The organism is Rhizobium esperanzae (genome assembly GCF_014197615.1).
Classification (GTDB): Bacteria; Pseudomonadota; Alphaproteobacteria; order Rhizobiales; family Rhizobiaceae; genus Rhizobium; species Rhizobium esperanzae_A.
Genome location: NZ_JACIFY010000021.1, coordinates 55,645 through 111,407 on the forward strand (window position 1 = coordinate 55,645; position 55,763 = coordinate 111,407).

Sequence of the window (55,763 nt, forward strand, 5' to 3'; positions counted from 1 at the left end):
AATCGCGAAAATGCTCTATCTCTTTGTTTTTACGCAATTCCTGACGCAAAACCGCTTCACACTTTTGCTGGAATTGCTCTAGAGCGACGGCGTCTCTTCCAGCAATTCGCGGACGAAGTCGAACATGCCGTGGCGGCGGTCGCGACGCAGGCGTTCTGCCTTGACGATCGACTGGACGGCGTCGAAGGCGGCGTTGAGGTCGTCGTTGACGATGACGTAGTCGTATTCGCGCCAGTGGGCGATCTCGGCGCGGCTGTTGGCGAGGCGCGTCTGGATGACCTCCTCGGAATCCTCGGCACGGCGGTGCAGCCGCGACTGCAGCTCGGTCATGGTCGGCGGCAGCACGAAGATCGAAACCACGTCGGCCGACATCTTCTCCTGCAATTGCTGGGCACCCTGCCAGTCGATATCGAACAGCATGTCACGGCCTTCGGCCATGGCCTGCTCGACCGGTTCGCGCGGCGTGCCGTAGAAATTGCCATGCACCTCGGCCCATTCGAGCAGCGCGTCGCTGTCGCGCATCCGCTCGAACTCGCGCACGCTCTTGAAGTGGTAATGCACGTCCTCGATTTCGCTCGGGCGGCGCTGGCGCGTGGTGACGCTGACGGAGAGGCCGATTTGCCTGTCCTTCTCCAGCAGCGTGCGCGCGATAGTGGACTTGCCGGCGCCGGACGGCGACGAGATGACGAGCATCAGACCGCGGCGGGCGATCTGCACGGGCGAGGATTTCGCCGGTTTCATGTCTTACTCCAAATTCTGGACCTGCTCGCGGAACTGGTCGATGACGACTTTCAACTCGATGCCGGCAGCGGTGACCGCCGAGGCATTCGACTTCGAGCAGATGGTATTCGATTCGCGGTTAAATTCCTGTGCAAGGAAGTCCAGCCGGCGGCCGGCCGGGCCATCTTTCACCAGGAGATCGCGCGCTGCGGCGACGTGCGCCTTCAGACGATCGATTTCCTCGCGCAGATCCGCTTTGGTCGCCAGCAATGCGGCTTCGGCATGCAGCCTGTCGCGGTCGAGCGCGGCCATGCCGTCCATCAACGCGGCAACCTGCGCGGCAAGCCGCGCAGCGATCTCCTGCGGCGAACGCGAAGGATCGGCCTCGATCGCCCGTGTCAGGCCTTCGATCGTCGTGACATGGTCGTGCAGAATGCGGGTCAGCGCCGAGCCTTCCTGTTCCCGCATCGCTCTCAGATCGGAAAGTGCTGCCAGCAGGCCGGCAGCGATATCGGCGTCACGGGCGGCGAGCGCCTCTTCGCCGTCCTCCCCTTCGCGGAATTCGACGATCCCACGCACCAGAAGCAGCGTATCGAGCTTCAGCGGCGACGGATCGATGATACCGTCCAATTGCTCGCGCATGGCAAGCACGGCGGCGAGTGCCTGCCTGTTGAGCACGGCTTCGAAGCGGTTCTCGTCGGCGGTGACGGATAAGGATGCCTGCAGATTGCCGCGGCTGAAACTTTCGCCGGCCAGGCGGCGCACCTCTGCCTCCATGCGTTCGAGGCCGGGCGGCAGGCGCAGCCGCAGGTCGAGGCCCTTGCCGTTGACCGAGCGCAACTCCCATGCCCAGCGCCAGCGGCCGCTCGTTCCCTCGCGCCGCGCAAAACCGGTCATGGACTGCAAAGCCATGCGAGCCTCCAGAAAGTATCAGTTGATCTTCTTTTTCTTCGGCGGCACGACGGTCGCGCCACTATCTGCCGGCTGTTCTTCCGGCTGGCCGTCGACTGCGATGTTCGGGTCGGAGCCCTTGTCGGCTTCGAGCTTGCGCCAGCGCTTGACGTTGGCATTGTGCTCCTCGAGCGTAGCGGCAAAGACATGACCGCCGGTGCCGTCAGCAACGAAATAAAGGTCCTGCGTCTTCCAGGGATTGGCGACGGCTTCGAGCGCATCCTTGCCGGGATTGGCGATCGGCGTCGGCGGCAGACCCTTGATGACATAGGTGTTGTATGGCGTGTCCCGCTTCAGATCCGACTGGTAGATCGGACGGTCGGCCGGTTTGCCGTCGCCGCCGAAGAGACCATAAATAATGGTCGGATCGGACTGCAGGCGCATGCCTTTGCCGAGCCGGTTGAGGAAAACGGAAGCGACATGGGCACGTTCGTCGGCAACGCCGGTTTCCTTTTCGACGATCGAGGCGAGCGTCACGAATTCTTCCTTGGAGCGCAGCGGCAGCGAAGAGTCGCGCTTGTCCCAGATCTGATCGACGATCTTCTGCTGGGCCGCCGCCATCTGCTGGATGATTTCCGAACGCTTGGTGCCGCGGGAGAACTTGTAGGTATCCGGGCGCAGGCTGCCCTCGGCCGGAAGGGCGGCCGGCAGATCGCCTTCCAGCACCTTATCCTCCAGCATGCGGTTGAACATCTGGCGGACCGTCAGGCCCTCAGGGAAGGAAACGGAATAGAGAATTGATTTGCCCGATTTCAGGAGCTCCATGATATCGCTCATGGAAGCTCTGGCCTTGATCTCGTATTCACCGGCCTTCAGGCTCTCGCCGGCAGAAAGATGCGTTGCGGTGAGATAGCGGAAGATGCGGGCATCGCTGATGATCGCGTTGCGCTCGAGGTTCGAGGCGATTTCGGCCAGACCAGCGCCATTGCGGATGATGAAATTGGTGTTGGTCTGCAGCGGACCGGGGTTCCGATAGGTCGATGTGGCATAGTAGAAGCCGATAATGGCGACAACGCAGACCAGAACCGCCATCGTCATGATGAAGTTCAGGAAAAGAACGACCTGCCCGCGGGCTTTCTTGGACCGTTTCGGCGGTTCCGGAACACGCTCCGGACGCAGGGCTTCGCTCGGCGACTTCGGGATGATCGGTCCCTTCTGTCCTTGCGTCTCGTTGCTCTGGTTCGTCGTATCGCTCACCGGCAATCCTCTAAAACTTGACCCTCACTTCGCTATTTCGCGAAGCAATGCGGCAAAAGCAGGTTCTGCCGCCGTTCAACGGCGCCGTCGCCGGTCGTTATGCTCCCGCACGCCCACGCGACGCAACACAGGGAACCGGCCGTTGCGGCGTAAGGGACACCCGTTACGCCGCGCAGGACTTTTTATTGCGCGTAACGGCGCAGGAGGAGTGACGCGTTCGTGCCGCCGAACCCGAACGAGTTGGACAGCGCCACATTGATTTCTCGCTCACGCGCCTTGTGCGGAACAAGATCGATCGCCGTCTCGCGTTCGGGATTGTCGAGATTGAGCGTCGGCGGCGCGACATTGTCGCGGATGGCGAGCGTGGTGAAGATCGCCTCGATCGCACCGGCAGCACCGAGAAGATGTCCGGTCGCCGACTTGGTCGAGGACATGGAGATCTTCGACGCCGCATTGCCGACCAGCCGCTCGACAGCGCCGAGTTCGATCGTGTCGGCCATGGTCGAGGTGCCGTGGGCGTTGATGTAATCGATATCGGCCGGCGTCAGCCCGGCGCGCCTCAGCGCCATCGCCATGCAGCGGCCGGCGCCCTCGCCGTCTTCGGAGGGCGCGGTGATGTGATAGGCGTCGCCCGACAGGCCGTAGCCGACGATTTCCGCGTAGATCTTGGCGCCGCGAGCCTTGGCGTGTTCCAGTTCCTCGAGCACGACGATGCCGGCGCCCTCGCCCATGACGAAGCCGTCGCGGTCGCGGTCATAGGGGCGCGAAGCCTTCTGCGGATCGTCGTTGTGCTGGGTCGACAGCGCCTTGCAGGCGGCAAAACCGGCGAGCGAAATGCGGCTGACGGGGGATTCCGTACCGCCGGCGACCATGACGTCGGCATCGCCCAGCGCGATCAGCCGCGCGGCGTCGCCGATCGCATGCGCGCCTGTCGAGCAGGCGGTGACGACCGAATGATTGGGTCCGCGCAGCTTGTGGCGGATCGAGACCTGGCCGGAGACGAGATTGATCAGGCGGCCGGGAATGAAGAAGGGGGAGATGCGGCGCGGGCCCTTGTCGCGCAGGGTGTAACCTGCCTCGACAATGCCTTCGATGCCGCCGATGCCGGAGCCGATCAGCACGCCGGTGGCGATCTGGTCCTCATCGGTCTCGGGATGCCAGCCGGCATCGGCGAGCGCCATGTCGGCGGCGGCCATGCCGTAGATGATAAAGGGGTCGACCTTGCGCTGCTCTTTCGGCTCCATCCACTGATCGACATTGAAGGTGCCGTCGGTGCCGTCGCCGATCGGAATGCGGCAGGCGATCTTGGCGGGGAGGTCGTCGACCTCGAACTCGGTGACGAGGCGGGCGCCGTTCTGGCCGGCAAGCAGCCGGGACCACGTCACCTCGGTTCCGCATCCCAAGGGTGACACCATGCCGGTACCTGTGATGACGACACGTCTCATCGCGTGCTTCCCCCCGTCTCTTATGTTCTATGGAGAAATATGCCGAAAAGAAAAGGGCGGACTCCTGGCCCGCCCTTTCTCAAAATCACAGGATCAGGCCTGGGCCTTCTCGATAAACTTCACGGCATCGCCGACCGTCAGGATCGAGTCAGCAGCGTCGTCAGGAATTTCAACGCCGAATTCTTCTTCGAAAGCCATGACCAGTTCGACCGTGTCGAGCGAGTCAGCGCCCAGATCGTCGATAAAGCTGGCGCTCTCGACGACCTTGTCGGCATCGACGCCAAGATGATCAATAACAATTTTCTTTACGCGTTCTGCGATATCGCTCATGTCGGTTTCCTCGACCTTATGTCCTGATCGGAATGCCGTTGCGGCACCCCTACCCTGTTTCAGCCTGCGATGCTTTCAGACATCCTCGGCAAACTCGTTTACCCGGCTTCAGAGAGGTCCCAGGCTTGCGAAAAGCCCGCCGGTCCGTCTGCTTTCTCGGGACGACTGCTGACAGTCATTGGCCCGCTTAACATGCTTTATGCCTGCCGCAAAGCCAGAAAATCAACGGTTCGTGATTGCTCAACATGCTATTGGCGGAAATATCCCCATGCCGGCGGTTTGTCGTTTCAGATCATCGCCATGCCGCCGTTTACGTGCAGCGTCTGGCCCGTCATATAGGCAGCCTCGGAGGAGGCGAGATAGGCGACCGCCGAAGCAACCTCGCCGCCCGTGCCCATGCGCTTCATCGGGATCGCCCCCATGATCGCTTCCTTCTGCTTGTCGTTCAGCTTGCCGGTCATGGCGCTTTCGATGAAGCCGGGCGCCACGCAGTTGACCGTCACGTTGCGGGTGGCGATTTCCTGCGCCAGCGACTTGGTGAAGCCGATCATGCCGGCCTTGGAGGCGCAATAATTGGCCTGCCCCGGATTGCCGGTGACGCCGACGACGGAGGTGATGTTGATGATGCGGCCATAGCGGCGGCGCATCATCGGATGCGTCAATTCGCGCGTCAGGCGGAAGGTCGACGTCAGGTTCACTTCGAGAACCGCGTCCCAATCCTCGTCGCTCATCCGCACGAACAGGCCGTCGCGGGTGATGCCGGCATTGTTGACGAGGATATCGACACCCTCGAGTTCGGCTTCGGCCTTCTGGCCGAGCGCCTTGACCTCATCGCGGTCGGAGAGGTTTGCCGGGAAGATCTTGACGCGCTCGCCGAGTTCTGCCGCCAGCGCTTCCAGCTTCTCGACGCGGGTGCCGTGCAGGCCGACGATGGCGCCCTGCTTATGAAGAAGGCGGGCGATTTCTTCGCCGATACCACCCGATGCACCGGTGACGAGAGCCTTGCGGCCGGAAAGATCGAGCATGGAAGCGTTCCTTATATCTGGAGATAGCAATCAGGCCATGAGGGCGGCGACGGCCGCGTCGATATCCGCCGGACCGTTGACGGAGATGCCGTTGATCGTCTTGTCGATGCGGCGGGCAAGGCCGGTCAGCACCTTGCCGGAGCCGAGTTCATAAAGCGTCGTCACGCCATTGCCGGCGAACCATTCCACCGTCTCGCGCCAGCGGACCTGACCGGTCACCTGCTCGACCAGGAGGCCGGCGATCTCGTTGGCGCCGGTCACCGGGGCCGCGCGGACATTGGCGATCAGGGGCACGACGGGATCGGACTTGGCAACCGTTGCCAGCGCCGCGCGCATGGCCTCGGCCGCAGGGGCCATTAGCTTGGAATGGAAGGGAGCGGAAACCGGCAGCAGGATGGCGCGCTTGGCGCCCTTGTCGGTCGCAAGGCCGGCGGCTTTTTCGACGGCTGCCTTCTCGCCCGAAATGACGATCTGGCCGCCGCCATTATCGTTGGCGATCTGACAGGCGCCGGTGGCGGCCGCTTCCTCGCAGACGGCAACGACATCGGCATGTTCGAGGCCGATGATCGCGGCCATGGCGCCGACGCCGACGGGCACAGCCGCCTGCATGGCATTGCCGCGAATGCGCAGCAGCCGCGCGGTATCGGCAAGCGAAAAGGTGCCGGCGGCGCAGAGCGCCGAATATTCGCCGAGCGAGTGGCCGGCGACGTAGGCGACCTTGGACTTCAGATCCAGCCCCTTGGCTTCGAGAACGCGGACAACGGCGATCGAGACGGCCATCAGCGCCGGCTGGGCGTTGGCCGTCAGGGTCAAAGTGTCCTCGGGACCGTTGAACATGACGTCGGAAAGCTTTTCACCGAGCGCCTCATCGACCTCGTCGAAAACGGCGCGGGCTTCGGCGAAATTCTCGGCCAAGTCCTTGCCCATGCCGACGGCCTGACTGCCCTGACCGGGAAAAGTGAAAGCGATGGTCATGTTCATGTCCCTGGCTCTTGCCCCTGATTGCGCCCCTTGAGGCTGTTTTGCCTCCAATTGACATTCTTTCCGGCAGAGTCAAGTGGCGGCCCGTTCTGCGCAAAGCCTTTCGCACACGCGCAAAAGCCAGGTTTTTGCTCTTGCGCTCCGCCAAATCGAGCCTAGATTTGCCCCATCCTTCCCAAGGCTTCAGCTCCCTCCCAAGGCTTCACCTCTCTCAAGGTTTTCTCATGAAGTACAAAACACTAGGCCGCACCGACATTTCCGTTTCAGAGATTTGCCTTGGCACCATGACATGGGGCTCGCAGAACAGCGAAACCGACGCGCATGCGCAGATGGATTACGCCGTCGAAAAGGGCGTCAACTTCTTCGATACAGCCGAACTCTACCCGACCACCCCGCTTTCGGCCGAAACGCAGGGCTGGACCGAAGACTATATCGGCAGCTGGTTCGGCAAATCCGGCAAGCGTGGAGATATCGTGCTCGCCACCAAGGTCGCCGGCCGCGGCCGCGACTATATACGCGGTGGCGAAGGCGCGGATGCGAAGAATATCCGCCTGGCGCTCGAAGCCAGCCTGAAGCGGCTGAAGACCGATTATATCGACCTCTACCAGGTCCACTGGCCGAACCGCGGCCATTTCCATTTCCGCCAGAACTGGAGCTACAATCCCTTCAATCAGGATCGCGACAAGGCCGTCGCCAACATGCTCGACATCCTGGAGACGCTGGGCGCGCTGGTGAAGGAAGGTAAGATCCGGGCGATCGGCCTTTCCAACGAAACCACCTGGGGCATCCAGAAATATCTGACGCTATCGGAACAGAAGAGCCTGCCGCGCGTGGCCAGCGTCCAGAACGAATACAATCTGCTCTACCGCCATTTCGACCTCGATCTCGCCGAACTCTCGCATCACGAGGATGTCGGGCTGCTCGCCTATTCGCCCCTCGCCGGCGGCATCCTCACCGGAAAATATGTCGACGGCGGCAGGCCGAAGGGGTCGCGCGGCTCGATCAACCCCGATATCGGCGGCCGCCTGCAGCCATTGCAGGAACCGGCGACCAAAGCCTATCTGCAGATCGCCCGCAAATTCGGCCTCGACCCGGCGGCCATGGCGCTTGCCTTCTGCCTGTCCAGGCCCTTCATGGCGTCGGCCATCATCGGTGCCACCTCGATGGAGCAGTTGAAAATCGATATCGGCGCGGCCGACCTGACGCTTTCGGACGAGGTGCTCACGGAGATTGCCAAGGTGCACCGGCAGTATCCGCTGACGCTGTAATTCTGTTCCTTTAGGCATACCCGACGCTGATTCAGTGAGAGCGTGATGTCGCCCCAAAACCGCTCGCAGTTTTCGGCATCACGCTCGGCCACTGGCTTACATCCGGTTTCCGGCGTCCGATTGCGCTTGCCTTTGCCCGAAAAATCCGTATAAGCCGCCCTGTTCGTTAACCCGGTCTTCTGGCTGGTGGCTGAACGGAGGGCCGGTTTCCATGCGGAAATCGTTCGGAACGGAAGCGTTCCAGCCTCTCGTGTCTCCGCTCTCGACCGTCTCGGAAAACGCTTTCTTGCCTGGGTCCGCCCAATCAGGAGCAGTCGTTGAGGCTTAGCCGCCGAATATCGGGTTGAACCAAACGCAAGAAAGGCAAAGCTGTCATGGCTCTTTATGAACATGTATTCCTTGCCCGGCAGGATATTTCCGCTCAGCAGGTCGATGCCCTCGTAGAACAGTACAAGGGTGTGATCGAAGCTAACGGCGGTAAGGTCGGGCGTATCGAGAACTGGGGCCTCAAGTCCCTCACCTACCGCATCAAGAAGAACCGCAAGGCGCACTACGCCCTGATGGACATCGATGCACCGGCTGCTGCCGTCCAGGAAATGGAACGTCAGATGCGCATCAGCGAAGACGTTCTTCGCTACATGACCATCGCCGTCGAGAAGCATGAAGAAGGCCCGTCTGCCATGATGCAGAAGCGCGACCGCGACGACCGCGGCCCGCGCGAAGGTGGCGACCGCGGCCCGCGCCGCGACTTCGGCGACCGTGGCCCGCGTCCGCCGCGTGAAGGTGGCTTCGGCGACCGTGAAGACCGTCCGCGCCGTCCGCGCGAAGACCGTGCATAAGGGAGATCTGAGATATGTCTGAAACTTCCTCCGCTCCGGTCCGCCGCCCGTTCCATCGCCGCCGCAAGACCTGCCCGTTCTCCGGCGCCAATGCGCCGCGGATCGACTACAAGGACGTACGCCTGCTGCAGCGCTACATTTCCGAGCGCGGCAAGATCGTTCCGTCCCGCATCACGGCCGTTTCCCAGAAGAAGCAGCGCGAACTCGCCCAGGCGATCAAGCGCGCCCGTTTCCTCGGCCTGCTGCCTTACGTCGTCGCCTGATCGGCCGACGTGACCAACTGATGAGGGAAGGCATTCGTGCCTTCCCTTCTCCCTTCTGCGATGGGCGCGGATCGGAACTCTTAAAACCCATGTTGAGACGTTTCTGAATTCGATTCAGCAACATCCTCTAACTGCTTGATGAAGCAGGACAGCGACCTTGAAACGACCGAACATTAGAACGCTGCTGATCGGCGCACTCGCCGGCTTGACCGCCTTCCTGCTGATGCTGGGGGCGAGCATGCAGCCGTCGTTTTTCAGCGCGCTTCTCTATACGGCCTCGGCACTGCCGATCCTGATCGTCGGGCTCGGCTGGGGCAATGCCGCCGCGATCGCGGCGGTCGTCGTGGCTGCAGCACTCGGCGCGATCGTCATGTCGCCGTCCTTTGCGCTGATCATGACGCTGGTGACGCTGCTGCCGGCCGGCTGGCTCAGCCATCTCGCCAATCTCGCGCGTCCCGCTTCCGAACTCGGCGGCCCCGACCATCTGCTTGCCTGGTACCCGCTGTCAGATATTCTGCTGCATCTCTGCGGCCTGGTGACGCTCGCCGTCATCGTCATCGGCGTGATGATCGGCTACGGGCCTGCGGTCACCGATCAGATCGTCGATCTGCTGATCGCCTCGGTCAAGGAACAGCAACCGGACTTCATGCCCGATCCGGCAGCGACCGCGCAGACCAAATCGCTGATCGTGCTGATGCTGCCAGCCGTGCAGGGCGGCATGTGGGTCTCCATGCTGTTTGCCGCCTATTATTTTGCGGTGCGCATCGTCGCCGCCTCCGGCCTCGGCCTTCGCCCGCGCGAGGACATTCCTTCGTCGCTGCGCATGAACCGCAACTCGATCTTCATCTTCCTCGCCGGGCTTGCCGCCTGCTTCTTCGGCGGCGTTCCGGCGCTGATCGGCGCGACCGTGACGGGGACTTTCGGCGCCGGCTTCATGCTCTCCGGCTTCGCCTCGCTGCATTTCCGCACGCGCGGCAAGGACTGGCGTTTGCCGGCCCTCATCCTCAGTTACCTAGCATCGATGCTGATGCTGCTGCCCGCTTTCCTCATCCTCGTTCTCGGTCTCAGCGATACGCGCAAAGCGATCGCGCTGACCCCGACGAAAGATGCCGATGCCCCCAAACAAACCGATACGAAAATCTGAGACACAAGAAAGGTAAAGAAAATGGACGTCATTCTTCTCGAACGCATCTCCAAGCTCGGCCAGATGGGCGAAACCGTAAAGGTTCGCGACGGCTTTGCCCGTAACTACCTGCTGCCGCTCGGCAAGGCGCTGCGCGCCAACGCCGCCAACAAGGCCCGCTTCGAATCCGAGCGCGCAACGCTCGAAGCCCGCAACCTCGAGCGCAAATCGGAAGCCCAGAAGGTTGCCGACGTTCTCGACGGCAAGTCCTTCATCGTCGTTCGCTCCGCCGGCGAAACCGGCCAGCTCTACGGTTCGGTCGCTGCCCGTGACGTCGTCGAGATTCTCGCCGCCGAAGGCTTCAACATCGGCCGCAACCAGGTTCACCTGAACACGCCGATCAAGGCGATCGGCCTGCACAAGGTCGAGCTGCAGCTGCATGCCGAAGTCGAAATCCACGTCGAGCTGAACGTTGCCCGCTCCGCCGAAGAGGCAGAGCGCCAGGCAAAGGGCGAAGAGCTCACCTCGGTCGACGCGATCTACGGCGTTGACGAAGACGCGCTGCGTCCTGAGGATTTCTTCGATCCGGAAGCCGACGGCATCGACGAAGACGAAGCATAATTCTCGTCGGAGCGATCCGCGACAGAAAGCCCGGCCATCGTGCCGGGCTTTTTCGTTGGGGATTTTCAGGATGTTTTTGCTGCGAGCTTTGTCGCGTCGCGGTAAAATAGTGTTCTCCGAAACGGATGGGCTGAGTCGGCGCCATACCGTGTCGTGCGGGTGACACTGCCAGTATTTCTCCACTGTGTCGCCCAGGACTGTGGAGAAGTCGAACAACGTGCACAGCGTTCAGGATTTAACCGAAGCGAGCCGCCGCTCCTTTCGCAGCCTCTTGATTTTCGCGTCCGGAATTGCAAATCCGGAACTGGAAAAAGACAGAACGGATGATGATGAACGACGCCGCTCGAAAGATTGCAGCCGTTGCTCCGTCGGAGCAGCACTATCGCGAAGCACCCAACAATATCGAAGCCGAGCAGGCGCTTCTGGGTGCGATCCTGATGAACAACGACGCCTATTACCGGGTGTCCGACTTCCTCAAGCCGATCCATCTCTATGAGCCGCTGCACCGGAAGATTTTCGAGGTTGCCGGCGATATCATCCGCATGGGCAAGATCGCCAATCCGGTGACGATCAAGACCTTCCTGAAGGCCGACGAGAAGGTCGGCGACATGACGGTTTCGCAATATCTGGCAAGCCTCGTCAGCAATGCCGTCACGGTCATCAATGCCGAGGATTACGGCCGGGCGATCTACGATCTGGCGCTGCGCCGGGCGCTGATCACCATCGGCGAAGACGTCGTCAACATCGCCTATGACGCGCCGCTCGACATGCCGCCGCAGTCGCAGATCGAGGATACGGAACGCCGCCTTTTCGAGCTCGCCGAAAACGGCCGCTACGACGGCGGTTTCCAGGCCTTCAACGATGCGGTGGCGCTGGCGATCGACATGGCGGCCGTCGCCAAGGAACGTGACGGCGGGCTTTCCGGCATTTCCACCGGCATCCATTCACTGGATTCCAAGATGGGCGGCCTGCAGCGTTCGGACTTGATCGTGCTGGCCGGACGCCCCGGCATGGGCAAGACCTCGCTTGCCACGAACATCGCCTACAATATCGCCGCCGCCTACGAGCCCGACATTCAGGCAGATGGCTCGACAAAGGCGAAAAACGGCGGCGTCGTCGGCTTCTATTCGCTAGAAATGTCGTCCGAACAGCTCGCCACCCGTATCATCTCCGAGCAGACGGAAGTCTCGTCCTCGAAGATCCGCCGCGGCGACATCAACGATGCCGATTTCGAAAAGCTGGTCGCCTGCTCGATGATGATGCAGAAGGTGCCGCTCTATATCGACCAGACCGGCGGTATCTCGATCGCCCAGCTTTCGGCGCGCGCGCGCCGTCTCAAGCGTCAGCGCGGCCTTGACGTGCTTGTGGTCGACTACATCCAGCTGATGACCGGCTCGGGCAAGTCAAGCGACAACCGTGTGCAGGAAATCACCCAGATCACCACGGGCCTCAAAGCACTCGGCAAGGAGCTCAACGTTCCGATCATCGCGCTCTCGCAGCTTTCGCGTCAGGTCGAAAGCCGCGACGACAAGCGGCCGCAGCTTTCCGACCTTCGCGAATCCGGCTCGATCGAGCAGGACGCCGACGTCGTGCTCTTCGTGTTCCGCGAGGAATACTACGTCAAAAATTCGGAGCCGCGCGACATCCAGGATCCGAAATATCCGGAATGGGAAGCGCTGTTCGACAAGGTGAAGGGCACGGCCGACGTCATCATCGCCAAGCAGCGCCATGGGCCGACGGGCACGGTGAAGCTCGCCTTCCAGTCGGAATTCACCCGCTTCGCCGATCTCGCCGATCCCTCCTTCACCCATTACGAGGAACATTGACGCGGTTTCCCGCGTCGATTTCCCTTAGAGCCCAACGGCCCGCAACAGCGCAACCGTCGTCACGCCAACCACGACGCTTGCAAGCATCGGCAGGCGGCGTGCAGCGATGGCGGTTACCGCGCAGGCCAGCGTCTCCGCCCAACCGACCGCAAAGGCGGTTGGGGCGATGACGGCCATCAGCACGGCCGGCGGAATGGCTTCGATCGCCGTTCTCCGCCGCTCGTCCATCTCTATGTAACGGATCAACACGAGGCCGCTAACGCGGGTGAAGACCGTTGCGGCAGCCATCGCGAGGATGGCGATAAGGGTGTTGAAGTCGAGCGTCATGCCGCTTGCTCCCGCGCCCTGCCCTGCCAGAGGGCCATTGCCAGCCCGGCCAGCGCACCGGCGGCGATATACCAGACCCCGGGGACGAAGTGATGAACCGCAACGGAGGCGGCACCGCTTGCCGCGAGGACGGCGCCGGTTTCCGGGCCTTTCCAGAAGCCCATGACGAGCACGACGAAAACCGCCGGAAAGGCGAAGTCGAGGCCGATGACGGCAGGATTGCCGAGAAAGGCGCCGAGCAGAGCGCCCGTCAGCGACGAGCCGACCCAGGTGAGGTAGAACGGCGCGACGATGCCGGCATACCAGGCGGGTGTCAGCCGTGTGCTACCGGCGCGGAATTCCGCCATGGCCCAGAGCTCGTCGGCGAGGAAGAGCATGGCGATATAGCGTTTGATGCCGGGGAAGGACTGCATTTTCGTGCCGATCGACGCGCTCATCAGCACGTGGCGGATATTGACCAGCAGGGCGGCGAAGCCAATACCGATCCAGCTTGCCGGATGCGTCCAGATGTCCATCGCCACGAATTGCGAGCCGCCCGCAAAGACAAGTGCGCTCATCAGCGTCGTTTCCAGCGGCGAAAGGCCCTTGGTGGCCGCGACCGCGCCGAAGACGAGACCGATCGGCAAGACAGCGACGACAAGCGGAAAGATGGCGCGCATTCCGGCAAGAAATTCGCCGATAGAAAATTCACCGGATGGCCGGCTGTGCTGCAACATGGCAACCTCCTGATCAAGATCGCGGAGGGTTAGCCCAGCCCGCCATGGCTGTATTGAACGAAAGTGATCAGCCGGTGCGGAATTGGCCGGGGGTTACGCCCGTGCGCGCCTTGAAGTGCCGGGTGAAATGCGCCTGATCGGCAAAACCGCATTCGAGCGCGATGTCGGCCGGCATGCGCCCCTGCCGCAGCAGGCGGCGGGCCACCTGCACGCGCCGATCGGTGAGGAAGGCATGCGGGGTGATGTGATATTCCTTGCGGAAGGCGCGGATGAGGTGAGCGCGGCTCAATCCCGCCACGCCGGCCAGTTCCTCGAGGCCGACATCGCTGTCGAAATTCTCGATGAGATATTCGCGGGCGCGGGCGACCGCGCTTCGTTCCTGCGTATCGACAGGCACGACGATCGTGCTGCCGTGGCGCGCGAAGATCGCCGCCAGCACCGAGAACATGCTTTCATCGGCCTCCAGCGCGCCTGCTCCCCTTTCGAGCGTGCGGTGGGCGGCATGAAACGCATTGGCAAGTTGCGGATCGCGCGGAAGCGCACTGGAGAAAGACGGCGTCGCGTGGAAGGCTTTGCCCGTGACATCTTCCAGAATATCGACGAACAGCTTGGTATCCGGATAGATCATGCGATAGCGGTAGCCTTCGCCGCCGGGCGTGCCGTCATGAACGACGCCGGGATCGATGAGATAAAAATCACCCGGGCCGGTTTCCTCTTTCCTGCCGCTGAGAGTAGCGATCTGAGTGCCGCTTTCGATCGCGCCGATGCTGAACGTATCGTGTGCGTGCGGCGCGTATTCGTGCGTCAGGAAAGTGGCGCTCAGGCACTCCATATCGCGGAAGCGGCCATCCCGCCAGAAGCGGGCCGTTTCCACGTTGGCAAGCGGCATGGCGTCTGCCGCCTCTTTCTGCGATACGTTGTGCATCCGGTTAGATTAACGCCGAAGCCAGCATGCGTCTTGAACAAAAGTGATCGTGCAAGAAGCAAAGAGTGGTATGTGGCTGCCTGCGCTTTCCCTTGACCGCAATGCTCTCTAGACTGGTCCCAAGCGGTTTCCTTCCACTCTTTCACGGCGATTCATGACAGATTTTCCTATTCCCTTCGAAGACGACGATCTTTTTGCATCCGCAGGCCTGCGGCTGACCGTCGACCTGGCGGCCTTGACGGAAAACTGGCGCGACATGGCGCGCCGCTCCGGTGCGGCGCGTGCTGCGGCCGTCGTCAAGGCGGATGCCTATGGCATGGGCATCGAGGATGCCGGCGAAGCGCTCTATATGGCAGGCGCCCGCGACTTCTTCGTTGCGACCGTCGACGAAGGCGTGACACTTCGCCTCTATGCGCCGGATGCCCGCATCTTCGTGCTGTCAGGCATATGGCCAGGCACCGAGCGGCGCTTCTTCGACAATGATCTGGTGCCGGTGATTTCCTCCGACGAGCAGCTTGCCTTCTGGATGGCCGTGCTTGCCGATTACGGCGACTACCCCTGCGCGCTGCATGTCGATACCGGCTTCAATCGGCTGGGGCTGCACATGGACGATGCGATCGCGCTCGCCGACGACGTCTCGCGGCCGGCGAGTTTCGCGCCGGTGCTCGTCATGAGCCATCTTGCCTGCGGCGACGATCCCAGCCATGCGATGAACCGGCGGCAGCTCGAATCATTCCGCAGGGTTAGCGCCGCCTATGAAGGCATCGATTCAAGTCTTGCCGCTTCGGCCGGCATCTTTCTCGGCGAGGATTATCACTTCGACCTGACGCGGCCGGGCATTGCGCTTTATGGCGGCGAAGCGGTCTGCGGCATGGCAAACCCGATGCGGCCGGTCGCAACGGCTGAAGCCCGCATCATCCAGGTGCGCAGCGTCGAGGCCGGCGAGACCGTCAGCTATGGAAGGGCGCTGCAGCTTCGCCGCGACAGCCGGCTGGCGATCGTTTCGGCCGGTTATGCCGACGGCTACATGCGCAGCCAGTCGAGCGGCGGCGTGCCGCTGCGCCAGGTGGTACCGCAAGGTGGACAAGGCTTCATCGCCGGACACAAGGTGCCGGTCGCCGGCCGGATCACCATGGACCTGACGATCTTCGATATCACCGATTTGCCCGAGAACGCCGTGCGCGCCGGCGACTATGTCGAGCTGTTCGGGAAGAACGTGGCGCTTGACGACGTGGCGCGGGCCGCCGGCACGATCGGCTACGAGATCCTGACCAGCATGGGTCTACGCCACGAGCGGCGCTATGTTGCCGAGGAATAGGAATATTCTCGGCTGATTGCTATATATCCGGCAAAAGGAGTCCGCCATGACGACAATCCGGCTCAACGCCGCCGAAGAAGCCTTTGTCGAACAGCAGATCAAGGCTGGATATTATGACAATGCCGATGACGTGGTTCAGGCCGGTCTTGAGCTTCTGCGCGAACGCGAAACGAAGACCGCGAAGCTCCGCGCCCTCATCGAAGAGGGCCAGGACGATATCGATAAAGGGCGGGTCGTATCGTTCGACAGCGCCGAAGAGTTGACGGCATTGATTTTACGAGAAGCTGCGGAGACCGATCATTAGATCCCGCCGCCTCACCCTCTCCCGCAAGGCCATTGACGATCTGACATCCATGTTCCGCTATATCGCAAGGGACGATCCCGTCGCGGCCAAGCGCCTCATCGATCAGATCGGCCAGAAGATCGAGCAGATCGCGCGATCGGGTTTTACGGGCGTCAATCGCAACTGGTTGAGCCCAGGGCTCAGAGCCATTATCCACAAAAATCGTTGCATCTATTTCGTCGTCCGGGACGACGAACTTCATGTGCTGCGCGTCCTGCATGGACGGGAAGACGCCTCACCTGAAGATTTTATTGAAAGCAGTCACTGATGGCGAAGGCCAGGACACAATTCATATGCCAGAACTGCGGCACGGTTCATAACCGCTGGGCCGGCAAGTGCGAGAACTGCGGCGCGTGGAACACCATCGTCGAAGAAGACCCGATGGGCGGGATCGGCTCCGGTCCAGGCAAGACACCGAAAAAAGGCCGGCCGGTAACGCTGACGGCGCTGTCGGGCGAAATCGAGGAGGCGCCGCGCATCCATACCGCCATGTCGGAGCTCGACCGGGCGCTCGGCGGCGGCTTCGTGCGTGGATCGGCCGTGCTGATCGGCGGCGATCCCGGTATCGGCAAATCGACGCTGCTGATGCAGGCGGCGGCCGCTCTTGCGCGGCGCGGCCACAAGATCATCTACGTCTCCGGCGAAGAAGCCGTGGCGCAGGTCCGGCTGCGGGCACAGCGCCTTGCGGCGGCCGATACCGATGTGATGCTGGCGGCCGAGACCAATGTCGAAGACATTCTGGCGACGCTGGCCGAGGGCAAGCGGCCGGACCTCGTCATCATCGATTCCATCCAGACGCTGTGGAGCGAACTTGCCGAATCCGCGCCGGGAACGGTAACGCAGGTGCGCACCGGCGTGCAGGCGATGATCCGTTTCGCCAAGCAGACCGGAGCCGCCATGGTGCTGGTCGGCCACGTCACCAAGGACGGGCAGATCGCCGGGCCGCGCGTCGTCGAGCACATGGTCGATGCCGTGCTCTATTTCGAAGGCGATCGCGGCCATCACTACCGCATCCTGCGCACGGTCAAGAACCGCTTCGGCCCGACCGACGAGATCGGCGTCTTCGAAATGTCGGACCGGGGACTGCGCGAGGTTGCCAACCCCTCGGAGCTCTTCCTCGGCGAGCGCAACGAGAAATCGCCGGGTGCTGCGGTCTTTGCCGGCATGGAGGGCACGCGCCCCGTGCTCGTCGAGGTGCAGGCGCTGGTGGCGCCGACCTCGCTCGGCACGCCCAGGCGTGCCGTGGTCGGCTGGGATTCGGCCCGGCTGTCGATGATCCTCGCTGTGCTGGAAGCCCATTGCGGCGTCAGGCTCGGCCAGCACGACGTCTATCTCAACGTCGCCGGCGGTTACCGCATCACCGAACCGGCGGCCGATCTTGCCGTCGCCTCGGCGCTCGTTTCCTCGCTTGCCGGTATTGCCCTTCCTGCCGATTGCGTCTATTTCGGCGAAGTCAGCCTGTCGGGCGCCATCCGGCCGGTTGCGCACACCGCCCAGCGCCTCAAGGAAGCCGAGAAGCTGGGCTTTTCCGCAGCGCTGCTTCCGTCCGCCTCCGCCGAGTTGCCGAAGGGCTCCGGCGGGCGCTGGAGCGAAGTCGAAAGCCTGCCGGATCTGGTTGCGCGCATTGCCGGGTCGAAGGGAGCGCTGCGTGTGGAAGACGAGGTTTGATCCTTTCATTGCCAAGATTGGTGATGATATAGGAGGCACACGATAAGGCACGACACGGCCGTCAAGCGGCAGTCCTGGAGTTGAAATTACATGCCCATTACGATTTTCGACGGTATTGTCATCGGCGTCGTGCTCTTCTCCGCCGTGCTGGCGATGGTCCGCGGCTTTTCGCGCGAGATCCTCTCGATCGCGAGCTGGGGCGGTTCGGCGGCGGCGGCCTATTACCTCTATCCCTACCTGCTGCCCTATGCGAAGAAATACACCGATGACGACCGTATCGCGATCGTCGGCTCGGCAGCGGTCGTCTTCCTGATCGCGCTCATCGTCATCTCCTTCATCACGATGAAGATTGCCGATTTCATCATCGACAGCCGCGTCGGCGCGCTCGACCGCACGCTCGGCTTCCTGTTCGGGGCAGCACGCGGCGTGCTGCTCCTGGTCGTCGCCGTCGCCTTCTGGAACTGGCTGGTGGATGCCGATCACCGCCCGGCCTGGGTCAACGACGCGAAGTCGAAGCCCTTCCTGGATTCGATGGTCGTGAAGCTGAAATCGGTTCTGCCGGAGCAATTTGCCCAGATGATACCGGCGAGCATCCGTGATAAGCTTCAGCCGCCGGCACAGGGCGCTGAAGGTACCAATCCGCCGGCGGGCGACCAGGCTCCGGCGGAAGACGCACCCGCCGCGCCTGCACAGCAGCCAGCGAATTGACACAGTGTTCAAGAGCTTGACCCGCCTTTCGGCAATTGCCATTTGAGCGGGACGTAAAATGAGGGGGGGCCGGCCGGGCATTTCAGCTCAGCCGGGCCTCAATTGTTTCTGGAAATGCCGATCCATTCTTGTGAGAGCAGAGGCCCGCAGAAATGAACCAGTCCCATTCTATCCCGACCGACGATCCGCTCGACGGAGATACGCTGCATGAAGAATGCGGTGTTTTCGGAATTTTGGGACATCCCGATGCCGCAGCACTCACGGCTCTCGGCCTGCATGCGCTTCAGCATCGCGGACAGGAAGCGGCCGGCATCGTCGCTTTCGACGGCAAGCGCTTTTACCAAGAGCGCCATATGGGCCTCGTCGGCGATCACTACACCAATCCGATGACGCTCGCCCGCCTGCCCGGCAGCATGTCGATCGGCCATACGCGTTACTCCACGACAGGCGAAGTGGCGATGCGCAACGTCCAGCCGCTGTTTGCCGAGCTTGAGGAAGGCGGCATCGCCATTGCCCATAACGGCAATTTCACCAACGGCCTGACGCTGCGCCGCCAGATCATCGCGACCGGGGCCATCTGTCAGTCTACCTCCGATACCGAAGTCGTCCTTCACCTGATCGCCCGCTCCCGCCATACATCCACGGCCGATCGTTTCATCGACGCCATCCGCCAGATGGAAGGCGGCTATTCGATGCTTGCCATGACGCGCACCAAGCTGATCGCCGCGCGTGACCCCACCGGCATCCGGCCGCTCGTGATGGGCGAACTGGACGGCAAGCCGATCTTCTGCTCGGAAACCTGCGCGCTCGACATCATCGGCGCCAAGTTCATCCGCGACGTCGAAAACGGCGAAGTCATCATCTGCGAAATCCAGCCGGACGGCTCGATCAGCGTCGATGCGCGCAAGCCGAGCAAGCCGCAGCCGGAGCGACTCTGCCTGTTTGAATATGTCTATTTCGCCCGGCCGGATTCGGTCGTCGGCGGCCGCAACGTCTATACGACGCGCAAGAACATGGGCATGAACCTCGCCAAAGAATCGCCGGTCGATGGCGACGTCGTCGTGCCGGTGCCGGATGGCGGCACGCCGGCGGCACTCGGCTATGCGCAGGAAAGCGGCATTCCCTTCGAATACGGCATCATCCGCAACCATTATGTCGGCCGCACCTTCATCGAGCCGACCCAGCAGATCCGCGCCTTCGGCGTGAAGCTGAAGCATTCGGCCAACCGGGCAATGATCGAAGGCAAGCGCGTGGTGCTGGTCGACGATTCCATCGTGCGCGGCACGACCTCTCTCAAGATCGTCCAGATGATCCGCGAAGCCGGGGCCCGCGAAGTCCATATCCGCGTTGCCAGCCCGATGATCTTCTTCCCGGACTTCTACGGCATCGATACGCCCGATGCCGAAAAGCTGCTGGCAAACCAGTATGCCGATGTCGAAGCCATGGCCAAATATATCGGCGCGGACTCGCTTGCCTTCCTGTCGATCAACGGGCTTTACCGCGCCGTCGGCGGCGAGGATCGCAATCCGGCCCGCCCGCAATTCACCGACCACTACTTCACCGGTGACTACCCGACCCGCCTGCTCGACAAGAACGGCGAGTCGATGGGCAACAAGCTTTCGATGCTTGCCAGCAACGGCTGAGCCGCTTCCGCTTTGACTTTCCTATCAGGGGCGCTTATTGCGCCCCTTACCTTTTCAAGCACATCCGGAACCGGGGCAGATGAACATCAATCTTGAGGGCAGGATCGCACTCGTCACCGGTGCGTCGCGCGGTATCGGCTATTTCACGGCGCTGGAACTGGCAAAAGCCGGCGCCCATGTGATTGCCTGCGCCCGCACAGTCGGCGGGCTCGAGGATCTCGATGATGCGATCAAGGCCATCGGCGGCACCGCGACGCTGGTGCCCTTCGACCTTGCCGACATGAACGCGATCGACGCGCTCGGCGGCTCGATCTTCGAGCGCTGGGGCAAGCTCGACATTCTCGTCGCCAATGCCGGCGTGCTCGGGGTGATTTCGCCGATCGGCCATATCGAGGCGAAGGTGTTCGAGAAGGTGATGACCATCAACGTCACCGCGACATGGCGGCTGATCCGCTCGGTCGATCCACTGCTGGCGCGCTCGGATGCCGGCCGCGCCGTCATCCTGTCCTCTGGGGCCGCACACAAGTGCCGTCCCTTCTGGGGCGCCTATTCCGCTTCCAAGGCCGCCGTCGAGGCGCTGGCGCGCACCTGGGCCGGCGAGAGCCAGTCAACGCCATTGCGCATCACCAGCGTCGATCCAGGCGCGACCCGCACCGCCATGCGGGCGCAGGCCGTGCCCGGCGAGGATCCGCAGACGCTGCCGCATCCTTCCGAGGTCGCCAAGGCGATCCTGCCGCTGCTGGGGCCTGGTGTGACCGAGACGGGCAAGCTGTTCATCGTGCGGGAAAACAAGCTCGTCGATTACCGGCTGCCGGAATAGGCCGGACGTCTCACTTGGCTGCAACGGCTGGGAATAGATGCGCCAAGCCCGTTTCCGACGGGCATAGCGCATTGAGGTCCACCGCTCCCTGAATGCCGTCGACAGTGCCGTTGTCGGCAAATTGCCAGATCGACCAGCGACGGCAGCCTTGCTGCGCCGGCTCCTTGAAGACGCTTCGCAGCCAGAGATAATGCTCGGGGAAGCGGGCTTCATTGCCTTTCAGATACTGATCGAAGAATTCCTGCGTGACGTAGAAAATCGGCTTTTCCGAGAAGGTGCCTTTCAGCTCGGTGAAGAAGGCGTTCACCTCGGTTGCCATTTCATCGAGCGTCGGGACCTTGTTGCAATTGCCGACGAACTCCAGGTCGACGGCAATCGGCAGGGTTCCCTCCTGCTTCGGCACGGTCGCCAGAACATTCTGCGCCTGATCCTTGCCCGGACGGCAGAAGGTGAAGAAATGATAAGCGCCCCTGACCACGCCGGCCTCTCCCGCGCGCTGCCAGTTCTCGGCGAACCTGGAATCCTTGTGATCGCCGCCTTCGGTCGCCTTCATCATCGCAAAACGTACGTTCGGCTGTGCGGCAACCGTCTTCCAATCGATGTCGCCCTGGTGATGGCTGACATCGATGCCTTGGATCGGATGGCTTGATAAAGACGGATTGTTGAAACGAAGCATTCCGAAATCGTATGCGAAATAAGCAGCGGATGCGACCATCAGAATTGATGTCGCCCCGATCGTTCCCCAGAGAAAGCCTCTCACTCATTCCCCCCTATTTTCAGCAGCCTGCCAACTGGCTATTTGCGATTTGTGCCGTGAAAATGGCGGACGAGCCTCAGGGCGCGGACTGTGTCTTCGGGGGGAGTTCGTCCTTGCATTCGCGGTGCCGGATAAGTCGCTTCGGTTGCCGCCGCATCGCTCCCCGCCCCTCTTGACCAAATGCCATTCCCACGCCATAAATCGCGCCATGAAAACGGTTACCTGCATTATCTGCCGGAAGATTATTCGCTAGCGCAAGCGCTGGCCCGGCCGTTTTCGTCTCCCAGATAGTCAAGATGCGAAACGCCCCGGCCCGCCGGTCGCGATATTTGTCTGATCGTGCATTTGGGAGAATGGAATGGACGCGACGCCGGAACTGAAGCTGTACAACACGCTGACGCGGGAGAAATCGGTGTTTTCGCCGATCGATGCCGAGAACGTCCGCATGTATGTGTGCGGCCCGACGGTCTATGACTTCGCCCATATCGGCAATGCCCGGCCGGTCATCGTCTTCGACGTGCTGTTCCGGCTGCTGCGCCATATCTATGGCCAAGATCATGTCACCTATGCCCGCAACATCACCGACGTCGACGACAAGATCAATGCGCGGGCGTTGAGAGATCATCCGGGCCTGCCGCTGAACGATGCGATCCGCGCCGTCACCGAAAAGACCGAGACGCAGTTTCACGCCGATGTCGCCGCGCTCGGCTGCCTGGAGCCGAATGTCGAGCCGCGCGCCACCGACAATATCAAAGAGATGACCGAGATCATCGAGAAGCTGATCGGCAACGGCCACGCCTATGTCGCAGCCGGCGAAGTGTTGTTCGACACCAAATCCATGGCGGATTACGGCCAGCTTTCGAAGCGCCCGCTCGACGAGCAGCAGGCCGGCGCCCGCGTCGCGGTCGATGCGCACAAGAAGAACCCGGGCGATTTCGTGCTCTGGAAACTGTCGAGCCACAACGAACCCGGCTGGGAGAGCCCCTGGGGCCGCGGCCGGCCGGGCTGGCATATCGAATGCTCGGCGATGAGCCGGCGTTATCTCGGCGATGTCTTCGACATTCACGGCGGCGGGCTGGATCTGATCTTCCCGCATCATGAAAACGAAATCGCCCAGTCGCGCTGCGCCCACGGCACCGAGGTGATGGCGAATGTCTGGATGCATAACGGCTTCGTGCAGGTCGAAGGCCGCAAGATGTCGAAATCCGAAGGCAATTTCGTCACCATCCACGATCTGCTGCACACGCAGATCTTCGGCGGGCGGAAATGGCCGGGCGAAGTGCTGCGCCTTGCCATGCTGATGACGCATTACCGCGAGCCGATCGATTTCTCGATCAAGCGGCTGGAAGAAGCCGAACGCCTGCTCGCCAAATGGCCGGCGACGGAAGCCGGCGATGCCGCGCCGGATGAGAGCGTGCTGAACGCGCTGGCCTACGACCTCAACACGGTGGCGGCGGTGCAGGCGCTGCATGCACTGGCGCAATCCGCTCATACGGATCCCACCGCGGGCGCCACCTTTGCCGCAACGGCTTCCCTCCTCGGCCTGTTGCCGAAGAAAGCCGAAATCGACGAAGCGGTTGCAGCCGCAGTCGATGCGCTGGTTGCGATGCGGCTCGAAATGCTGAAGGCGAAGAACTTCGCCGAGGCCGACAAGATCCGCGACGAATTGACCGCGAAAGGCATCCAACTGAAGGACGGCAAGGATGCGGTGACCGGCGCGCGGGTGACGACCTGGGAGATGAAGCGGTGAGAGCGGTGTCCGGGGATAAGGCCCCTCCCCAACCCCTCCCCACAAGGGGGAGGGGCTACGGTGCCGCACTGCTCCGAAAACACCTCACCGCAACCGCAAACATTCGAAGCGGAAGCGAAGACGGCGCCGCGAGAGAGCCCTCCCCCTTGTGGGGAGGGTTGGGAGGGGACTTGGCTTTTAGCTCTGAGGCCCAGCGGAGGAAAAATCGATGACCACCTATACCGGCGGCTGCCAATGCGGGGCGATCCGGTTTCGGGCGCGGGGGACGCCGCCGGATTCGTCGATCTGTCATTGCCGCATGTGCCAGAAGGCATTCGGCGGCTATTATGCGCCGCTGGTTTCTGTGCGGGGGATGGAGTTCGAATGGACGCGGGGAACACGTAAGACCTTCCGCTCCTCGAATTTCGTCGAGCGCGGCTTTTGCGCCGATTGCGGCACCCCGCTGACCTATGAAGCGCCGGATGGAATGGCGGTGGCCGCGGGTGCATTCGACGATCCGTCGTTGCTGCCGCCGACCATCCAATGGGGTGTAGAAGGCAAGATCGGCTTCGTCGATCATCTGCACAAACTGCCCGCAGAGCGAACCGAGGCGGATCTGACGGCCGGTTCTTTCCTGCACGAACTGGTTTCCTATCAGCATCCCGACCACGATACACCTGTCTGGCCACCGGAGGATCGCGCATGACGAAAACGGCAGGGCATACGGGCGGATGCCAGTGCGGCGCAGTTCGCTATCGCGCGCGCGGTGAACTCGGTTATCCCCATATCTGCCATTGCCGCATGTGCCAGAAGGCGGCCGGCAATTATTTCCTGCCGCTGGCGGTGGCCAAGCGTCAGGATTTCGAACTGACGCGCGCAGAGCCCAAATGGTTCCGCTCGTCCGATCTCGTGCGGCGCGGCTTTTGCGGCGATTGCGGCACGCCGCTGTTCTACGACATTCCGGAAACGGACTTCATCAACATCGCGCTCGGCTCGCTTGACGAGCCCGAGGTGGTCAAGCCCGTGATGCAGTCGAATACCGGCCGCAAGATGTCCTGGTTTCACGCGATCGACGGCCTGCCGCTGGAACCCGAGCCGGACACGTCCGAGCGCGAAGATGCGATCGCGGCGAGCAATCATCAGCATCCCGACCATGATACGAAAAGCTGGCCACCCGGAGAAACCCCATGACGGATAAAATCAGAACAGGCGGATGCCAGTGCGGCGCCGTGCGTTTCCGCATATCAGGCGCGCTCGGGCGTCCCTCGATCTGCCATTGCCGCATGTGCCAGAAGCAGTTCGGCGGCTTCTTTTCCGCGCTCGTCACCACGCCCGAGGAAGGAATGGAGTGGACGCGCGGCGAGCCGAACTATTTCCAGTCCTCGATCAATATCGAGCGCGGCTTCTGCAGCAATTGCGGCACGCCGATGACCTACCGGCATCCGGGCGGCCTGGAGCTTGCCATCGGCACCTTCGACGACCGCAGCGATCTCGCACCGCAGATCCAGGTCAATTACGAGGCCCGCCTGCCCTGGGTCGAGGAAATCTTCGACGCCCCTGTTCACAAGGACCCGGATTTCTACGCGCGGCAGGAGGCGATCATCTCCTTCCAGCATCCCGATCACGACACCGCCGTCTGGCCCGCGAAAGGCGTGAAGATATGACCGAGAGACTGCGCACGCTCTATCCCGAGATCGAAGCCTATGCCTCCGGTCATCTCGATGTCGGCGATGGCCATGTGATCTACTGGGAGCGCTCGGGAACGCCTGGCGCCAAACCGGCCGTCTTCCTGCATGGCGGCCCGGGCGGCGGCTTTTCACCCGCCCATCGCCGGCTCTTCGATCCCCATCTCTACGATGTCATGCTGTTCGACCAGCGCGGCTGCGGCAGGTCGACGCCGCATGCGGATCTCAATGCCAATACCACCTGGCACCTCGTCGCCGATATCGAGCGGCTGCGGGAGATGGCCGGCGTCGAGACATGGCAGGTGTTCGGCGGCTCCTGGGGGTCGACGCTGGCGCTCGCCTATGCCGAGACGCATCCGGAGCGGGTCTCCGAGCTCATCCTGCGCGGCATCTATACGCTGACCAAGGCCGAACTCGACTGGTACTATCAGTTCGGCGTCTCGGAGATGTTCCCCGACAAGTGGGAGCGCTTCATCGCTCCCATTCCGCCGGAGGAACGGCATGAGATGATGCATGCCTATCATCGCCGCCTGACGCATGAGGACAGGAATGTGCGCCTTCAAGCAGCGCAGGCCTGGAGCATCTGGGAAGGCGAAACGATCACGCTGCTGCCGGAACCTTCGACGAGCGGCAAGTTCGAGGAGGCGGAATTCGCCTATGCCTTTGCCCGCATCGAGAACCATTTCTTCGTCAATGCCGGCTGGATGGACGAGGGACAATTGATCCGCGATGCCGGCCGGCTCAAGGATATTCCCGGCGTCATCGTGCATGGCCGCTACGATATGCCCTGCCCGGCAAAATATGCCTGGCGGCTGCACAAGGCCTGGCCGAAGGCGGAATTCCACCTGATCGAAGGCGCGGGCCATGCCTATTCGGAGCCGGGCATTCTCGATCGGCTGATCCGGGCGACGGATAAGTTCGCCGGGAAGCCAGACTGATCACTGGGGGCAGCCCCTCACCCTAGCCCTCTCCCCGCTTGCGGGGAGAGGGGACGTGCCCTGCGAAACGATGCGGCATATCCCTTGTCCCCGTCAGAAAGGGGAGAAGGGATATGCCGGATGCGGGGCAGCATCCGCAGTACAACAACACCCGCTCGCCGGGAGGAAACGACATGAAAGAACGCATCTATCTCTTCGACACGACGCTCCGGGATGGGCAGCAGACGCCCGGGATCGATTTTTCGGTCGAGGACAAGATTGCGATCGCCGCGATGCTCGACGAGTTTGGCTTCGACTATGTCGAAGGCGGCTATCCCGGCGCCAATCCGACCGACACCGCCTTCTTCAGCGAGAAGCGCACCGGCCGGGCCAGTTTCGTCGCCTTCGGCATGACCAAGCGGGCGGGTGTTTCGGTCTCCAACGATCCCGGCATTGCCGGATTGCTGCAGGCGAAAAGCGACGCCATCTGTTTCGTCGCCAAGAGCTGGGATTATCACGTTGCGGTAGCGCTCGGCTGCACCAATGAGGAAAACCTCGAAAGCATTGCCGAAAGCGTCAAGGCCGCCGTCGGCGCCGGCAAGGAAACGATCGTCGATTGCGAACACTTCTTCGATGGCTTCAAGGCCAATCCGGCCTATGCGCTCGCCTGCGCGAAGACCGCCTATGAGAGCGGCGCCCGCTGGGTGGTACTCTGCGATACCAATGGCGGCACGCAGCCACCGGAGGTGCGGGCGATCGTCGAGGCGGTGATCGCCGCCGGCGTTCCCGGCCACTGTCTTGGCATTCACGCCCATAACGATACCGGCCAGGCGGTCGCCAATTCGCTCGCCGCGGTCGAAGCCGGTGTGCGGCAGATCCAGGGCACGCTGAACGGCATCGGCGAACGCTGCGGCAATGCCAATCTGGTGACGCTGATCCCGACTTTGGCGCTGAAGAGCGCTTATAACACCCGTTTCGAAACGGCGATCGACGAGGAGCGGCTGCTCAACCTCACCCGGCTCTCGCATGCCTTCGACGAGCTGCTCAACCGCTCGCCCGACCACCAGATGCCCTACGTCGGCGCTTCGGCCTTCGCCACCAAGGCCGGCATCCACGCTTCGGCGCTGATCAAGGACCCGCGCACCTATGAACATGTGCCGCCGGAAACCGTCGGCAACTTCCGCAAGGTCATGGTCTCCGACCAGGGCGGCAAGGCGAACTTCATCAACGCCCTGAAGCGGCGCGGTATCGAGGTCGCCAAGGACGATCCAAAGCTCGACCTGCTGATCTCGATCGTCAAGGAACGTGAATCCATCGGCTATGCCTATGAGGGAGCGGATGCGAGCTTCGAACTGCTGGCGCGCCGCACGCTCGGCACGATCCCGGAATTCTTCACCATCGAAGGCTTCCGGGTGATGATCGAGCGCCGCTTCGACAGTCTCGGCCGCGTGAAGATCGTCTCGGAGGCGGTGGTCAAGATCACCATCGACGGCCAGACGCTGATGTCGGTTGCCGATGCAGAAGGCCCGGTCAATGCGCTCGACCTGGCGCTGCGCAAGGATTTCGGCAAATATCAGCACGAGATCGACGATCTGGTGCTCGCCGATTTCAAAGTCCGTATCCTCAATGGCGGCACGGAGGCGATCACCCGCGTGCTGATCGAATCAACCGACAGCGACGGTGTGCGCTGGTGGACGGTCGGCGTGTCGGAGAACATCATCGACGCCTCGTTCCAGGCACTGATGGATTCCGTCATCTACAAGCTGATGAAGAACCGGCAGTTGGCCGGCAAGATCGCGGCGGAATAATCTGTTCCGCCGGTTCGGCTAACCGCGGGCGAACGCCGCCAGCGTCTCGCCCGCCATCCTATAGCGGATCCATTCCTTCTGCGGCTCCGCGCCAATCGCCTCGTAGACACGGATCGAGGGCTCGTTCCAGTCGAGCACGCTCCATTCAAAGCGGCCGCAACCCTTCTCCAGTGCGATCTGCGCCAGGCGCCGCAGCAGCGCCTTGCCGGCGCCCGAGCCGCGCGCGTCCGGTGTTACGTAGAGATCCTCCAGATAAAGACCGTTCTTCGCTTGCCAGGTCGAATAGCTGAAGAAATAAACCGCCATGCCGATGGCTTGCCCCTCGCGTTCGCAGATCAGCGCATGCGTGACGGAACCGTCGCCGAAGATCGCCGCACGGGTGCTCTCCTCGGTCGCCTCGACCTCGTGGATCGCCTTTTCATAATCGGCCAGTTCGCGGACAAATCGCAGGATTGTTGCCGCGTCTGAAGGCGTTGCCGGGCGTACGGTAAGGGTCATGTGAGAGGCTCCTGATCTGGCATTTGGCGTTCCAGATGAAAGAACCTGCCCGGCCTGTCAACTGAATGCGCAGATCGTATCGGCGGGTTTGCTCTGCCATCCGCTTCAAATCCTCTTAGCCTTCATTCAACGAAATGAATTGGCCTATTCACGGCGCTTAAGCTAGGCCGGATCAGAAGAAGAACAAAGATGGAAACGCCCGATGTCGACCGATGTATCCGTTCCGCTGGCCAAGAACGAAGACAGTCCGCGCGGTTTCGCCTTCGCGCTGACCGCCTACCTGCTCTGGGGCTTCCTGCCGATCTACATGAAGGCGGTGGCGCATATTCCGCCGGCCGAGGTGATTGCCCATCGCATCGTCTGGTCGCTGCCGCTGGCAGGCATCGTGCTGATCGTGCTCGGGCGCACCAATGATATCGCGACAGCGCTGCGCTCGCCGCGAATGCTGGCAATGGCAGCGCTGACAGCCTCGCTGATCACCGTCAACTGGGGCACCTATGTCTGGGCGATCGGCGCCGGCCATTCGCTCGATGCAGCGCTTGGCTATTTCATCAATCCGCTGTTCAGCATCTTCCTCGGCGCGGTGCTGCTGAAGGAGAAGCTGCAGCCGCTGCAGATCGCGGCGATTGCGCTTGCGGCGCTTGCCGTCGCCATTCTCGCATTCGATAGCGGCGGCATCCCGTGGGTGGCGCTGACGCTGGCGATCAGCTGGGGTTTCTATGCGCTATTCCGCAAAACGCTGCCGCTCGGGCCGAACCAGGGCTTCTTCCTCGAAGTGCTGATCCTCAGCGGCCCTGCCCTGCTTTACATTCTCTATCTCGAATTCGGCAGTGGCCAGGGCCATCTCTATCGCACCGGCCTTGCCGACACGTCACTGCTGCTCGGCTGCGGCGTCATCACCGCCGTACCGCTGATGATCTATGCCAACGGCGCCAAGCTCCTGAAGCTTTCGACGATCGGCATCATGCAGTATATCGCGCCGACGATGATCTTCCTGATCGCGGTCTTCGTCTTCCAGGAGCCGCTCGGCACGGCGCGCATGGTTGCCTTCACGCTGATCTGGGCGGGGCTGTTCCTCTATAGCTGGTCGATGCTGAAGGGAAGCCGCGGAAGGATGTAGCCATTCTCTCATCGCAAGCCGGAGCGTTGGCTCAAAGCCAGGATAGCAGCGCTGTGCGGACGAGAATTCCGGTCAATGCGCTCAAGACGGCAACCCCCGCCACCGAGCGGAGCGCCGGTACAGAAGCGACAAGAATGGAAAGGCCGGGAAGATCGAGAGGGTTTAGCAGAAATGCGGATCCGTGAATGATTTTCTCCGGCGGAAGGCTCAGTTCCTTGTGGGTGTTAAGCAACAGGGTGACCGCTGCGCTCGATCCTGCCAGGCACTTTGTGAGCAGGAAGAGGACATCCTGCTGCGAGGCGCCGAGCAGCTGAAGCAATGGCTGCGCAGCGGACGTGAAAGCGGAAAGTGCGCCTGTGCTTTCGGTAAGCCTTACCAGAGCCAGTGAGATCACGAGCACCGGCAGGATCGCAGAAACGACGCCGATGGCATCTGCGCCACCGCGATTTATCGCCGCCAGCAGATCGCGCCTCGCCACGTCGTGGCCATCCGCCCTGTCGGAGGAACAGGCTTTTCCGGGCAAGGAACGGCGCCCAACGATCCAACAGGCGAGAGTGGACGCAACGAGCGCTCCGCAAACGCCGTTTATTATGATTAAACCGGGATCGATACCGATACTTGCGAGCGGAAAACTGGCATTTGCCGGCGCAGCCGCAAGGACCGCAGCAAAGGCGGCGGCCATAAATTTCTCCGATGTTCTTTTGTGCGCCATCAACGACAGGGCAGCAACCGGGGCGGCCGAACTTACGAGGCTGAGTTGGATGATCGCCAAGGCCCCAAAACCGTCCAGGCCGAAAAGTCTAAAGAGCGGGTTGGCCTTGGCGGCGATTGATCGCAGTGCGCTCATGCCTTCGAGGTAACGCATCAGCGAAAATGTCACGATCATCAGCGGCAGAAAGGTGAATATGGCGATTTCGACGGCACTTCGTCCGGCGTCCAGGATGGTGGTGATCAGAATTGTCATGGGAACGACTGGTTTGATGAACGATGAACGCGCACCCGGCTTGATGGAGGAAGCGGGCTCCGGATTCGATCCCGGAGCCACGTCGTTCAGACCTATTCCGGTTTGAAATCTTCCTCGAAGAAGCGGGCAACTTCGGAATAGACCTGCATGCGTTGGCTCTCCATGAGGGCGAGATGGGTCGCCTCCCCGATTTCCACCCATCGCCTGTAGGAGGCACCGGTCAGTTGCTCGAAATAGGCCCGCGCCAGATCGAGCGGGACGTCGATGTCCCATTCGCCGTGCAACAGCAACACCGGCGCGCGAATCTCTCTCGGCCGATAATAAGGAGCTCCAGCTCTCCAGTAGGTGCGGATGTCCTGGATCGGCCCATTGGTGGCCCGGAGTTTGCCTTGCTCTCTGTCGGCCTGCGACGGCTCCTCCGAGAGGGTCAGTGCGGCCCAGAGGTCGAACCAGCCCTCGGGCACAAGACGTTCACGCGCGTATTCGGGTGCGGTGCCCAACCAACGCGCCAGGGCCGCATGGACGGGAACAAGCCTGTAGGAGCCGAGCGCGCCGCCCTGATCGATGGGGATGGCAACGTCACTGAGCCATTGCGGCGCGAGCAAGGAGAGCTTGACGACCTTGTCGGGGTTGCGCGCAGCATATGCACCGGCCACGGTACCGCCCCACGACATTGCAAAGACGTTAACGTTCTTGAGGTCGCGAAGTCGAAGGACGAAATCGATGGCCGTTGCGAAGTCGGTGACGCCGGTGTCTGTGGCGACAAGAGGCGGGTTGAGATCGGGCGCCGCCTGCATCTCTGGCGGGCGGGTCGATCTTCCATAGCCCCGGACATCAACCGCAAAGACATCGAAGCCTCGATGAGCGAGGAAGTCGATGAAGGACATTCCGTTGAAAGGAACATCGTAAAGACTCCCTGATGAGAAGGTTGCCCCATGCACCATCACGATCGTCTTTTCGGCGAGAAAGGTCTTATGGTCTTTCCGCCGCTTGTTGCGGACATAGAGTTTGATGCCGGCGGTATCGCTATCGACATAGTGTTCTTCGAAGACGATTTCCTTTGTGTCGAAACCCGAAGATGTAAGCTCATTCTTAGACATAGGACCACCTAAACTTTTCGCCGTCGCGGGTGATGTATCCTGCAGACGAGCCGGGGAAATGGGTGGAGAAATACATGGCGGGATTGTCTGCCGCGAGGTCGAGCACACGCCGCCTGGACTGGGTCGCCTGTTCAAGAAACTCGCAAAAGACCGTATTCAGGTCGGGACGCTCTACCTGGATCGGATGGTGCATGACGTCTCCGGCAAATATCGCCGCCTCATTGTCCGACTCCAGCAGAACCGACATATGACCAATGCTGTGCCCCGGGGTCGGCAAGAAGGTAAATCGATCCAGGAAGGGACCACCTTCGCTGTCGATGAAATCGACAAGACCAGCATCGATGATCGGCTGGACGCTGTCTTCGTAGACGCCAGAGCTCGGAATATTCACGTCGTTGTGGCTTGCCGTGGACGAATAATATTCCTGCTCGGCGCGCGGGAAGATGTAGCGCGCGTTTTTAAAAGTGGGGGCCCACTTTCCATCCTGGAGTACGGTATTCCAGCCGGAATGATCGACGTGGAGATGGGTATTTATGACGAAGTCGACGTCTTCGGGCTCGACACCTGCCTGGCGCAACCTGTGGAGAAACGGGATGCTCTGCTGATGGAAGGCGAGATTGCGCGGTCTTTCCTTATCGTTACCCGAACCCGTATCGATGAGGATGACATGGTCGGGCGTCCTGACAAGCCAGCTATGGATGCTTACCACAAGGGCATCGCGGCCCTCTTCCATATCGACGGCGGAAAGACGTGGCTCGACCGCCTTGATCTCCTCAGATCCGGCAGTCGGGTAAAGAAATGAGGGCGGAACGTTGTGCAGATACTGCTCCTGCACCTTTCTGACCGTCACGCCGGCAATACGATATTCCTTTCCAAGATCGCTCATGGAATTTCCTTTCGAGTTGAACTGAACCGGGACAGCGCTGTCTGATGGCTATGGACAGTAGGGAAAATTCGTGCAACGATCAAATCGATGAATGAAATTGTCTCCATCGATCATTTCAATTTGTGGTCTTTCGACCTGAACCTGCTCGTCGCCTTCGATGCCCTCATGAAGGAGCGGAGCGTGACGAAAGCGGCTGTCCGGCTGAAAATCCAGCAGCCCGCCATGAGCCATAATCTCGGCACTCTCCGGACCTTGCTTGAGGACGAGCTGTTCGTGCGTGTCGGCCAGGTCATGCAGCCGACCCATCGGGCGCTGCGTTTCGCCGAAGCCGTGGAGCAGATACTTACCCGCACGCAGCAGGCAATCGTAACGCCGGCGACTTTCGAGCCGGGCCGGGCTGAGCAAATATTCCGCATCGGCTTTTCCAGCGAGCTCGAGGTGCTGCTCGTGCCGCGTCTCGCCGCTATGTTGAGCGAGACTGCCCCCGGTATCAAAGTGCTTGCACGAGCGGTCAACCCCGAGCTGGTCCATAAGCTCCTGGACGACAATGTCATCGACCTCGGCGTCGGCTGCTACGATGACGGCAACAACAGACACCGGCGGAGCCTGCTGTTCGAGCAATCGCTGATGTGTTGCTACAATCCGAAGCTTCTTGATCTTCCCGAAACTTTGGACCGCGACAGCTATCTCGGCCTGAAGCATGCCCTGGTTTCCCAGAAGGACGCCATCGAAGGCTGCATTGATGACGCGTTGAAGCGGATCAACGTGCGGCTCGACGTGTCTGTGGCAGCGCCGGAATTCCTGACCGTGCTGACCACCGTCCTCGAAGCGCCCCTGATCGCCACCCTGCCAACCAGAATTGTGAAGCGCTATGCCGGCCTGTTCGGCTTGGCGATCGCCGAGGTTCCCCTCGATTTGACGGTGAGCCCGATATCGATGGTCTGGTCGGCGGCAGGCGACAATGATCCCGCAAACCGATGGATGCGCTCTCAGGTGACTGAGCTTGTTTCAACCTATAGCTGAATAGGTCCGCGAAAAGCTGGTCAGCGCCAGGGGCTGCCGCGCCTACATCTTCGAAATCACCTCATCCTCGCCGTCACGATCGGCGGCGAGCTGGGCTGCCTGGGCCATGATCGCCGGAATGATGCCGGAGATTTCGTCGACGACGAGCGGCTGCACCCGGTGGGCGGTGTGCAGGAAGCCTTCGTCCGTCATATGGCGCATCAGTTCCATCATCGGATCCCAGAAACCGTTGATGTTGGCAAAGACCATCGGCTTTTCGTGGCGGCCGAGCTGCGCCCAGGTCATGATCTCGACGATCTCTTCCAGCGTGCCGATGCCGCCGGGCAGCGCGACGAAAGCGTCGGAACGCTCGAACATCGTGTGTTTGCGCGCGTGCATGTCAGGGGTTACAATAAGCTCGTTGAGCTGACCGAGCGAGTGGCGAGTCGCTTCCATATCGATCAGGAATTCGGGAATGATACCTGTCACCTGACCGCCGCCTGAAAGCACCCCGCTTGCAACCGCGCCCATGATGCCTTTGGTGCCCCCGCCATAGACGAGGCGCAGGCCGTATTCGGCGATCTCTCTTCCGAGAGCACGCCCGGCCGCCATGTGGGAGGGATCGCGTCCCGGCCTGGAGCCGCAGTAAACGCAGATGGATCGAATCGATACAGATTGCTCGGTCATAAGGGGCAAACAACTATTCCATTTCAATGCAGTCAAGAAAATTGACTGAAAAGCAGCGTGCCTAGCTTGCCTAATTGCTTTGAATGCTTGTGAAAAGCAACGGGAATCGCTAGCAATTTTGGTTACTACGGCAAATTGCCGCCTGGGGAGACATAATGATGAAGAACCGTGCCGGCTTGCTGGCCCTTGCAGTCCTCGTAATCGCAATCCTACTGATGGTGTTTTTTGTCATGCCGCGCATCGGCGGCGATGCAGCCAAGGTCGGCGACGCCATCAACCAGGCGAGCACGGAGCTCAAGAACACGGTTAACGAAGCGGCAAAGACATCGCGCTCGACCGTCGCCGACGCGGCTGCGGTCACCGACAAGGTGGGACGCCTGTCGACCGATGCCGGCGTGTCGCTCAGTGAACTCAAGGCGCTGTTTGCCGACGGCAAAGGCCCTGCCGACGATGTCTTCACCGCCGCCAAGACCAAGGCTGTCAAGGCGCTGACCGCCCTTGCCGATTTCGCAATCCCCGAGGGGCTCGATCCCGCGACCCAGGCCATTGCAACCAAGGCTAAGGAAGGCGGCGCGAAGGCGCTCGCCATCATCCAGACGCTGCCGGAGAACATTGCCGATGCGCTTGTCGCCATCGCCAAGGCCGAGGCAGCATTGACCGGTGCGCCCGAGCCCGCCCCTGCTGCAAACAACGCAGCGGCGACTGCCGGCCCGAAGCTTCCGGCCTTCGACGTCTTGCGCGTCGAGCCCGACGGCTCGACGGTGATTGCCGGCTCCGCCGAACCGAACGGCAAGCTCGAAGTGCTTGACGGCGAGAAGGTGGTGACGACGGCCGATGTCGGTGCGAGCGGCGATTTCGCTGCCGTTCTCGACGATCCGCTTTCGGCCGGCGACCACCAGCTCGTGCTCAAGTTCACCGGCAAGGACGGCAAGAGCACGCTTTCCGAGGAGGTTGCGACGATTTCCGTGCCGAAGGACGGCAATGGCGCCAATCTGCTCGCCATGGTCTCCAAACCCGGCGCAGCAAGCCGCATCATCACCGCACCGAAGGCCGGAACCGAAGTCGCCGACGCCTCCAATCCGATGGCGGCGCCTGCCGACAAGCCGGCAACGGGCGAGACCGCGGCTGCGCCTGCCGCAACCGGCGAACTGGCGCTGCAGACGCCAAACCTCAGCGACGCCGCCGCCTCCGACAATGCTGCGACGGCACCGGCCATTCCCGGCACCGCCGCACCCGACAAGACCAATGCGCCCGATGTGATGGTCAATGCCGTCGAAATCGAAGGCGACAAGATCTTCATCGCCGGCACGACGCGCTCCAACGCCAAGGTCATCGGTTATGCCGACGACAGCCTCGTCGGCCAGGACACGGCCGGTTCCGACGGCCATTTCGTCATCGACGGCGTGGTGGCGCTTTCGGTCGGCGACCACAAGATCCGCGTCGATGTCGTCGATCCCGCCGGCAAGGTGATCGTGCGCGCAGCGGTGAATTTCAATCGCCCGGCCGGCGATCAGGTCAGGGTCGCCGCGCAAGCCGGTCCCGCCGACGCGGATGGCGCTTCCACGATGGTGCCGCTCGACGAGGGCGAGCTCGGCAAGCGCAAGGCCGAAGCCGGCAAGGCTTTCGGCCTGCTGAAGGGGCTGTTTGCCGACGGCAAGCTGCCCGGCGCCGAACAGCTTGCGGCGGCGCGCTCGGCAACGGAATTCGCGCTGCGCTCCGTCGCCGACTTCCGCCCGGCGGCCGATGCGCCCGACGCCTTCAAGCAAACGTCCGGCTCCGCCTCTGAGGTCGCCGGCAATGCGCTGAAGCTGCTGCAGAGCCTGCCCGGGGATGCGAAGTCCGTCGGCGCAGCACTCGACAAGCTCGGCAGCCTGATCGCCGAGCTCACCGCGGCACCCCAGCCGACTGCACCCGCTGCCAACGAGGTCGGAAGCAACCAGCCGAAGACGATCGAACAGGCGCCGCTGACGGCAAACAATGCGGCGGTCATCATTCGCCGCGGCGACACGCTGTGGCAGATCTCGCGCCGCACCTATGGCCTCGGCGTTCGCTATACGACGATCTACATCGCCAACGAGGACAAGATCGTCGATCCCGATCGCATCCGTCCCGGCCAGATCTTCGGCCTGCCGAAGGATGCGTTGCCGAATGCCGAAGAGCTGCACCGCAAGCGGCTCTCCAAGCAGCATCTCTAACATCGAACCGAGGCGATCAAGCCGGGCGGGATAACCGCCCGGCTTGGCTTTTCCCGAACCCCGCACTTGTTGTATTCGTCCGGCCGGCACCCTATCTGGCGATGGCGGCTCGGAATCGCGGGAAACGCTTTCAGGCACGTCCCACGGCCCGCGCTTTGCCGGGCATCGAAGCGCCGCGACCGCGGCAAGTCCCATCCGGACTGGAGACAGGCATGGCAAACAGCAAGACAGTCTCGGAATCCAACCTGCTGCAGACGCTGCTCAACCTCTGGCCCTATATGTGGCCGGCCGGCCGCACCGACCTGAAGATGCGCGTCGTCTGGGCCTCGGTCTTCCTGCTGATCTCCAAGTTCGTGCTGCTGCTCGTCCCCTATTTCTTCAAGTGGTCGACCGATGCTTTGAACGGCAGGATGGATCTTGCCGGCACCGTGCCGCCGCTGCTTGCCGGCGCCATCGCGCTTGTCATCGCCTATAACGTCACCCGGCTGATCCAGCTCGGCCTCAACCAGCTGCGCGATGCGCTGTTTGCCAGCGTCGGGCAGCATGCGGTGCGCCAGCTCGCCTACAGGACCTTCGTGCACATGCACGAGCTGTCGCTGCGTTTCCATCTGGAGCGCAAGACCGGCGGCCTCTCGCGCATCATCGAGCGCGGCACCAAAGGCATCGAAACGATCGTGCGCTTCACGATCCTCAATTCGGTTCCGACCGTCATCGAATTCCTGCTGACGGCGGCGATCTTCTGGTGGGGCTACGGCTTCTCCTATCTCGCCGTCACCGCCTTTACGGTCTGGGCCTATATCTGGTTCACGATCCGCGCCTCCGACTGGCGCATCGCCATCCGCCGATCGATGAACGACAGTGATACCGACGCCAACACCAAGGCGATCGACTCGCTGCTCAATTTCGAAACCGTCAAATATTTCGGCAACGAAGAGATGGAGGCGAAACGCTTCGACAAGTCGATGGAGCGCTACGAGAAGGCGGCGACCGATGTCTGGACGTCGCTCGGCTGGCTGAACTTCGGCCAAGGCGTCATCTTCGGCATCGGCACGACGATCATGCTGGTGCTGTCGGCGCTGGCCGTGCAGCGCGGCGAGCAGACGGTCGGCGATTTCGTCTTCGTCAATTCGATGCTGCTGCAGCTTTCCGCGCCGCTCAACTTCATCGGCTTCGTCTACCGCGAAATCCGCCAGGGCCTGACCGACATCGAGCAGATGTTCGATCTCCTGGAGGTCAAGGCCGAGGTCAAGGACGCGCCTGACGCGACCGAGCTTCGGATCGGCCAGGGCGCGATCGCCTTCAAGGACGTGCAGTTCGCCTACGACCCGGCCCGCCCGATCCTGAAGGGCATCTCCTTCGAGGTGCCGGCCGGCAAGACGGTTGCCGTCGTCGGCCCGTCGGGCGCCGGCAAATCGACGCTGTCGCGCCTGCTCTATCGCTTCTACGATATCCAGAGCGGCACGATCACCGTCGACGGCCAGGATATCCGCGGTGTGACGCAGAAGAGCCTGCGCTCTCATATCGGCATGGTGCCGCAGGATACCGTGCTCTTCAACGACACGGTCGCCTACAATATTCGCTACGGCCGCACGTCGGCCAGCGACGGCGAGGTCTTTGCAGCGGCCGAGGTGGCGCAGATCGCGCATTTCATCGAGGCGCTGCCCGAGGGGTTCGAGACCAAGGTCGGCGAACGCGGGCTGAAGCTTTCGGGCGGCGAGAAGCAGCGGGTGGCGATCGCCCGCACCATCCTGAAGGCGCCGCCGATCCTGATCCTCGACGAGGCGACATCGGCGCTCGACACGACGACGGAACGGGAAATCCAGACCGCGCTCGACATGGTGTCGAAAAACCGCACGACGCTGGTCATTGCCCACCGGCTGTCGACCGTCATCGGCGCCGACGAGATCATCGTCTTGAAAAGCGGCGAGATCGCCGAGCGCGGGACACATGCCGCCCTGCTCGAACAGAACGGCCTCTATGCCTCGATGTGGAACCGCCAGCGCGAGGCGACGCAGGCGGAGGAACATCTGAAGCAGGTGCGCGAAAGCGACGATCTCGGCGTGATCACGCGGCTTGCTCCGGCCAGCTGAACCCAGGAGAAAGCTGAACAGGGAGAACGGCGCCGGCGGGCTTTTGTTGTTCAGAACCCCGGCGTCGGAACCAGTGCCGGGGCCACAGCATTGCCCCGGAGACGGTTTTTCGCTAACCAGCAAAAAACGACAACGCAAGGAGACCGACAGCATGAGCCTGTTCAACACGGTTCGCAACACGATCGTCCCCGTGCATAAGGAGGGTTATCCCTTCGTTGCCGCCTTCTTCGTCGCGTCGCTGATCCTGGGCTGGATCTTCAAGCCGCTCTTCTGGATCGGCATGATCTTCACGCTGTGGTGCGCCTATTTCTTCCGTGATCCCGAACGCGTGACCCCGCAGGACGACGATCTGGTGATCTCCCCCGCCGACGGCAAGGTCTCGGCGATCCAGATGGTGACGCCGCCGGCCGAGCTCAACCTCGGCTCCGAGCCGATGCTGCGCATCTCGGTGTTCATGAATGTTTTCAACTGCCATGTGAACCGGGCGCCGATGCGCGGGCGCATCGTCAGCATCAACTACCGCTCCGGCAGCTTCGTCAATGCCGAACTCGACAAGGCGAGCGAGGACAACGAGCGCAACGGGCTGGTGATCGAAACACGCCACGGCCAGATCGGCGTCGTGCAGATCGCCGGCCTCGTGGCGCGGCGTATCCTCTGCTGGGCAAACCCCAACGAGCCCGTCGATGCCGGCGAGCGCTTCGGGCTGATCCGTTTCGGCTCGCGGCTCGACGTGTTCCTGCCGGCCGGTGCGGCACCGCGTGTCTCGCTCGGCCAGACGGCGGTTGCCGGGGAAACTGTTATCGCCGAATTCGCCTCCGCCAAGGGTCCTGTCATCAGCCGCCGCAGCTAGGAAGATTGGAACGCGATATGGAAACGCCTTTTCCGCCTTTCGAGCCCAATGGGCCGGATGATTCTGCCCGCGGCCCGCGGCTGCGCGAAATCCCGCTGCGTCTCGTCTTTCCGAACCTCATCACCATCCTGGCGATCTGCGCCGGGCTGACCGGCATCCGGCTGGCTTTCGAAAACCGTTACGAACTCGCCGTCTCGATGGTGCTGCTCGCCGCCTTCCTCGACGGCATCGACGGGCGCGTGGCACGACTGATGAAGGCGACCTCGAAGTTCGGGGCGCAGATGGATTCGCTTGCCGACATCGTCAATTTCGGCGTCGCACCCGCCCTCGTCGTCTATGTCTTCGCACTCGACCAGGCCCGCTCGCTCGGCTGGATCGCCGCGCTGATCTATGCGATCGCCGCCGGGCTTCGCCTTGCGCGCTTCAACGTCATGGCCGAACGCGAGAACAAGGCGAGCTGGCAATCGGAATATTTCGTCGGCGTGCCGGCGCCAGCCGGCGCCATGCTGGTGCTGCTGCCGGTCTATCTCGGCTTCCTCGGGCTGGTGACGGATCGCACCTTTGCCTATCTCTCGTCGATCTACACCGTCGCCATCGCCTTCCTGCTGATCAGCCGGCTGCCGGTCTGGTCCGGCAAATCGGAAGGCAGCCGCCTGCGGCGCGATCTCGTGCTGCCGATGATGCTCGGCGTCGTGCTCTATGTGGCTCTGCTGATGAGCTACACATGGGAGGTGATGGTTTTCACCGTTGCCGCCTACCTCGTTTCGCTTCCCTTCGGCGCGCGGAGATGGCGGCGCAAATACGGAACGCTGACGATCGAGGAACCCGGCGTCGGCGACGACGACATCGGCCGCCACATCTGATCTTTGAGCATTTCCCGATTTTTCCGGCCGACGGGAATGCTTCTCGCTCTTCGTTGCGAAGGGTCCCCGCAAAAGTCTGTGCTTGGCCGGGGAAACTGTTTCGCGCTCTTTCCCCAGAAAAACTGCCTTCGCACTTTTCCTGGAACCGCTCCCTTCAGTAAGTATTAACCAACGTAGGCTTCAGTTAAGCCTCGCGATTTATGGTGCGCGTTTACAAATCCTGATAAGCTGCGTCCCCATTTTGTCGCTATTCGTGATGAAACTTCAAAAAACAAAATACCCAGGGAAGATCCAGGTAAGGAGAGTATCGTGACTTCGAAGAAGAGCAGTGCCGGTGAACAGCAGACCGCCAAGCCTGACCTCGCCGCCAACTATCGCCCGGTCGGCCTGAAGGCCGTTGTCGCAGCATCGCTGATGGCGAAGAACAAGCCGGGCAGCGTCAAGAAATCCGCCTAACGTGCTGCGCTTCCAACCGGAAAGGATAGGGCGCCGAGTGAAAATGGCGGATACCGTTTTCAGAAGAAACTGAGCTGGCCGTCGTCGGGCCTTTGCTTCTCGGGCGCCTTCAGCGGCTTTTCGACGACGACAGGTTCCTGCAAGTCCGGCCCCATATTCGCGACCTTGTTGACCCTGTCGGAGACCGGGATGGCCTCGAAGAAATCGTCCTGGACGGGCCGCATCAGGTCGACCACCTGGCGCGGCTCCTGCGTCTTGCAATCGAGCCAGCGCGAAAAATCCTCGGGCTTGATGACGACGGGCATGCGATCATGGATTGCCGATATGCCTGCATTGGCCGAGGTCGTCAGGATCGCGCCGGTATCGACTTCCGAGCCATCGGCCGAAAACCATGTCTCCATCAGCCCGGCAAAGGCGACGACCCCGCCCCGTCGCGGCCGGATCCAATAGGCCTGCGGCCGCTCGCCGCTTTCCTTGGACGGGCGATGCCATTCGTAGAAGCCGGAGGCTGGAATGAGCACACGGCGGTGGCGCATGGCCGCGCGGAAGGAAGCCTTGCCGATCGCGGTTTCGGATCGGGCATTAATCAGCAGCGGGAAGTCCTGGGGATCCTTGACCCAGCCGGGCGTCAGGCCCCAGCGCACGAGCACGGCGCGCCGGTCGGGCAAATTGCTGCCCTGCTCCCTGCCCTCGCCCGACATAACGACAAGGATCGGCTGCGTTGGCGCGATATTGTAGCGCGCCGGAAAATCGTCGAGATCAAGACCGGAGAAGAAATCGCGCAGGTCGGCGCTCGATATTGTCAGGGCGAAACGTCCACACATCGGTCTGTCTTTGCACCCGGCTCGTGCCCGGTCAAGGCGCCCAGCCTATCGGCCTGAAAGCGGAACGATTTTCGGAAACAGCGATGCGATAGTTGCTGCCCGCTTTGCGGGACATGCTCAGCCTCTCGGCCCAAAGAGAATGAGGCTCGTGCCGGCAAGGCAGATCAGCGCTCCGCCGATATCATAGCGATCGGGCACACGGGCTTCGATCAGCCAGAGCCAGGCCAGCGAAGCCACGATGTAGATGCCGCCATAGGCTGCGAAGGTGCGGCCGGCGGCTTCGCTCGGTACCAGCGTCAGAAGCCAGGCGAAAAGCGCCAGCGAGACCATGCCGGGCGCCAGCCACCAGAGGGGCTTTTCGAGCTTCAGCCATGCCCAGAAGGTAAAGCAGCCTGATATCTCGAAGACCGCGGCAAAGGCATAGATGATGTAGGTCACGGAAGCACCTTTCGAGCCCTTCGCATTTCTTCAGCGATATTCATCAGATAGGATGGGCCGTCACAGCAAGAGCAGCCCCATGATCTCCACCGCTAAAGCCGCCTCCTCCGCCATTCTTGAACGCGATGGACGTTTCCTTCTGGTGTTGCGGCGCAATCCGCCTTCCGCCGACATGTATGCCTTTCCCGGCGGGCGCGGCGAACCGGGCGAAACGCCGGAGCAAACGGCATTGCGGGAATTCCGTGAGGAAACCGGCATTTCGGTGCGCAATCCGCGGCTGTTTTCGACTTATGACCTGAAGACACATGCGGCCGATGGCAGCGTCAGCAGCCATTTCCTCCTGTCGGTCTTTCGGGTCGAGGCCGACGGAGACGCGGTGGCGGAAGCCGCCGACGATGCGGCCGCACTGGGCTGGTACACGGTGGACGAAATCCGGCTTCTGCCCGTGCCGCAAAGCGTGCTCGAATGCGCAGAGCGGTTGGATCAGGATGATTCGGCCGGATCGGCCTCAAATCCTGTCCTGGATTAAAAAGTTGGAGCCTGATGTCATAAGAAAATCGTTCGGCATCGTGCTCCGGCGGCCAGCGAATAGAAGTGGAAATTTTCGGGGGCGCCTTGTTGCCGTCATGCTCAGCGTATCAACTATCAGCATGATTCCCGTTCGACGCGTCTTCCTGCCCCTGCCTGTCCTGGCCCTGCTCGCGCTCGCCGGCCCCACCATGGCGCAGGGCGGCAAGAATACGCCGCCTCCGCAGGAGGAGATTGCACCGCCGCCGGCCGTGATCGTGCCCTATGACGACAAGCTGGCGCGGCTCGCCGAGGTGTTGGGTTCGGTGCATTATCTCAGAACGCTCTGCAAGGCGGCAGGCGGCGACGAATGGCGAAACGGCATGCAGCAGTTGCTCGATTCGGAGACCGGAGGCGAACAGCAGCGCAGGGAAAAGCTCACGGCGGCCTTCAATCGTGGCTACCGCGCCTTTGCCTCCGTCTATACGGATTGCACCCCGGCCGCCATCGTGGCAGAAGAGCGCTACCGTAACGAAGGTGCAACACTCGCCACAGAAATTACCTCGCGTTTTGGAAATTGACGTTTAATTAACCTGTTTTCGCATGCGGACGTGTCGTTTTGGGAAAAGGCTGTTAGTGTTGTTAACAGTGCGGTAAGACATGAGAAGTTCTGAGGAAAAGACAATGGAAGCAAGCCTCAACGAGATCGACGATATGATCGTCCATGAAAAGATGCAGGCGGCTCTGGAATACCAGAACGAGGCTTGGGCCGACGGTATGGCCGACGGAATCGAGACTGAGATCATCGCTGATGCCGCTATTGCGCATGCGCTGAGAGAGACGATCAGATTGCACGGGGAAAGCAGCGCCGAAGCCCTGCTTGATTCGCTGCGTGAGCGCATGCTTGCCGGCGAATTTTCCGCGAACCGCACCCTGCAATAATCGATATCAGAGAGTTTGATGCGCACCGGTAAAGAGAAAGTTTCGCGAATTCCGCTCGCGCCGGTGCTGCTTGCATTCAGCCTCGCCGCCGGCAATATCTCCCTCGCGCCGGCAGCCTACGCGCTTTCCGAACTGCACAAGATCCCCGGCCAGGCGGCCAATGACGCCCCGGCTGCGCCGGGAAGCGCTCCGGCACAGAGCCAGCCGCAGAGCGGAACCACTCCCGGCGTTCCCATGGCCGATCCGCTGGTTAAAAGCCAGAACAATCAGGGTGTCGACAAGACGCCGAGCGCTCAGGATACATCCAAGCCCGTCGAGGTGATCTACGACATCAGCAAGGTACCCGAGCCGGTTCGCAAGATGCGCGAGCAGATCGTCGAGGCGGCCGCCTCCGGCGATCTCGAACGGCTGCGGCCGCTGATGGGCACCGGCTCCGAGCAGACTCAGGTGACTGTAGGCGAGCCGACCGACGATCCGATCGGCACGCTGAAGGATCTTTCCGGTGATCCCGACGGAGACGAAATCCTCGCCATCATGCTCGACATCATCTCGACCGGCTTCGTGCATGTCGGCCAGGGCACGCCCGATGAAATGTATGTCTGGCCCTATTTTGCCGAGAAGGATCTGAAGTCGCTGACGCCGCCGGAGCGCGTCGAGCTGCTGCGCATCGTCACCGCAGGCGATCTTTCCGATATGCAGGAATTCGGCGGCTATAATTTCTACCGTCTCGGCATCAAGCCGGACGGCAAATGGAAATTCTTCACCGCCGGCGATTGACGCGCTTCGGCCTGCGCCCTTGGCGTCTCGCATGGCGCTTGCGATCCACCTCGCGAAGACATACCTCTGAGCGATGACCAACGCGACAGGTTCCGCCATGCCAGCCGTATTCCTGAAAAACCGCTCCTTGCTCACTGTCAGCGGCGCGGAAGCCCAATCCTTCCTGCAGAACCTGATCACCACCGATATCGCCGCGCTTGGGCCCGACGAAGCCCGCCCCGGGGCGCTGCTGACGCCGCAGGGCAAGATCCTGTTCGATTTCATGATCTGGCGGGAGGGCGACGGCTACACGATCGAAACGGACACCGACCAGCGTGATGGCCTGCTCAAGCGGCTGACGATGTACAAGCTGCGCGCCGCCGTGACGCTCGCGCCGCGCGTCGAGCAAGGTATCACCGTTTCCTGGGGCGAGGATGCCGACAGGATCGAGAATGGCCAAGATAGCCAGGGCGCCCGAGGCAGCCAGGGCGCCTGGGACAGTCGCTTCGCCAAGGCGGGCGTCACACTCATTCGCCGGGCGGGAAAACACGGCGACGGCGTGCAAGCGCTCTACGACGCGCTGCGGATCCGCCTCGGCATCGTCACCTCCGGATCGGACTTCGCCCTGCAGGACGCCTTCCCGCATGACGTGCTGATGGATTTCAACGGCGGCCTCTCCTTCCGAAAGGGCTGCTATGTCGGCCAGGAGGTCGTCTCGCGCATGCAGCACCGCGGCACCGCGCGCCGGCGTGTCGTGACCGTTTCCGCCATCACAGCCCTGCCGGGAACCGGAACCGAGATTACCGCCGCCGGCAAGCCTCTGGGCACACTCGGTTCGGTCGAAGGCAACCATGGACTGGCGATCGTGCGTATCGACCGCGCCGGCGCCGCGATGGCGGCAGGCACGCCGCTGCTCGCCGGCGAAACACCCGTTTCCCTGGTCCTGCCGGAATGGTCCGGCCTCGCCTTTCCCACCAGTGCCGACGAGGCCAGCGCGTGACAGCGGCGAAAGCTCCGCGTGCCTGGCAACGCATGCTGTCCGGGCGCAGGCTCGACCTGCTCGACCCCTCGCCGCTCGACGTCGAACTCGCCGACATCGCTCATGGGCTGGCGCGCGTCGCCCGCTGGAACGGCCAGACGTCGGGCGATCATGCTTTTTCGGTGGCGCAGCACAGTCTCGTCGTCGAAGATATTTTCCGCCGCGTCAACGATGCCCGGCCGCAGGAGTGTCTGATGGCCCTGCTGCATGATGCGCCCGAATATGTGATCGGCGATATGATCTCGCCGTTCAAATCGGTGGTCGGCGGCGGCTACAAGACGGTGGAAACGCGGCTGGAGGCCGCCGTGCACCTGCGCTTCGGCCTGCCGCCACATCCCTCGCGCGACCTCAAGGAGCGAATCAAGAAGGCCGACACGATCGCCGCCTATTTCGAGGCGACGGTGCTCGCCGGCTTCACGCCCGCCGAGGCGCAGAAATTCTTCGGCCAGCCGCGCGGCATCAGCAGGGAAATGCTGATGATGGAACCGCTGCCGGCGGTCGAAGCGCAGCGGCTGTTCTGCGAGCGCTTCGCGGCAATCGAAGCCGAGCGGGAGATGGTATCGTGAGCTTCATCGTCGTCTCACCGCTGTCGCGCATCACGGAGATGGCCGTGCGCCATAAGGCGCGTGACATGATCAGCCTGATCGCCAGGGAACAGGCTTTTCACCGACCGGGCGTGATCGCGGCCGATCGTCATCTGACACTTGCGATGAACGACATCGCCTTCAAGGGTACCGGCGGTCTCGTGGCGCCCGACGAGACGCATGTCCGCGGGCTTATCGACTTTGCCGCATCGTGGCGGCAGGAGACGCCGCTGCTCATCCATTGCTGGATGGGCGTGTCGCGATCGCCGGCGGCAGCCCTGATCGCAGCCCTTTCGCTTGCACCCGAGCAGAGCGAGGAAGGCCTTGCCCGCCGGCTGCGAACCGCCTCGCCTTTCGCCACTCCGAATGCCCGGCTGATCGAGATCGGCGACACCCTGCTGAACCGCGGCGGCCGGCTGGTTGCAGCGGTTCGAGCAATCGGACGCGGTGCTGATGCCGACGGCAACGCGCCCTTCGTGCTGGCGATCCGGGATGCCGCCTGCGGTTGACGCTGCCGCCAGCCGCTCCATCTAGGCCCCGATCAAGCACAACGACAGGGCCAGATCATGGAACAACAGGCAGCCGATGTCCTTCTCGCCACGCAAACGGCGCTCAGCCAGGCGAGCGCGCTGGCGGTGCAATATTCCTTCTCCGTCCTCGGGGCGGTGATCCTGCTTGTTCTCGGCTGGACACTTGCCGGTTTTGCCAGCCGCTGGGCCTATGAAGGCCTGTCGCGCGTCCATGGCATAGACGAGACGCTGGCGCGATTCTTCACCAATGTGCTGCGCTACGCACTGCTCATCCTGGTGTTCATCACCGTGCTCGGCCAATTCGGCGTTCAGACGGCTTCCATCATCGCGGCACTCGGCGCAGCCGGCCTCGCGATCGGACTGGCACTGCAAGGGACGCTGCAGAATATCGCCGCCGGCATCATGCTCCTGATCCTCAGGCCGTTCCGCGTCGGCGAATATATCGAGACCAGCAGCGTCGCCGGCACGGTGCGTGAAATCGGATTGTTTGCAACCGAACTCAGAACCACCGACGGACTTTATCGGCTGGCGCCGAATTCGACGCTCTGGAATACGCCGATCACCAATTTCAGCCGCGAGGCCACCCGGCAGAACGAACTGAAGATCAAGGTCGCCGATGAGGATGACCTCGATCAGGCGATGGAAAGATTGATGGGTCTGGCCAAAGCCGATTCGCGGGTGCTGCCATCACCGGCACCAAGCGTCTTCATCGACAGTATCGGCGACAACGCGATCGTCGTGACGCTGCGCTACTGGGCAAAGACCGGTGACTGGTGGGTGGTCAGCCGTGACATGGTCAAGCGGGTAAAACTCGCCTTCGACGAGAAGGCAAACGACAAACCGGCCGTAGTAGCGGATGTATCGGACGCTGCCCCGGCAAACATCTCCAGCGGCCGGGCGACGGCCAAAAGCCGGCGCCGACGCGGCAATAAGACATGCAGAATTTATGCCCAATCGATTCCGACTGAGGAACTTGTGCCAGCCGGTTATTGGATGACGCCGCAGGACAACCTTTCTCCGGCATCACCGGAAGGCTGGCTGCGATAATCATCCGAATTGGCGTGCACCATCAATGCGCGGCCGCGAATGCCGTCTGTCTTGCCGTCGAGCGTGACCATGCTGTCGAAGACCTGCGCCCGGAGTATCCCGTCCTGTCCGACATATTGATTGGGCAGATCGCCGGCATGCGGCCCCTTGGCGGCAAGGATGCCGTGCTCGGCCTTCCCGGGGTTGAAGTGGCCGCCGGCCGATTCGTGGTGAGTTGCCGCGTCGCAGCGGCCGGTCTCATGAACATGGAAGGCCACCCATTTGTTCGCCGGCAGTCCCGATATCTCGACTTCGATCAGGACGCCGCCATTGGCGGCAGCCGTCAGCTGCGCGCGGCCGTCTTCCTTGCCGTCCTTGCCGACGAAATTGGCGATCGCCGTCTGCTTGTCCTGAGCGCCCGCCGGCAATGCAACGGCAAGCAGGCTCAGGGCGGCGATGGTGCACATGGCTTTCATGGAGATCTCCTTCCGTCCGGTTGTCCTTCTGAACGTGTCAGCCCGGAAGGTGTTCCTGATCGAGGGACCTCAGACAGCAAAAGCCGGCCAAACGGCCGGCTTGCAGATCGCCCGATTCGGGAGTGGATCAGGCGACGGCGTTAAAATCGAACTGGCCGTAGGTATTGCGGTAGACCACGTCCGACTGCTCACCCGAGGCTGGCGCAGTCTGCTGCAAAGGATAGGGAACGGCGATATTGCTTGCTGTGCCGCTGTCACGCGTGTCCATCATCAGCGCAATCAGGCTGCCGGAAAATCTCGGCTGGGTCTCGTTGGTCCTGTCGTCTTCCAGGAGTTCCTTGATGATGCCGGGCTTCTCATCGGCGGCGCGTTCGCCGCGGCTGAGGACGCCGTCGCCATTGGAATCAAGCCGGGAAAGCGTCGCCAGATAAGCATATGAAGTATCGGAAACGGATGTGGTGCTGGTCATACAAACCTCCATTCACCGCCTTTTGCCGGTGGTGTTTGTACGCAATACGAAGGTGGAAAATCACTGTTGACTCGCTGGTTAAACTGATTTGCGCAGTGCGTCAATAAGTTGTTAACTTCTTATTAACGATGATTGACAACGGTTAACGGAATGCCGTGACGCCAGCCTTCCGCCTGCGTCGAATGAAGGGGACCTCGCGGTATTTCAGCGATTTTTCACATATAAAACAAAAGTCTAACGACGTGCCGTCGCTGCTGCACTGCAACCGAATATTAATCCGGCCCATCCAGAATAGGTGTCACGAGACACCACCCAGGCGTTTAACCTATAAAAAATCAATTCAATGTTCATTTTGGAAAGGCTTTCCGACGCCATGAGGTACGTCCATCAACAAGAGACTACCAATACCGCCGCAGCCGTCCTGCCGGAAGCATCTCCATGAAAGCTGAAGCGCTCTTCTGGCAGCAATGCAGCCAGGCCGTGACGGCCGATGGATCGGTCGATGCGCAGCGTCTGATGGAGCTTGTGATCGCGACCTATCGCGTCCATGAAAGTGACTATGACGAAGTCGAGCGAAGCGCGGAAACCCTGCTTCAGGAAAACCATGCGCTGAGAGGCAATATATCCGCCCTCAGCCAGGCGTTCGACGGACAGCAGAGACTCTTCGAAATCATTCTCAACAATCTGCCACTCGGCCTTAGCGTCTTCGACGCAGATCAGCGGCTGACGCTTTCCAACATTCGCTTCGCTCAACTCTTCGGCCTGACGCAGGACGATGTCACCGTCGGCGCGACCATCACCGATCTCATCGCCAAAATGCGCGGTGCGGAGGGCGCCGGCGCCAAGTCCGGCCGGCGGATCGGCCGACATTCCGCCGCGATCGCAACAAGCGGCAGTATCCGTCGACGCGAGTGGCTGATGGACGACGGCCGCACCATCCAGAGCATGGTGACCATCCTTGCCGACGGCAGCAGCATCGCCATGCATGCCGATATTACCGAGGATCGAAAAGCGGCCGAGCGTATCACCTATCTCGCCCACCATGATCCGTTGACCGGCCTTCCGAACCGTATCCATTTCCGCGAGCAGGTCGATGCGGCGCTCATCGAGCGCAAGCCGGACGGACAGATTGCCCTCGTTCACCTCAATCTCGACCGATTCAAATCGATCAACAATACGATGGGCGTATCGGTCGGCGACAAGATCCTGCAACAGGTCGCCGAGCGGATCCGAGCCCTGGCCGGTTCAAAGAACGTCCTGGCGCGCCTCGGCTCGGATGAATTCGCCATCCTGCAGGCAGGCAGACAGCAGCCGTGGAACGTGACCACCCTAGCCGAGCAGATCCGCGACGAGCTTTCGGAGCCATTTTTCCACGGCGAGAAACAAGTGGAGCTCAGCGTCTCCATGGGGATCGCAATTGCCCCTGGTGATGGCGAGGAAACCGATATCCTGCTGAAGCATGCCGGCGTGGCGCTGTCGCATGCCAAGGCCGACGGGCGCAAACGCCAGCGTTTCTTCGACAGTCAGATGGAAGCGCAGATGCAACTGCGCCACGCGCTCGAGGCAGATCTCAGAGCGGCCGTTGAGAACGACGAATTCGAGCTGCATTACCAGCCGCTCTATGACCTCTCGCAACGGCGCATCTGCGGCTTCGAGGCTCTCATCCGCTGGAATCACCCCGTCCGCGGCCGCGTCCCGCCGATGGATTTCATTCCGCTAGCCGAAGAAGTCGGCCTCATCGTCGATATCGGCCGCTGGGTTCTGCGCCGAGCCTGCAGCGATGCGGCGCAATGGCCGGAAGACATCAAGGTCGCCGTCAACGTTTCCGCAATCCAATTCAGCGGCAGCGACCTGACCAAGGACGTCGGCGAAGCGCTTGCCGCCGCCTCGTTGTCGCCGTCGCGGCTCGAACTCGAAATCACCGAGAGCGTGCTGATGGAGAATCTCGACGAGGTGCTGCCGATCCTGCATGCGCTGAAGGAGCGCGGCATCCGCATTTCGATGGACGATTTCGGCACCGGCTATTCCTCGCTGAGCTATCTCTCCAGCTTTCCCTTCGACAAGATCAAGATCGACAAGTCCTTCGTCAGCGACATCGCCGGCAACAAGGAAGCGCATGCGCTCATGCACGCGATCATCCTGCTCGGCGATGCGCTCGGCATGCGCGTCACCGTCGAGGGCGTCGAGACGGCCGCGCAGCTGACGCTGCTCGAATGCGAGGAATGCGACGAGATCCAGGGCTACCATATCAGTCCACCGAGACCGGCGCGCGACGTGCCCCACCTTCTCTCCCTGCCGCCGAGAACGGCGGCGTGATGCGTCTTCCTGAAACCAGGCGCTGAGATCGGCGCGATTGCGACTCGCACGGCAAGCCGCTAGAAAATCGACGGCGATTGCGGCGGCGTCCCTGTCGCATGCTTGGCGGTGTTGGCTTGCAGCCGATGCTTTAATCTTCCTCATGACAGGTGGCGCGATGTTCGAGGCTGAAGCCTTCTCCCCTCATGAAACGCTGGCGGCGGCGCTAATTGCGCATGCGGCCGATGGCGACGACGGCTCGCACGATCTTGCCCATATCCTGCGCGTCTTTCGCAACGCCATGCGCATCCATGCTGGAGAAGGCGGCGACGGGCGGATTCTTGCCGCTTCCGTGCTGCTGCACGACTGCGTCGCCGTCGAGAAGAATTCGCCGCTGCGGGCAAAAGCATCGGCCTTGGCGGCGGAAAAAGCATCGGCGATCCTGGCGGACCTCGGCTGGAGCGGCAGGGATATCGAGGCTGCGGCGCATGCAATCACCGCGCATAGTTTTTCGGCCGGGGTGGCGCCACAGACCCTGGAGGCGAAGATCCTGCAGGATGCCGACCGGCTGGACGCAATCGGCATGGTCGGCGCCGCCCGCTGTTTTTATATCGCCGGACGACTGGGATCGGGGCTCTACGATCCGTTCGATCCGGCGGCGGAACACCGCCCGCTCGACGATAAGCGTTATGCCATTGACCACTTCCAGACGAAGCTGTTCAAGCTGGCGGAAGGGTTCCAGACCGAGACCGGCCGCAGGCTGGCGGCCGCGCGCGACAAAAGCCTGCGCGATTTCCTCTCGGCATTCATGGATGAAATCTAGCGCCTGTCGCGCAAAACTGTGCCGCGGCTTTGCGATAACGACAGGCGTAAAACAAGAAGCCAAAGCGCGACGAGCAAATCTGAAAGTTCGTGACGCGCTTTAGAGCACGAGATCCAGGAGAACGGCATGCGTATCAGCGACCTCTTCATCTACCCGCTCAAGAGTGCCCGCGGCATTGCGCTGCCCGCCGCCGACATCGATGCCCACGGACTGTCCGGCGACCGGCGGGCGATGATCACCGATCCCGAGGGGCACTTCATCACCCAGCGCGAATTGCCGGATCTCGCGCGCATCGCGCTGCGGCCGGAACCCGGCGCCTTTCGGGTGCTGATGGAGGGAGGGCCTGAACTATCGGTGCCGCCGCCTCGGTCCGACACCCGCATGGATGTGACCGTGTGGAAATCGACCGTCAGCGCCGCCGTCGCCGATCCCGACAGCAACCGCCGGCTTTCCGAATGGCTTGGCCGCGAGGTGCGGCTGGTCTTCTTCGACGGGCAGGCGCGGCGGACGGCGAATGCCGAATGGGCTGGCGAAGGCACGCCGGTCACATTCACCGACGGCTACCAGATCCTGGTGACGACGACCGGTTCGCTGAAGGCGCTGAACGCCAATCTCGCCGCCCATGGCGAAGGCAGCGTCGGCATGGAACGCTTCCGTCCAAATATCGTCATCGATATCGACGAGGCCTGGCCCGAGGATCGCTGGGCGGCGATCGAAATATCAGGCATCCGCTTCGATCTCGTCAAACCCTGTTCGCGCTGCATCATGACGACGCAGGACCAGCTGACCGGCTCACGCGAGGTGGCCAACCCGATGCCGGCCATGGGCCGCATCCGCATGTCGGCCGACCGCCGCGTGCCCGGCCCGCTGTTCGGCTGGAATGTGACGCCGCGCGGCAGCGGCAGGATCACGATCGGCGACGAGGTGAAGATCATCGAGGCTCGGCCGGAGGGCTGGCCATTGAAGGTTCGCGCACGAGCGTAGGTCGAGTCGAATGCGGTAGGCTGCTTTGTTCCGCACGCGCTGTAACGTTCTCCCTCTCTTCCTGTGCTCGTCCCGGGAATCCAGTGCGCCCAAATCCTTGGGCGCCGACGCGCGGTGGCTGGATTCCTGTGACGAGCACAGTAATGAGGGAGCGTGGGGGAGTGTGACCAACCTTCACGCATGCCCGAGTGCGGCGTCGATCCCGGCCATGATATCAGCTGATAGCGGACCCTTCTCCAGCGCGCCGGCATTTTCCTCCACCTGGGCGACGGTGCGGAAACCGGGAATGGGCAGGGTGCGCGGCGACCTCGCCCAGAGCCAGGCAAGCGCCCCCTGTGTCAGCGTGCGGCCGCCCGATGTCAGGAGATCGCGGACGGCATCGAGCCTTGCGGCAAATTCCGGGGCCATGCGCCCGTCCTTGAAATAGACCATCCAGTCGAGGGCCGCGCCGCGTACATCCTTGGCGCCCACTGCCTTGTCGGCGGTGAACTTGCCCGTCAGGAGCCCCATGGCCAGCGGACCGCGATTGATGGAGATCAGCCCCTTCCCTTCGATCACCGCAATCATCTCCGGCACGGGTTCGAAGACGTTCATCGTATGCTGCACGGAGACATAACCCTGGCGGCCGGCATGGCGGGCGGCACGATCGGGAAAATCGGTGCTCCAGCCGAACGCATCGATCTTGCCTTCGGCGCGCAGCGCTTCCAGTGTATCGAAGACGGCATCCGACTGTTCCAGCGGAAAGTCATTGATGTGGAACTGCAGGAGATCGAGGCGGTCGCGCTTGAGACGACGCAGCGAGGTCTCGACCGAACGACGGATGAAGGCCTCATCGGCGAAGGCGCCCGTTGCCTGCTTGGTCTGCGGATCGGTGGCAAAGCCGAACTTGGTGGCGACGACGATATCGTCGCGATTGCCGATCGCCCGACCGAGCACCTCCTCCGAATGGCCGGCGCCATAGTTCGAGGCCGTATCGAAGAAGCGGATGCCGAGTTCGATCGCGCGGTCGATCGCTTCGACCGATTCATCGTCGTCGACTTCGCCCCAGCCAAGCGGCATGTCACCGGCGAAGAAGGGACCGCCGATCGCCCAGCATCCCATGCCGAGACGCGGAATTTCGCGGCCGTTCCAGAGCGTGATCGTCGTTGGTGATGCGGTTTTGGTCAGCATGAGATCCTCCTCGATTGGCGTCTCCAAGACATAGGAAGAGCTCCCATGCGGGTAAACCGCCAAATCCGGAGGATGTTTTGCACGGGTAAAAAATGCCCCGGAGAAAAGGTCAGGCGGAAATACCATCCGCAGCGGAAAGCGTCCGCAAGGCTGGATTGAGCGCTTTAAGGGCCGCCTGAACAAAGCCGTCGCGGGCTGCCACGGCTTCGATGCCGCGCGGTTCATAGACGTGGCGATGCAGAAAAAATCCCGTCAGACGGAATGCGGCTGCGAGACTATCGAAATCGGCCGCTTGATTGCCTTCGATGCTGAGGAAAGGCGGCAGCAGCAGCATCTTGTCCGCCCAGGGGGCGCCGGCGCTGCGGCTGACGGCGCGGCCGGATTTCGGCGAGACATAAGCGAGATCGGAACGGGCGCCGGTCGCGGCACATTCGGCAAGATCGAGGCCGAAGCCGAGATCGTTCAGCACCGCAAGTTCGAAACGCACGAAAAGCTCGCCGGCATCGGCCGGGTTGTGCAGGTGATCGAGGATGACCTCCAGCGCATCGAAGAGGTGCGGATGCGGATCTCGCTCCGGCAGCAGCCGCAGCAGCGCGCCCATCGCCTGGACACCGTAAACGGCGGTCGCCGTTTCCATCAGGCGGGCGGCGCGCAGCGTCACCGGCTCGACGCGGAATTCACCGAGATGCTCGTCCAACCGGGCACGCCAGAGGACCTCGACGGCATTGCCAGCCTGCAGTACCGGCTGCATGGCGCGCGAGCGGCCGGAACGCACCAGGCCGAGATGGCGGCCGCGATCACGTGTCATCACCTCGGCGATGACGCTCGTCTCACCGTGGCGCTTCACGCCCAGGATGATCGCATGGTCCTGCCACTGCATCGAAAGAAGTCCTCACCGCTGACGAATCCATCCTAATCCAAGGCCTGACTGCTGTCATCGCCCCCGCTGCAGTCATGGACCGCGTCAGGCGACAGCCGGGAAAAGCCTCAGCAGGAATTCACGCATCGCCGTTTCGTCGAAAGGCTTCACCAAAAGCGGAATGGACTGCAGGTCGGGCGGGAAATCGCCCGTATCGGAATAGCCGCTGACGAAGCCGAAGGGTATGCCGATATCGAGGAGATGACGGGCAAATCCGAAGCTCATGCCCTCGCCGAGATTGACGTCGAGAAGGGCGAAATCATATGTCTCCGCCGAGATGGCAGCCTTTGCCTGTTCCACGCTGCCGACGATATCGATGCTTTCGACGCCGGCAAGGCGCAGCATATCCTCCGCCTCCATCGCGATGATCAGACTGTCTTCCAGAACCAGAACACGGATTGCGCTCATCAATCCATGCCCTCCGTCGGACGCCTGTCGCAGCGCCCCGGCTGTTTCGCCAACATCATTGCCCTCCGGTGCCCCGCATGGCACGCTATCGGTGAATTCCGCCACCATCTTTGAATAAAACATTTTTCTGCCCGGTCGATAAGAATCAAATCGGAGGAACGATGACGGCCAACCTTATTTTCCCTGCCGCTAATGCGCATTTAAAAAAGACATAAGCAAGCGGGTTGGCCACGGCATGACGCTGAGAAACCGGGCAGGCTCCAGAGCTCTTTCGCGATATCGTCATCCGGCGACGATCAGATGAAGGGACGTTTGCTTTCCCCGAGCCCTTCCCAGCCGGATATGGTCATCAATTCCTCGCCGTTCAGCACCTCGCAGCCGCGCTCCTGCCAGCGGATCAGCCCACGTTCACCGAGCTTTTTCAAAGTCTTGTTGGTGTGAACGATGGAAAGGCCAAGCGTGTCGGCAATGTGCTGCTGGGTGATGGGAATGAATGTGCGGCCACTGAAGAGGTTAAGCTTCCGGCCACGCTCAAACAAAAAAGCGATCAGGTAGGCGGCTCTTTCCAGCGCTGTGCGGCGGCCGATGGAGAGCAGATGCTCGTCCAGGATGCGTTCCTCGCGCGCCGCGATCCAGGTGATGTCGAAGGCGAGCGAGGGGTGTTTGTTGTAGAGCGTCATCAGCCTGTCGCGCTCGAAGACGCAAAGGGAAACCGTTGAGAGCGCTTCGACCGAATGCTGCATCTCGCCGGCGATCGTTCCCTGCAGACCGATCAGGTCGCCCGGCATGATATAATTCAGAATCTGGCGGCGTCCGTCCTCCAGCATCTTGTAGCGAAAACCCCAGCCGGCAAGCACGGTGAAGAGGTGAGCGCTGTGGGCGCCCTCGACAAGGATGGTGGAACCAGCG

59 protein-coding genes and 2 pseudogenes (1 of these 61 running past the window's edge) are annotated in these 55,763 nt (G+C 61.9%); 37 read left to right on the forward strand and 24 right to left on the reverse strand.

Annotation, left to right across the window (positions count from 1 at the left end; translation table 11 throughout):
• Nucleotides 1–78: 78 nt before the first annotated feature.
• The 7 genes from gmk to fabD all read right to left on the reverse strand — a co-directional run bounded on the left by gmk (nt 79) and on the right by fabD (nt 6,643).
• A complete protein-coding gene (gene gmk / locus GGD57_RS24310; protein WP_085736765.1) occupies nt 79–741 on the reverse strand; it encodes a guanylate kinase in 663 nt (220 codons plus the stop codon).
• Between the two features lie 3 nt (nt 742–744).
• A complete protein-coding gene (locus GGD57_RS24315; protein ID WP_184472782.1) occupies nt 745–1,632 on the reverse strand; it encodes a YicC/YloC family endoribonuclease in 888 nt (295 codons plus the stop codon).
• An 18-nt stretch (nt 1,633–1,650) separates the two neighbouring features.
• On the reverse strand, nt 1,651–2,868 hold the full coding sequence (mltG, locus tag GGD57_RS24320; protein ID WP_085738889.1) for an endolytic transglycosylase MltG: 1,218 nt from the start codon (nt 2,866–2,868) through the stop codon (nt 1,651–1,653).
• Nucleotides 2,869–3,050: 182 nt separating this feature from the next.
• Nucleotides 3,051–4,313, reverse strand: coding sequence for a beta-ketoacyl-ACP synthase II (fabF, locus tag GGD57_RS24325; RefSeq protein WP_184472783.1), 1,263 nt, complete (start codon nt 4,311–4,313; stop codon nt 3,051–3,053).
• A gap of 93 nt (nt 4,314–4,406) precedes the next feature.
• Nucleotides 4,407–4,643, reverse strand: coding sequence for an acyl carrier protein (locus GGD57_RS24330; RefSeq protein ID WP_003547058.1), 237 nt, complete (start codon nt 4,641–4,643; stop codon nt 4,407–4,409).
• 287 nt (nt 4,644–4,930) lie between these two features.
• Nucleotides 4,931–5,668, reverse strand: a complete 738-nt coding sequence (gene fabG, locus GGD57_RS24335; RefSeq protein WP_039618906.1) for a 3-oxoacyl-[acyl-carrier-protein] reductase — start codon at nt 5,666–5,668, stop codon at nt 4,931–4,933.
• 30 nt (nt 5,669–5,698) lie between these two features.
• Entirely contained in the window at nt 5,699–6,643 is a 945-nt protein-coding gene (fabD, locus tag GGD57_RS24340) for an ACP S-malonyltransferase (RefSeq protein ID WP_184472784.1), read from the reverse strand.
• 230 nt (nt 6,644–6,873) lie between these two features.
• Here fabD and GGD57_RS24345 point away from each other — a divergent pair, with 230 nt between their 5' ends.
• From GGD57_RS24345 to GGD57_RS24370, 6 genes are all read left to right on the forward strand, one after another.
• Nucleotides 6,874–7,917 (forward strand): aldo/keto reductase, encoded by a 1,044-nt coding sequence (locus tag GGD57_RS24345; RefSeq protein WP_184472785.1) that lies wholly within the window; start codon nt 6,874–6,876, stop codon nt 7,915–7,917.
• Nucleotides 7,918–8,291: 374 nt separating this feature from the next.
• A complete protein-coding gene (gene rpsF, locus GGD57_RS24350) occupies nt 8,292–8,756 on the forward strand; it encodes a 30S ribosomal protein S6 (RefSeq protein WP_184472786.1) in 465 nt (154 codons plus the stop codon).
• Between the two features lie 14 nt (nt 8,757–8,770).
• A complete protein-coding gene (gene rpsR, locus GGD57_RS24355; protein WP_003547038.1) occupies nt 8,771–9,019 on the forward strand; it encodes a 30S ribosomal protein S18 in 249 nt (82 codons plus the stop codon).
• A 223-nt stretch (nt 9,020–9,242) separates the two neighbouring features.
• Nucleotides 9,243–10,163, forward strand: coding sequence for a DUF2232 domain-containing protein (locus tag GGD57_RS24360; RefSeq protein WP_432443400.1), 921 nt, complete (start codon nt 9,243–9,245; stop codon nt 10,161–10,163).
• 21 nt (nt 10,164–10,184) lie between these two features.
• Nucleotides 10,185–10,763 carry a 50S ribosomal protein L9 gene (rplI, locus tag GGD57_RS24365; protein WP_085736759.1) on the forward strand — a complete coding sequence of 193 codons (579 nt, stop codon included), beginning with the start codon at nt 10,185–10,187 and terminating at the stop codon, nt 10,761–10,763.
• A 329-nt stretch (nt 10,764–11,092) separates the two neighbouring features.
• Complete coding sequence (locus tag GGD57_RS24370) at nt 11,093–12,589, forward strand: replicative DNA helicase (protein ID WP_184472841.1); 1,497 nt, start codon at nt 11,093–11,095, stop codon at nt 12,587–12,589.
• Nucleotides 12,590–12,613: 24 nt separating this feature from the next.
• Here the strand turns inward: GGD57_RS24370 and GGD57_RS24375 are convergent, their stop codons facing one another.
• The 3 genes from GGD57_RS24375 to GGD57_RS24385 form a co-directional block, all read right to left on the reverse strand.
• Nucleotides 12,614–12,916: an AzlD family protein gene (locus GGD57_RS24375; protein ID WP_184472788.1), complete on the reverse strand. Its 303-nt coding sequence runs from the start codon at nt 12,914–12,916 to the stop codon at nt 12,614–12,616.
• Nucleotides 12,913–13,632, reverse strand: coding sequence for an AzlC family ABC transporter permease (locus tag GGD57_RS24380; RefSeq protein ID WP_184472789.1), 720 nt, complete (start codon nt 13,630–13,632; stop codon nt 12,913–12,915). The genes GGD57_RS24375 and GGD57_RS24380 overlap by 4 nt, the downstream gene beginning before the upstream one ends.
• A gap of 67 nt (nt 13,633–13,699) precedes the next feature.
• Nucleotides 13,700–14,521: a helix-turn-helix transcriptional regulator gene (locus GGD57_RS24385; protein WP_085736756.1), complete on the reverse strand. Its 822-nt coding sequence runs from the start codon at nt 14,519–14,521 to the stop codon at nt 13,700–13,702.
• A 190-nt stretch (nt 14,522–14,711) separates the two neighbouring features.
• Here GGD57_RS24385 and alr point away from each other — a divergent pair, with 190 nt between their 5' ends.
• The 7 genes from alr to GGD57_RS24420 all read left to right on the forward strand — a co-directional run bounded on the left by alr (nt 14,712) and on the right by GGD57_RS24420 (nt 21,057).
• Nucleotides 14,712–15,875 (forward strand): alanine racemase, encoded by a 1,164-nt coding sequence (gene alr / locus GGD57_RS24390; protein ID WP_184472790.1) that lies wholly within the window; start codon nt 14,712–14,714, stop codon nt 15,873–15,875.
• A gap of 46 nt (nt 15,876–15,921) precedes the next feature.
• Nucleotides 15,922–16,179 (forward strand): type II toxin-antitoxin system ParD family antitoxin, encoded by a 258-nt coding sequence (locus GGD57_RS24395; protein WP_184472791.1) that lies wholly within the window; start codon nt 15,922–15,924, stop codon nt 16,177–16,179.
• Nucleotides 16,175–16,486 (forward strand): type II toxin-antitoxin system RelE/ParE family toxin, encoded by a 312-nt coding sequence (locus GGD57_RS24400; RefSeq protein ID WP_348645998.1) that lies wholly within the window; start codon nt 16,175–16,177, stop codon nt 16,484–16,486. Before GGD57_RS24395 ends, GGD57_RS24400 begins: the two co-directional genes overlap by 5 nt.
• Complete coding sequence (gene radA / locus GGD57_RS24405) at nt 16,486–17,886, forward strand: DNA repair protein RadA (RefSeq protein WP_184472793.1); 1,401 nt, start codon at nt 16,486–16,488, stop codon at nt 17,884–17,886. The genes GGD57_RS24400 and radA overlap by 1 nt, the downstream gene beginning before the upstream one ends.
• Before the next feature lie 90 nt (nt 17,887–17,976).
• Nucleotides 17,977–18,594 carry a CvpA family protein gene (locus GGD57_RS24410; protein WP_184472794.1) on the forward strand — a complete coding sequence of 206 codons (618 nt, stop codon included), beginning with the start codon at nt 17,977–17,979 and terminating at the stop codon, nt 18,592–18,594.
• A gap of 152 nt (nt 18,595–18,746) precedes the next feature.
• Nucleotides 18,747–20,237, forward strand: coding sequence for an amidophosphoribosyltransferase (purF, locus tag GGD57_RS24415; RefSeq protein WP_184472795.1), 1,491 nt, complete (start codon nt 18,747–18,749; stop codon nt 20,235–20,237).
• A gap of 79 nt (nt 20,238–20,316) precedes the next feature.
• Nucleotides 20,317–21,057, forward strand: a complete 741-nt coding sequence (locus GGD57_RS24420; protein ID WP_184472796.1) for an SDR family NAD(P)-dependent oxidoreductase — start codon at nt 20,317–20,319, stop codon at nt 21,055–21,057.
• Nucleotides 21,058–21,067: 10 nt separating this feature from the next.
• Here GGD57_RS24420 and GGD57_RS24425 read toward each other — a convergent pair whose 3' ends face one another.
• Nucleotides 21,068–21,772 (reverse strand): glycoside hydrolase family 25 protein, encoded by a 705-nt coding sequence (locus tag GGD57_RS24425; RefSeq protein ID WP_184472842.1) that lies wholly within the window; start codon nt 21,770–21,772, stop codon nt 21,068–21,070.
• Between the two features lie 400 nt (nt 21,773–22,172).
• Between GGD57_RS24425 and cysS the strand changes: the two genes are divergently transcribed.
• The 6 genes from cysS to cimA all read left to right on the forward strand — a co-directional run bounded on the left by cysS (nt 22,173) and on the right by cimA (nt 27,953).
• Complete coding sequence (cysS, locus tag GGD57_RS24430) at nt 22,173–23,564, forward strand: cysteine--tRNA ligase (RefSeq protein WP_184472797.1); 1,392 nt, start codon at nt 22,173–22,175, stop codon at nt 23,562–23,564.
• A 208-nt stretch (nt 23,565–23,772) separates the two neighbouring features.
• Nucleotides 23,773–24,249 carry a GFA family protein gene (locus GGD57_RS24435; RefSeq protein WP_184472798.1) on the forward strand — a complete coding sequence of 159 codons (477 nt, stop codon included), beginning with the start codon at nt 23,773–23,775 and terminating at the stop codon, nt 24,247–24,249.
• Nucleotides 24,246–24,734, forward strand: coding sequence for a GFA family protein (locus GGD57_RS24440; RefSeq protein WP_184472799.1), 489 nt, complete (start codon nt 24,246–24,248; stop codon nt 24,732–24,734). The genes GGD57_RS24435 and GGD57_RS24440 overlap by 4 nt, the downstream gene beginning before the upstream one ends.
• Nucleotides 24,731–25,207 (forward strand): GFA family protein, encoded by a 477-nt coding sequence (locus tag GGD57_RS24445; protein ID WP_184472800.1) that lies wholly within the window; start codon nt 24,731–24,733, stop codon nt 25,205–25,207. Before GGD57_RS24440 ends, GGD57_RS24445 begins: the two co-directional genes overlap by 4 nt.
• Entirely contained in the window at nt 25,204–26,166 is a 963-nt protein-coding gene (gene pip / locus GGD57_RS24450; RefSeq protein ID WP_184472801.1) for a prolyl aminopeptidase, read from the forward strand. The genes GGD57_RS24445 and pip overlap by 4 nt, the downstream gene beginning before the upstream one ends.
• A 173-nt stretch (nt 26,167–26,339) precedes the next feature.
• Nucleotides 26,340–27,953 (forward strand): citramalate synthase, encoded by a 1,614-nt coding sequence (gene cimA, locus GGD57_RS24455; protein ID WP_184472802.1) that lies wholly within the window; start codon nt 26,340–26,342, stop codon nt 27,951–27,953.
• Nucleotides 27,954–27,971: 18 nt separating this feature from the next.
• Here the strand turns inward: cimA and GGD57_RS24460 are convergent, their stop codons facing one another.
• Nucleotides 27,972–28,451: a GNAT family N-acetyltransferase gene (locus GGD57_RS24460; protein ID WP_184472803.1), complete on the reverse strand. Its 480-nt coding sequence runs from the start codon at nt 28,449–28,451 to the stop codon at nt 27,972–27,974.
• 202 nt (nt 28,452–28,653) lie between these two features.
• Between GGD57_RS24460 and rarD the strand changes: the two genes are divergently transcribed.
• Complete coding sequence (gene rarD / locus GGD57_RS24465) at nt 28,654–29,571, forward strand: EamA family transporter RarD (RefSeq protein ID WP_184472804.1); 918 nt, start codon at nt 28,654–28,656, stop codon at nt 29,569–29,571.
• A 31-nt stretch (nt 29,572–29,602) separates the two neighbouring features.
• On the opposite strand, the gene GGD57_RS24470 is transcribed toward rarD, so the two are convergent.
• From GGD57_RS24470 to GGD57_RS24480, 3 genes are all read right to left on the reverse strand, one after another.
• A complete protein-coding gene (locus GGD57_RS24470) occupies nt 29,603–30,535 on the reverse strand; it encodes a hypothetical protein (RefSeq protein WP_184472805.1) in 933 nt (310 codons plus the stop codon).
• Nucleotides 30,536–30,627: 92 nt separating this feature from the next.
• A complete protein-coding gene (locus GGD57_RS24475; protein WP_184472806.1) occupies nt 30,628–31,635 on the reverse strand; it encodes an alpha/beta hydrolase in 1,008 nt (335 codons plus the stop codon).
• The gene (locus tag GGD57_RS24480) at nt 31,628–32,521 is read right to left on the reverse strand and encodes an MBL fold metallo-hydrolase (protein ID WP_184472807.1); all 894 of its coding nucleotides are present in this window, start codon (nt 32,519–32,521) and stop codon (nt 31,628–31,630) included. Before GGD57_RS24480 ends, GGD57_RS24475 begins: the two co-directional genes overlap by 8 nt.
• Before the next feature lie 87 nt (nt 32,522–32,608).
• Here GGD57_RS24480 and GGD57_RS24485 point away from each other — a divergent pair, with 87 nt between their 5' ends.
• Entirely contained in the window at nt 32,609–33,544 is a 936-nt protein-coding gene (locus GGD57_RS24485) for a LysR family transcriptional regulator (RefSeq protein ID WP_184472808.1), read from the forward strand.
• Between the two features lie 42 nt (nt 33,545–33,586).
• Here GGD57_RS24485 and GGD57_RS24490 read toward each other — a convergent pair whose 3' ends face one another.
• Nucleotides 33,587–34,210, reverse strand: coding sequence for a TIGR00730 family Rossman fold protein (locus tag GGD57_RS24490; protein ID WP_085736738.1), 624 nt, complete (start codon nt 34,208–34,210; stop codon nt 33,587–33,589).
• 155 nt (nt 34,211–34,365) lie between these two features.
• Here GGD57_RS24490 and GGD57_RS24495 point away from each other — a divergent pair, with 155 nt between their 5' ends.
• From GGD57_RS24495 to GGD57_RS24515, 5 genes are all read left to right on the forward strand, one after another.
• On the forward strand, nt 34,366–36,405 hold the full coding sequence (locus GGD57_RS24495; protein WP_184472809.1) for a LysM peptidoglycan-binding domain-containing protein: 2,040 nt from the start codon (nt 34,366–34,368) through the stop codon (nt 36,403–36,405).
• A 212-nt stretch (nt 36,406–36,617) separates the two neighbouring features.
• Nucleotides 36,618–38,495: an ABCB family ABC transporter ATP-binding protein/permease gene (locus GGD57_RS24500; protein WP_184472810.1), complete on the forward strand. Its 1,878-nt coding sequence runs from the start codon at nt 36,618–36,620 to the stop codon at nt 38,493–38,495.
• Between the two features lie 73 nt (nt 38,496–38,568).
• Nucleotides 38,569–39,345, forward strand: a complete 777-nt coding sequence (locus GGD57_RS24505) for a phosphatidylserine decarboxylase (RefSeq protein ID WP_348645996.1) — start codon at nt 38,569–38,571, stop codon at nt 39,343–39,345.
• 17 nt (nt 39,346–39,362) lie between these two features.
• On the forward strand, nt 39,363–40,208 hold the full coding sequence (pssA, locus tag GGD57_RS24510; protein WP_184472812.1) for a CDP-diacylglycerol--serine O-phosphatidyltransferase: 846 nt from the start codon (nt 39,363–39,365) through the stop codon (nt 40,206–40,208).
• Between the two features lie 309 nt (nt 40,209–40,517).
• The gene (locus GGD57_RS24515) at nt 40,518–40,664 is read left to right on the forward strand and encodes a hypothetical protein (RefSeq protein WP_164517671.1); all 147 of its coding nucleotides are present in this window, start codon (nt 40,518–40,520) and stop codon (nt 40,662–40,664) included.
• Nucleotides 40,665–40,723: 59 nt separating this feature from the next.
• On the opposite strand, the gene GGD57_RS24520 is transcribed toward GGD57_RS24515, so the two are convergent.
• Complete coding sequence (locus GGD57_RS24520) at nt 40,724–41,488, reverse strand: SOS response-associated peptidase (RefSeq protein ID WP_184472813.1); 765 nt, start codon at nt 41,486–41,488, stop codon at nt 40,724–40,726.
• Between the two features lie 117 nt (nt 41,489–41,605).
• A complete protein-coding gene (locus GGD57_RS24525) occupies nt 41,606–41,926 on the reverse strand; it encodes a YnfA family protein (RefSeq protein WP_184472814.1) in 321 nt (106 codons plus the stop codon).
• 79 nt (nt 41,927–42,005) lie between these two features.
• On the opposite strand from GGD57_RS24525, the gene GGD57_RS24530 reads away from it, so the two are divergent.
• The 8 genes and pseudogenes from GGD57_RS24530 (at nt 42,006) to GGD57_RS24565 (ending at nt 47,216) form a co-directional block, all read left to right on the forward strand.
• Complete coding sequence (locus tag GGD57_RS24530) at nt 42,006–42,455, forward strand: NUDIX hydrolase (RefSeq protein ID WP_184472815.1); 450 nt, start codon at nt 42,006–42,008, stop codon at nt 42,453–42,455.
• 97 nt (nt 42,456–42,552) lie between these two features.
• Nucleotides 42,553–43,014, forward strand: coding sequence for a TIGR02301 family protein (locus tag GGD57_RS24535; RefSeq protein ID WP_184472843.1), 462 nt, complete (start codon nt 42,553–42,555; stop codon nt 43,012–43,014).
• Between the two features lie 103 nt (nt 43,015–43,117).
• Nucleotides 43,118–43,375, forward strand: coding sequence for a hypothetical protein (locus GGD57_RS24540; protein ID WP_003574226.1), 258 nt, complete (start codon nt 43,118–43,120; stop codon nt 43,373–43,375).
• An 18-nt stretch (nt 43,376–43,393) separates the two neighbouring features.
• Nucleotides 43,394–44,152: a hypothetical protein gene (locus GGD57_RS24545; protein WP_184472816.1), complete on the forward strand. Its 759-nt coding sequence runs from the start codon at nt 43,394–43,396 to the stop codon at nt 44,150–44,152.
• Between the two features lie 97 nt (nt 44,153–44,249).
• The gene (locus tag GGD57_RS24550; RefSeq protein ID WP_184472817.1) at nt 44,250–45,131 is read left to right on the forward strand and encodes a YgfZ/GcvT domain-containing protein; all 882 of its coding nucleotides are present in this window, start codon (nt 44,250–44,252) and stop codon (nt 45,129–45,131) included.
• A complete protein-coding gene (locus tag GGD57_RS24555) occupies nt 45,128–45,736 on the forward strand; it encodes a YfbR-like 5'-deoxynucleotidase (protein ID WP_184472818.1) in 609 nt (202 codons plus the stop codon). The genes GGD57_RS24550 and GGD57_RS24555 overlap by 4 nt, the downstream gene beginning before the upstream one ends.
• Nucleotides 45,733–46,263, forward strand: a complete 531-nt coding sequence (locus GGD57_RS24560; RefSeq protein WP_184472819.1) for a tyrosine phosphatase family protein — start codon at nt 45,733–45,735, stop codon at nt 46,261–46,263. The genes GGD57_RS24555 and GGD57_RS24560 overlap by 4 nt, the downstream gene beginning before the upstream one ends.
• Nucleotides 46,264–46,320: 57 nt before the next feature.
• Nucleotides 46,321–47,216 (forward strand): annotated as a pseudogene (locus tag GGD57_RS24565) (mechanosensitive ion channel family protein).
• A 54-nt stretch (nt 47,217–47,270) separates the two neighbouring features.
• Here the strand turns inward: GGD57_RS24565 and GGD57_RS24570 are convergent.
• Together GGD57_RS24570 and GGD57_RS24575 are read right to left on the reverse strand one after the other, a co-directional pair.
• The gene (locus GGD57_RS24570) at nt 47,271–47,786 is read right to left on the reverse strand and encodes a superoxide dismutase family protein (protein WP_184472821.1); all 516 of its coding nucleotides are present in this window, start codon (nt 47,784–47,786) and stop codon (nt 47,271–47,273) included.
• Nucleotides 47,787–47,913: 127 nt separating this feature from the next.
• Nucleotides 47,914–48,255, reverse strand: a complete 342-nt coding sequence (locus tag GGD57_RS24575) for a hypothetical protein (protein WP_246713729.1) — start codon at nt 48,253–48,255, stop codon at nt 47,914–47,916.
• 438 nt (nt 48,256–48,693) lie between these two features.
• Between GGD57_RS24575 and GGD57_RS24580 the strand changes: the two are divergent.
• The 3 genes and pseudogenes from GGD57_RS24580 to GGD57_RS24590 all read left to right on the forward strand — a co-directional run bounded on the left by GGD57_RS24580 (nt 48,694) and on the right by GGD57_RS24590 (nt 52,357).
• Nucleotides 48,694–50,597: pseudogene (locus GGD57_RS24580) on the forward strand (putative bifunctional diguanylate cyclase/phosphodiesterase).
• 131 nt (nt 50,598–50,728) lie between these two features.
• A complete protein-coding gene (locus GGD57_RS24585; RefSeq protein ID WP_246713730.1) occupies nt 50,729–51,373 on the forward strand; it encodes an HD domain-containing protein in 645 nt (214 codons plus the stop codon).
• Between the two features lie 126 nt (nt 51,374–51,499).
• Entirely contained in the window at nt 51,500–52,357 is an 858-nt protein-coding gene (locus tag GGD57_RS24590) for an MOSC domain-containing protein (protein ID WP_184472824.1), read from the forward strand.
• A gap of 174 nt (nt 52,358–52,531) precedes the next feature.
• Here GGD57_RS24590 and GGD57_RS24595 read toward each other — a convergent pair whose 3' ends face one another.
• The 4 genes from GGD57_RS24595 to GGD57_RS24610 all read right to left on the reverse strand — a co-directional run.
• Nucleotides 52,532–53,527, reverse strand: a complete 996-nt coding sequence (locus GGD57_RS24595; RefSeq protein ID WP_184472825.1) for an aldo/keto reductase — start codon at nt 53,525–53,527, stop codon at nt 52,532–52,534.
• Between the two features lie 109 nt (nt 53,528–53,636).
• On the reverse strand, nt 53,637–54,407 hold the full coding sequence (gene recO, locus GGD57_RS24600) for a DNA repair protein RecO (protein ID WP_184472826.1): 771 nt from the start codon (nt 54,405–54,407) through the stop codon (nt 53,637–53,639).
• An 84-nt stretch (nt 54,408–54,491) separates the two neighbouring features.
• Complete coding sequence (locus GGD57_RS24605) at nt 54,492–54,977, reverse strand: hypothetical protein (protein ID WP_184472827.1); 486 nt, start codon at nt 54,975–54,977, stop codon at nt 54,492–54,494.
• Between the two features lie 173 nt (nt 54,978–55,150).
• Nucleotides 55,151–55,763: the 3' portion of a Crp/Fnr family transcriptional regulator gene (locus tag GGD57_RS24610; RefSeq protein ID WP_184472828.1), read on the reverse strand. The gene runs 140 nt beyond the window's last position; 613 of the gene's 753 nt are visible here — the last part of the coding sequence; its start codon lies beyond the right edge, outside the window — the gene reads right to left on this strand; its stop codon occupies nt 55,151–55,153.

Coding starts and splice junctions, on each gene's coding strand:
- GGD57_RS24460 (WP_184472803.1), bottom strand. CDS start 28,451: ATGACCCTTACCGTACGCCCGGCAACGCCTTCAGACGCGGCAACAATC.
- GGD57_RS24395 (WP_184472791.1), top strand. CDS start 15,922: ATGACGACAATCCGGCTCAACGCCGCCGAAGAAGCCTTTGTCGAACAG.
- cimA (WP_184472802.1), top strand. CDS start 26,340: ATGAAAGAACGCATCTATCTCTTCGACACGACGCTCCGGGATGGGCAG.
- GGD57_RS24495 (WP_184472809.1), top strand. CDS start 34,366: ATGATGAAGAACCGTGCCGGCTTGCTGGCCCTTGCAGTCCTCGTAATC.
- rplI (WP_085736759.1), top strand. CDS start 10,185: ATGGACGTCATTCTTCTCGAACGCATCTCCAAGCTCGGCCAGATGGGC.
- fabF (WP_184472783.1), bottom strand. CDS start 4,313: ATGAGACGTGTCGTCATCACAGGTACCGGCATGGTGTCACCCTTGGGA.
- GGD57_RS24490 (WP_085736738.1), bottom strand. CDS start 34,210: ATGACCGAGCAATCTGTATCGATTCGATCCATCTGCGTTTACTGCGGC.
- GGD57_RS24590 (WP_184472824.1), top strand. CDS start 51,500: ATGCGTATCAGCGACCTCTTCATCTACCCGCTCAAGAGTGCCCGCGGC.
- GGD57_RS24540 (WP_003574226.1), top strand. CDS start 43,118: ATGGAAGCAAGCCTCAACGAGATCGACGATATGATCGTCCATGAAAAG.
- GGD57_RS24330 (WP_003547058.1), bottom strand. CDS start 4,643: ATGAGCGATATCGCAGAACGCGTAAAGAAAATTGTTATTGATCATCTT.
- GGD57_RS24595 (WP_184472825.1), bottom strand. CDS start 53,527: ATGCTGACCAAAACCGCATCACCAACGACGATCACGCTCTGGAACGGC.
- GGD57_RS24545 (WP_184472816.1), top strand. CDS start 43,394: ATGCGCACCGGTAAAGAGAAAGTTTCGCGAATTCCGCTCGCGCCGGTG.
- GGD57_RS24420 (WP_184472796.1), top strand. CDS start 20,317: ATGAACATCAATCTTGAGGGCAGGATCGCACTCGTCACCGGTGCGTCG.
- rarD (WP_184472804.1), top strand. CDS start 28,654: ATGTCGACCGATGTATCCGTTCCGCTGGCCAAGAACGAAGACAGTCCG.
- GGD57_RS24380 (WP_184472789.1), bottom strand. CDS start 13,632: ATGTTGCAGCACAGCCGGCCATCCGGTGAATTTTCTATCGGCGAATTT.
- pip (WP_184472801.1), top strand. CDS start 25,204: ATGACCGAGAGACTGCGCACGCTCTATCCCGAGATCGAAGCCTATGCC.
- purF (WP_184472795.1), top strand. CDS start 18,747: ATGAACCAGTCCCATTCTATCCCGACCGACGATCCGCTCGACGGAGAT.
- GGD57_RS24570 (WP_184472821.1), bottom strand. CDS start 47,786: ATGAAAGCCATGTGCACCATCGCCGCCCTGAGCCTGCTTGCCGTTGCA.
- GGD57_RS24500 (WP_184472810.1), top strand. CDS start 36,618: ATGGCAAACAGCAAGACAGTCTCGGAATCCAACCTGCTGCAGACGCTG.
- gmk (WP_085736765.1), bottom strand. CDS start 741: ATGAAACCGGCGAAATCCTCGCCCGTGCAGATCGCCCGCCGCGGTCTG.
- fabD (WP_184472784.1), bottom strand. CDS start 6,643: ATGACCATCGCTTTCACTTTTCCCGGTCAGGGCAGTCAGGCCGTCGGC.
- GGD57_RS24445 (WP_184472800.1), top strand. CDS start 24,731: ATGACGGATAAAATCAGAACAGGCGGATGCCAGTGCGGCGCCGTGCGT.
- GGD57_RS24485 (WP_184472808.1), top strand. CDS start 32,609: ATGAATGAAATTGTCTCCATCGATCATTTCAATTTGTGGTCTTTCGAC.
- rpsF (WP_184472786.1), top strand. CDS start 8,292: ATGGCTCTTTATGAACATGTATTCCTTGCCCGGCAGGATATTTCCGCT.
- radA (WP_184472793.1), top strand. CDS start 16,486: ATGGCGAAGGCCAGGACACAATTCATATGCCAGAACTGCGGCACGGTT.
- rpsR (WP_003547038.1), top strand. CDS start 8,771: ATGTCTGAAACTTCCTCCGCTCCGGTCCGCCGCCCGTTCCATCGCCGC.
- GGD57_RS24575 (WP_246713729.1), bottom strand. CDS start 48,255: ATGACCAGCACCACATCCGTTTCCGATACTTCATATGCTTATCTGGCG.
- GGD57_RS24535 (WP_184472843.1), top strand. CDS start 42,553: ATGCTCAGCGTATCAACTATCAGCATGATTCCCGTTCGACGCGTCTTC.
- GGD57_RS24370 (WP_184472841.1), top strand. CDS start 11,093: ATGAACGACGCCGCTCGAAAGATTGCAGCCGTTGCTCCGTCGGAGCAG.
- GGD57_RS24480 (WP_184472807.1), bottom strand. CDS start 32,521: ATGAGCGATCTTGGAAAGGAATATCGTATTGCCGGCGTGACGGTCAGA.
- GGD57_RS24345 (WP_184472785.1), top strand. CDS start 6,874: ATGAAGTACAAAACACTAGGCCGCACCGACATTTCCGTTTCAGAGATT.
- GGD57_RS24410 (WP_184472794.1), top strand. CDS start 17,977: ATGCCCATTACGATTTTCGACGGTATTGTCATCGGCGTCGTGCTCTTC.
- GGD57_RS24440 (WP_184472799.1), top strand. CDS start 24,246: ATGACGAAAACGGCAGGGCATACGGGCGGATGCCAGTGCGGCGCAGTT.
- GGD57_RS24360 (WP_432443400.1), top strand. CDS start 9,243: ATGCTGGGGGCGAGCATGCAGCCGTCGTTTTTCAGCGCGCTTCTCTAT.
- alr (WP_184472790.1), top strand. CDS start 14,712: ATGACAGATTTTCCTATTCCCTTCGAAGACGACGATCTTTTTGCATCC.
- GGD57_RS24435 (WP_184472798.1), top strand. CDS start 23,773: ATGACCACCTATACCGGCGGCTGCCAATGCGGGGCGATCCGGTTTCGG.
- GGD57_RS24375 (WP_184472788.1), bottom strand. CDS start 12,916: ATGACGCTCGACTTCAACACCCTTATCGCCATCCTCGCGATGGCTGCC.
- recO (WP_184472826.1), bottom strand. CDS start 54,407: ATGCAGTGGCAGGACCATGCGATCATCCTGGGCGTGAAGCGCCACGGT.
- fabG (WP_039618906.1), bottom strand. CDS start 5,668: ATGCTCGATCTTTCCGGCCGCAAGGCTCTCGTCACCGGTGCATCGGGT.
- GGD57_RS24425 (WP_184472842.1), bottom strand. CDS start 21,772: ATGGTCGCATCCGCTGCTTATTTCGCATACGATTTCGGAATGCTTCGT.
- GGD57_RS24585 (WP_246713730.1), top strand. CDS start 50,729: ATGTTCGAGGCTGAAGCCTTCTCCCCTCATGAAACGCTGGCGGCGGCG.
- GGD57_RS24605 (WP_184472827.1), bottom strand. CDS start 54,977: ATGTTTTATTCAAAGATGGTGGCGGAATTCACCGATAGCGTGCCATGC.
- cysS (WP_184472797.1), top strand. CDS start 22,173: ATGGACGCGACGCCGGAACTGAAGCTGTACAACACGCTGACGCGGGAG.
- pssA (WP_184472812.1), top strand. CDS start 39,363: ATGGAAACGCCTTTTCCGCCTTTCGAGCCCAATGGGCCGGATGATTCT.
- GGD57_RS24385 (WP_085736756.1), bottom strand. CDS start 14,521: ATGCCGCTTGCCAACGTGGAAACGGCCCGCTTCTGGCGGGATGGCCGC.
- GGD57_RS24315 (WP_184472782.1), bottom strand. CDS start 1,632: ATGGCTTTGCAGTCCATGACCGGTTTTGCGCGGCGCGAGGGAACGAGC.
- GGD57_RS24550 (WP_184472817.1), top strand. CDS start 44,250: ATGCCAGCCGTATTCCTGAAAAACCGCTCCTTGCTCACTGTCAGCGGC.
- GGD57_RS24470 (WP_184472805.1), bottom strand. CDS start 30,535: ATGACAATTCTGATCACCACCATCCTGGACGCCGGACGAAGTGCCGTC.
- GGD57_RS24520 (WP_184472813.1), bottom strand. CDS start 41,488: ATGTGTGGACGTTTCGCCCTGACAATATCGAGCGCCGACCTGCGCGAT.
- GGD57_RS24530 (WP_184472815.1), top strand. CDS start 42,006: ATGATCTCCACCGCTAAAGCCGCCTCCTCCGCCATTCTTGAACGCGAT.
- GGD57_RS24475 (WP_184472806.1), bottom strand. CDS start 31,635: ATGTCTAAGAATGAGCTTACATCTTCGGGTTTCGACACAAAGGAAATC.